At 39.5% G+C, this 57,671-nt stretch carries 58 protein-coding genes, 1 tRNA gene and 1 pseudogene (1 of these 60 running past the window's edge); 48 read left to right on the forward strand and 12 right to left on the reverse strand.

The features are described from left to right. The first annotated feature begins 46 nt into the window (after nucleotides 1–46). From BROSI_RS12300 to BROSI_RS12330, 7 genes and pseudogenes are all read left to right on the forward strand, one after another. Nucleotides 47–361: an arsenate reductase/protein-tyrosine-phosphatase family protein gene (locus tag BROSI_RS12300; RefSeq protein WP_082059198.1), complete on the forward strand. Its 315-nt coding sequence runs from the start codon at nucleotides 47–49 to the stop codon at nucleotides 359–361. A gap of 54 nt (nucleotides 362–415) precedes the next feature. Continuing rightward, entirely contained in the window at nucleotides 416–646 is a 231-nt protein-coding gene (locus BROSI_RS12305) for a MamS/MamX family magnetosome protein (protein ID WP_052564094.1), read from the forward strand. Nucleotides 647–769: 123 nt separating this feature from the next. Further along, nucleotides 770–1,201 (forward strand): DUF4405 domain-containing protein, encoded by a 432-nt coding sequence (locus BROSI_RS12310; RefSeq protein ID WP_052564095.1) that lies wholly within the window; start codon nucleotides 770–772, stop codon nucleotides 1,199–1,201. Nucleotides 1,202–1,553: 352 nt separating this feature from the next. Beyond that, a pseudogene (gene arsB / locus BROSI_RS21420) lies at nucleotides 1,554–2,615 on the forward strand (ACR3 family arsenite efflux transporter). A 240-nt stretch (nucleotides 2,616–2,855) separates the two neighbouring features. Beyond that, complete coding sequence (locus tag BROSI_RS12320; RefSeq protein WP_052564096.1) at nucleotides 2,856–3,221, forward strand: RCC1 domain-containing protein; 366 nt, start codon at nucleotides 2,856–2,858, stop codon at nucleotides 3,219–3,221. A 146-nt stretch (nucleotides 3,222–3,367) separates the two neighbouring features. Beyond that, entirely contained in the window at nucleotides 3,368–4,393 is a 1,026-nt protein-coding gene (locus tag BROSI_RS12325; protein ID WP_052564097.1) for a hypothetical protein, read from the forward strand. Between the two features lie 93 nt (nucleotides 4,394–4,486). After that, on the forward strand, nucleotides 4,487–4,903 hold the full coding sequence (locus BROSI_RS12330; protein WP_052564098.1) for a hypothetical protein: 417 nt from the start codon (nucleotides 4,487–4,489) through the stop codon (nucleotides 4,901–4,903). A gap of 23 nt (nucleotides 4,904–4,926) precedes the next feature. On the opposite strand, the gene BROSI_RS12335 is transcribed toward BROSI_RS12330, so the two are convergent. Next, nucleotides 4,927–6,171, reverse strand: coding sequence for a ChaN family lipoprotein (locus BROSI_RS12335; RefSeq protein ID WP_052564099.1), 1,245 nt, complete (start codon nucleotides 6,169–6,171; stop codon nucleotides 4,927–4,929). Nucleotides 6,172–7,117: 946 nt separating this feature from the next. On the opposite strand from BROSI_RS12335, the gene BROSI_RS12340 reads away from it, so the two are divergent. Together BROSI_RS12340 and BROSI_RS12345 are read left to right on the forward strand one after the other, a co-directional pair. Continuing rightward, entirely contained in the window at nucleotides 7,118–8,887 is a 1,770-nt protein-coding gene (locus tag BROSI_RS12340; RefSeq protein WP_052564100.1) for an ABC transporter ATP-binding protein, read from the forward strand. 113 nt (nucleotides 8,888–9,000) lie between these two features. Then, a complete protein-coding gene (locus BROSI_RS12345) occupies nucleotides 9,001–11,874 on the forward strand; it encodes a hybrid sensor histidine kinase/response regulator (protein WP_052564101.1) in 2,874 nt (957 codons plus the stop codon). Nucleotides 11,875–11,916: 42 nt separating this feature from the next. On the opposite strand, the gene BROSI_RS12350 is transcribed toward BROSI_RS12345, so the two are convergent. After that, nucleotides 11,917–12,963 carry a hemolysin family protein gene (locus BROSI_RS12350; RefSeq protein WP_052564102.1) on the reverse strand — a complete coding sequence of 349 codons (1,047 nt, stop codon included), beginning with the start codon at nucleotides 12,961–12,963 and terminating at the stop codon, nucleotides 11,917–11,919. Between the two features lie 390 nt (nucleotides 12,964–13,353). Here BROSI_RS12350 and BROSI_RS12355 point away from each other — a divergent pair, with 390 nt between their 5' ends. The 37 genes from BROSI_RS12355 (at nucleotide 13,354) to BROSI_RS12545 (ending at nucleotide 51,279) form a co-directional block, all read left to right on the forward strand. Continuing rightward, nucleotides 13,354–13,689, forward strand: coding sequence for a flagellar biosynthesis anti-sigma factor FlgM (locus tag BROSI_RS12355; RefSeq protein ID WP_052564103.1), 336 nt, complete (start codon nucleotides 13,354–13,356; stop codon nucleotides 13,687–13,689). Nucleotides 13,690–14,028: 339 nt separating this feature from the next. Beyond that, a complete protein-coding gene (locus BROSI_RS12365; RefSeq protein ID WP_052564104.1) occupies nucleotides 14,029–15,210 on the forward strand; it encodes a tetratricopeptide repeat protein in 1,182 nt (393 codons plus the stop codon). Nucleotides 15,211–15,371: 161 nt separating this feature from the next. Then, the gene (locus tag BROSI_RS12370) at nucleotides 15,372–16,769 is read left to right on the forward strand and encodes a sigma-54-dependent transcriptional regulator (RefSeq protein WP_052564105.1); all 1,398 of its coding nucleotides are present in this window, start codon (nucleotides 15,372–15,374) and stop codon (nucleotides 16,767–16,769) included. 98 nt (nucleotides 16,770–16,867) lie between these two features. Next, nucleotides 16,868–18,394, forward strand: coding sequence for a response regulator (locus tag BROSI_RS12375; protein WP_052564106.1), 1,527 nt, complete (start codon nucleotides 16,868–16,870; stop codon nucleotides 18,392–18,394). Continuing rightward, nucleotides 18,384–18,770, forward strand: a complete 387-nt coding sequence (locus BROSI_RS12380) for an STAS domain-containing protein (protein ID WP_052564107.1) — start codon at nucleotides 18,384–18,386, stop codon at nucleotides 18,768–18,770. Before BROSI_RS12375 ends, BROSI_RS12380 begins: the two co-directional genes overlap by 11 nt. Before the next feature lie 35 nt (nucleotides 18,771–18,805). Next, the gene (locus BROSI_RS12385; protein ID WP_052564108.1) at nucleotides 18,806–19,135 is read left to right on the forward strand and encodes a hypothetical protein; all 330 of its coding nucleotides are present in this window, start codon (nucleotides 18,806–18,808) and stop codon (nucleotides 19,133–19,135) included. 28 nt (nucleotides 19,136–19,163) lie between these two features. Beyond that, entirely contained in the window at nucleotides 19,164–19,667 is a 504-nt protein-coding gene (locus BROSI_RS12390) for a tetratricopeptide repeat protein (RefSeq protein WP_157842515.1), read from the forward strand. Between the two features lie 98 nt (nucleotides 19,668–19,765). Beyond that, entirely contained in the window at nucleotides 19,766–21,592 is a 1,827-nt protein-coding gene (locus BROSI_RS12395; RefSeq protein ID WP_052564110.1) for a tetratricopeptide repeat protein, read from the forward strand. Between the two features lie 462 nt (nucleotides 21,593–22,054). After that, entirely contained in the window at nucleotides 22,055–22,399 is a 345-nt protein-coding gene (locus BROSI_RS12400; protein ID WP_052564111.1) for a hypothetical protein, read from the forward strand. Then, entirely contained in the window at nucleotides 22,396–23,004 is a 609-nt protein-coding gene (locus BROSI_RS12405) for a tetratricopeptide repeat protein (RefSeq protein ID WP_052564112.1), read from the forward strand. The genes BROSI_RS12400 and BROSI_RS12405 overlap by 4 nt, the downstream gene beginning before the upstream one ends. A 20-nt stretch (nucleotides 23,005–23,024) precedes the next feature. Next, nucleotides 23,025–24,347: a two-component system sensor histidine kinase NtrB gene (locus tag BROSI_RS12410; protein WP_052564113.1), complete on the forward strand. Its 1,323-nt coding sequence runs from the start codon at nucleotides 23,025–23,027 to the stop codon at nucleotides 24,345–24,347. Between the two features lie 70 nt (nucleotides 24,348–24,417). Further along, nucleotides 24,418–25,812 (forward strand): sigma-54-dependent transcriptional regulator, encoded by a 1,395-nt coding sequence (locus tag BROSI_RS12415; RefSeq protein WP_052565815.1) that lies wholly within the window; start codon nucleotides 24,418–24,420, stop codon nucleotides 25,810–25,812. Between the two features lie 140 nt (nucleotides 25,813–25,952). After that, nucleotides 25,953–26,330, forward strand: a complete 378-nt coding sequence (gene flgB, locus BROSI_RS12420; protein ID WP_052564114.1) for a flagellar basal body rod protein FlgB — start codon at nucleotides 25,953–25,955, stop codon at nucleotides 26,328–26,330. 12 nt (nucleotides 26,331–26,342) lie between these two features. After that, nucleotides 26,343–26,786 (forward strand): flagellar basal body rod protein FlgC, encoded by a 444-nt coding sequence (gene flgC, locus BROSI_RS12425; protein ID WP_052564115.1) that lies wholly within the window; start codon nucleotides 26,343–26,345, stop codon nucleotides 26,784–26,786. An 11-nt stretch (nucleotides 26,787–26,797) separates the two neighbouring features. Next, a complete protein-coding gene (fliE, locus tag BROSI_RS12430; protein WP_082059200.1) occupies nucleotides 26,798–27,100 on the forward strand; it encodes a flagellar hook-basal body complex protein FliE in 303 nt (100 codons plus the stop codon). A gap of 422 nt (nucleotides 27,101–27,522) precedes the next feature. Then, nucleotides 27,523–29,169, forward strand: a complete 1,647-nt coding sequence (gene fliF / locus BROSI_RS12435; RefSeq protein ID WP_052564116.1) for a flagellar basal-body MS-ring/collar protein FliF — start codon at nucleotides 27,523–27,525, stop codon at nucleotides 29,167–29,169. Further along, nucleotides 29,170–30,192 (forward strand): flagellar motor switch protein FliG, encoded by a 1,023-nt coding sequence (gene fliG, locus BROSI_RS12440; RefSeq protein WP_052564117.1) that lies wholly within the window; start codon nucleotides 29,170–29,172, stop codon nucleotides 30,190–30,192. Next, nucleotides 30,189–30,878: a FliH/SctL family protein gene (locus tag BROSI_RS12445; protein ID WP_052564118.1), complete on the forward strand. Its 690-nt coding sequence runs from the start codon at nucleotides 30,189–30,191 to the stop codon at nucleotides 30,876–30,878. Before fliG ends, BROSI_RS12445 begins: the two co-directional genes overlap by 4 nt. After that, nucleotides 30,859–32,229, forward strand: a complete 1,371-nt coding sequence (fliI, locus tag BROSI_RS12450; protein ID WP_052564119.1) for a flagellar protein export ATPase FliI — start codon at nucleotides 30,859–30,861, stop codon at nucleotides 32,227–32,229. Before BROSI_RS12445 ends, fliI begins: the two co-directional genes overlap by 20 nt. A 14-nt stretch (nucleotides 32,230–32,243) precedes the next feature. Continuing rightward, complete coding sequence (gene fliJ, locus BROSI_RS12455) at nucleotides 32,244–32,702, forward strand: flagellar export protein FliJ (protein ID WP_052564120.1); 459 nt, start codon at nucleotides 32,244–32,246, stop codon at nucleotides 32,700–32,702. Nucleotides 32,703–32,723: 21 nt separating this feature from the next. After that, nucleotides 32,724–33,476, forward strand: a complete 753-nt coding sequence (locus BROSI_RS12460; protein ID WP_052564121.1) for a MotE family protein — start codon at nucleotides 32,724–32,726, stop codon at nucleotides 33,474–33,476. A 55-nt stretch (nucleotides 33,477–33,531) separates the two neighbouring features. Beyond that, nucleotides 33,532–34,170: a flagellar basal body-associated FliL family protein gene (locus BROSI_RS12465; protein WP_052564122.1), complete on the forward strand. Its 639-nt coding sequence runs from the start codon at nucleotides 33,532–33,534 to the stop codon at nucleotides 34,168–34,170. 24 nt (nucleotides 34,171–34,194) lie between these two features. Then, nucleotides 34,195–35,151, forward strand: a complete 957-nt coding sequence (locus BROSI_RS12470) for a flagellar motor switch protein FliM (RefSeq protein ID WP_052564123.1) — start codon at nucleotides 34,195–34,197, stop codon at nucleotides 35,149–35,151. Between the two features lie 118 nt (nucleotides 35,152–35,269). Beyond that, nucleotides 35,270–35,647, forward strand: a complete 378-nt coding sequence (gene fliN, locus BROSI_RS12475) for a flagellar motor switch protein FliN (protein WP_052564124.1) — start codon at nucleotides 35,270–35,272, stop codon at nucleotides 35,645–35,647. Nucleotides 35,648–36,324: 677 nt separating this feature from the next. Next, nucleotides 36,325–36,792: a flagellar biosynthetic protein FliO gene (locus BROSI_RS12480; RefSeq protein WP_052564125.1), complete on the forward strand. Its 468-nt coding sequence runs from the start codon at nucleotides 36,325–36,327 to the stop codon at nucleotides 36,790–36,792. An 82-nt stretch (nucleotides 36,793–36,874) separates the two neighbouring features. Beyond that, nucleotides 36,875–37,639 (forward strand): flagellar type III secretion system pore protein FliP, encoded by a 765-nt coding sequence (gene fliP, locus BROSI_RS12485; protein ID WP_052564126.1) that lies wholly within the window; start codon nucleotides 36,875–36,877, stop codon nucleotides 37,637–37,639. A 62-nt stretch (nucleotides 37,640–37,701) separates the two neighbouring features. Further along, a complete protein-coding gene (locus BROSI_RS12490) occupies nucleotides 37,702–37,971 on the forward strand; it encodes a flagellar biosynthetic protein FliQ (protein ID WP_052564127.1) in 270 nt (89 codons plus the stop codon). An 18-nt stretch (nucleotides 37,972–37,989) separates the two neighbouring features. Beyond that, nucleotides 37,990–38,760 carry a flagellar biosynthetic protein FliR gene (gene fliR / locus BROSI_RS12495; protein ID WP_157842516.1) on the forward strand — a complete coding sequence of 257 codons (771 nt, stop codon included), beginning with the start codon at nucleotides 37,990–37,992 and terminating at the stop codon, nucleotides 38,758–38,760. Between the two features lie 10 nt (nucleotides 38,761–38,770). Continuing rightward, nucleotides 38,771–39,850 carry a flagellar biosynthesis protein FlhB gene (gene flhB, locus BROSI_RS12500; protein WP_052564129.1) on the forward strand — a complete coding sequence of 360 codons (1,080 nt, stop codon included), beginning with the start codon at nucleotides 38,771–38,773 and terminating at the stop codon, nucleotides 39,848–39,850. A gap of 57 nt (nucleotides 39,851–39,907) precedes the next feature. Next, the gene (flhA, locus tag BROSI_RS12505; RefSeq protein WP_052565819.1) at nucleotides 39,908–41,968 is read left to right on the forward strand and encodes a flagellar biosynthesis protein FlhA; all 2,061 of its coding nucleotides are present in this window, start codon (nucleotides 39,908–39,910) and stop codon (nucleotides 41,966–41,968) included. 33 nt (nucleotides 41,969–42,001) lie between these two features. Next, nucleotides 42,002–42,844, forward strand: a complete 843-nt coding sequence (locus BROSI_RS12510; RefSeq protein ID WP_052564131.1) for a MinD/ParA family protein — start codon at nucleotides 42,002–42,004, stop codon at nucleotides 42,842–42,844. 403 nt (nucleotides 42,845–43,247) lie between these two features. Then, on the forward strand, nucleotides 43,248–44,012 hold the full coding sequence (locus BROSI_RS12520; protein WP_052564134.1) for a sigma-70 family RNA polymerase sigma factor: 765 nt from the start codon (nucleotides 43,248–43,250) through the stop codon (nucleotides 44,010–44,012). Between the two features lie 101 nt (nucleotides 44,013–44,113). Then, nucleotides 44,114–45,088 (forward strand): HD-GYP domain-containing protein, encoded by a 975-nt coding sequence (locus BROSI_RS12525; protein WP_052564136.1) that lies wholly within the window; start codon nucleotides 44,114–44,116, stop codon nucleotides 45,086–45,088. Between the two features lie 473 nt (nucleotides 45,089–45,561). After that, nucleotides 45,562–47,268 (forward strand): HD family phosphohydrolase, encoded by a 1,707-nt coding sequence (locus BROSI_RS12530; protein ID WP_052564139.1) that lies wholly within the window; start codon nucleotides 45,562–45,564, stop codon nucleotides 47,266–47,268. A gap of 72 nt (nucleotides 47,269–47,340) precedes the next feature. Then, a complete protein-coding gene (locus tag BROSI_RS12535; RefSeq protein ID WP_052564141.1) occupies nucleotides 47,341–48,267 on the forward strand; it encodes a flagellin in 927 nt (308 codons plus the stop codon). A 183-nt stretch (nucleotides 48,268–48,450) separates the two neighbouring features. Then, the gene (locus tag BROSI_RS12540) at nucleotides 48,451–49,653 is read left to right on the forward strand and encodes a tetratricopeptide repeat-containing glycosyltransferase family 2 protein (RefSeq protein ID WP_052564144.1); all 1,203 of its coding nucleotides are present in this window, start codon (nucleotides 48,451–48,453) and stop codon (nucleotides 49,651–49,653) included. Between the two features lie 174 nt (nucleotides 49,654–49,827). Then, nucleotides 49,828–51,279: a glycosyltransferase gene (locus tag BROSI_RS12545; RefSeq protein WP_052564147.1), complete on the forward strand. Its 1,452-nt coding sequence runs from the start codon at nucleotides 49,828–49,830 to the stop codon at nucleotides 51,277–51,279. 115 nt (nucleotides 51,280–51,394) lie between these two features. Here the strand turns inward: BROSI_RS12545 and cobM are convergent, their stop codons facing one another. Next, on the reverse strand, nucleotides 51,395–52,126 hold the full coding sequence (gene cobM, locus BROSI_RS12550) for a precorrin-4 C(11)-methyltransferase (RefSeq protein ID WP_052564149.1): 732 nt from the start codon (nucleotides 52,124–52,126) through the stop codon (nucleotides 51,395–51,397). A gap of 6 nt (nucleotides 52,127–52,132) precedes the next feature. Continuing rightward, nucleotides 52,133–52,498, reverse strand: coding sequence for a hypothetical protein (locus BROSI_RS12555; RefSeq protein ID WP_052564152.1), 366 nt, complete (start codon nucleotides 52,496–52,498; stop codon nucleotides 52,133–52,135). A 197-nt stretch (nucleotides 52,499–52,695) separates the two neighbouring features. Here BROSI_RS12555 and kdsA point away from each other — a divergent pair, with 197 nt between their 5' ends. Together kdsA and BROSI_RS12565 are read left to right on the forward strand one after the other, a co-directional pair. Beyond that, on the forward strand, nucleotides 52,696–53,514 hold the full coding sequence (gene kdsA, locus BROSI_RS12560; RefSeq protein ID WP_052564155.1) for a 3-deoxy-8-phosphooctulonate synthase: 819 nt from the start codon (nucleotides 52,696–52,698) through the stop codon (nucleotides 53,512–53,514). Between the two features lie 75 nt (nucleotides 53,515–53,589). After that, nucleotides 53,590–53,662 (forward strand) — tRNA-Thr (locus tag BROSI_RS12565). A gap of 17 nt (nucleotides 53,663–53,679) precedes the next feature. On the opposite strand, the gene BROSI_RS12570 is transcribed toward BROSI_RS12565, so the two are convergent. From BROSI_RS12570 to BROSI_RS12600, 8 genes are all read right to left on the reverse strand, one after another. Continuing rightward, a complete protein-coding gene (locus BROSI_RS12570) occupies nucleotides 53,680–54,735 on the reverse strand; it encodes a tyrosine-type recombinase/integrase (protein ID WP_052564158.1) in 1,056 nt (351 codons plus the stop codon). A 62-nt stretch (nucleotides 54,736–54,797) separates the two neighbouring features. Then, nucleotides 54,798–55,016: a helix-turn-helix transcriptional regulator gene (locus BROSI_RS12575; RefSeq protein WP_052564160.1), complete on the reverse strand. Its 219-nt coding sequence runs from the start codon at nucleotides 55,014–55,016 to the stop codon at nucleotides 54,798–54,800. A gap of 51 nt (nucleotides 55,017–55,067) precedes the next feature. Then, the gene (locus BROSI_RS12580) at nucleotides 55,068–55,295 is read right to left on the reverse strand and encodes a hypothetical protein (RefSeq protein WP_052564162.1); all 228 of its coding nucleotides are present in this window, start codon (nucleotides 55,293–55,295) and stop codon (nucleotides 55,068–55,070) included. Between the two features lie 105 nt (nucleotides 55,296–55,400). After that, nucleotides 55,401–55,712 (reverse strand): hypothetical protein, encoded by a 312-nt coding sequence (locus BROSI_RS19925; RefSeq protein WP_157842517.1) that lies wholly within the window; start codon nucleotides 55,710–55,712, stop codon nucleotides 55,401–55,403. 90 nt (nucleotides 55,713–55,802) lie between these two features. Beyond that, nucleotides 55,803–55,955, reverse strand: coding sequence for a hypothetical protein (locus BROSI_RS19930; RefSeq protein ID WP_157842518.1), 153 nt, complete (start codon nucleotides 55,953–55,955; stop codon nucleotides 55,803–55,805). Nucleotides 55,956–56,128: 173 nt separating this feature from the next. Further along, nucleotides 56,129–56,629: a hypothetical protein gene (locus BROSI_RS12590; RefSeq protein ID WP_157842519.1), complete on the reverse strand. Its 501-nt coding sequence runs from the start codon at nucleotides 56,627–56,629 to the stop codon at nucleotides 56,129–56,131. 200 nt (nucleotides 56,630–56,829) lie between these two features. Further along, nucleotides 56,830–57,360: a hypothetical protein gene (locus tag BROSI_RS12595; protein WP_052564168.1), complete on the reverse strand. Its 531-nt coding sequence runs from the start codon at nucleotides 57,358–57,360 to the stop codon at nucleotides 56,830–56,832. 88 nt (nucleotides 57,361–57,448) lie between these two features. Next, nucleotides 57,449–57,671, reverse strand: partial view of a hypothetical protein gene (locus BROSI_RS12600; protein WP_052564170.1) — the end only. 335 nt of this gene lie beyond the right edge of the window; 223 of the gene's 558 nt are visible here — the last part of the coding sequence; the start codon falls outside the window, past its right edge; it ends in the stop codon at nucleotides 57,449–57,451.

The raw sequence follows: 57,671 nt of genomic DNA on the forward strand, positions 1-57,671 counted from the left end.
AAAGGGAATTTTTCAAACAGCTAAAATGTTGCAATAATATTTAATTATGGATTCAAGGCTAATTTATTTGTTTGTCTGCGTAGAGAATGCCTGCCGCAGTCAGATGGCAGAAGGTATTTTTAAGACACTGACTGATAGCGCTGCTGCAAAGAGTGCGGGAACGGAGATTGCCGGGGAAATAAATCCTGTGGCAATCGAGGTTATGAAAGAAAGAGGCATTGATATTTCTCAACAAAAGCCAAAGGTGCTTGATAAAGAAATGATCGTTGATGCCACAAAAATTATTACCATGGGATGCACGAAAAACTGTCCTCTTCGGAATATCCCGAAAGAGAAAACCATCGAGCGGAGAAGTGGTTAGCGTAGAGATAATTACTCCCATGAAAGGAATGTCTGGTGGTGTACATCTTATGTTATGTTGAAAATCGACAAAGGAGAAATTCCCGTTCATTTGGGACCGTCATGGTGTCTTGAAAATCAGGACACCAAGATCGAACCAAAGGACAAGATAGAGGTAACGGGTTCAAGAATTACCGTTGAAGGAAAACCTGCCATCATTGCCGCCGAAGTAAAGAAAGCTGACGAAACACTAAAGTTACGCGACGAAAAAGGGTTTCCATTTTGGAGTGGATGGAGAAGCCGCTAATTAAGTGTTAAGGGATTGAAAAGCTGTGATTGTAGAGCGAAGAGCCTCTTCGCTCTACAATCACACAGAAGGTCAACTCAATGAGAAATAACTATTTTTAATCACTTCAGGAATAAGGATTCGATGATGGATAAATCAAAGATCAATTTGGTAATCGATGCCCTGATGTTTTTTTGCATGATGGCAATGACAGGGATCGGACTTCTTGTGAAGTTTGTCTTGTTGCCCGGCAAAGATACATGGGCAGTATATGGCAGAAAAGTGGAATTGTTCTTGTTTGGAATGGACCGCCACCAATGGGGAACGATTCATATGATCATTGCTTTCGTTTTTCTGGGTTTAGCTGTGCTTCATATCATACTCCACTGGAAGATGATATTGTCATTGTATCCCAGGTTAATAGGGAGCATGGCTGCCAGGCGCATCATCGCCGTGATTATTGTCATTGCGGGTCTGTTTTTTGTGGTCTTCCCATTTGTTTTGAAACCGGAGGTGCAAGAACTTGAAGGGAAGGGAAGGCATTACCGTGAAAGTATTGATATTAAGAACAAATAGGCGAAATGTAGCACTTGATTTACTTAATTTTGAGGTATTTGCCGGTTTGTCAGGATTTGCCGCTGCAACCTTTACGGCGCTTCTCGTCTTTCTGAAACCAACCGATAGACACGAGCGCTATGTAAGATACGGGAATAAGTATCGAAATTTAAGTGAGGATGTAAGGCGATTTTTTGAAATTGAGTTTTACACGGAAAAACCGGACAATGAATCAAAGACGCTTCTCGACGCGCTCATTTCTCAAAAGAAAAGACTCGATGTAAACAGTCCTTTGCTTCCTGATTGGGCGCTGAGAAAAACGAAAAAAATAATTGAATCGGAAAAAACGAAATACGAGAGAGAAGTTAAAGAAATTCCCGAAAAAAAGTTATCCGTTTTTGAGAAATATTTAACACTCTGGGTTTTGCTCTGTATCGGTGCAGGTATTGTTCTGGGAAAGGCGGCGCCCGGTGTTGCAGTCAAGCTGGATTCCCTTGCAGTATATGAGGTTTCTATTCCCATTGCAGTCTGCCTGTTTTTTATGATGTATCCTATCATGGTAAAGATAGACTTTGCAGAGGTTATCAAAGCGGGGAAGACGCCTAAGCCGATTTTTTGACGTTATTTATTAATTGGTGTATTAAACCGTTTACGATGTATGCGATTGCGACATTTTTTAGGGTATCTGTTTAAAGACTTTTTACCTAGCACAGAAATTATTAAAGGCGGAAGCACTGTGGGGCTTTACCGTTCATATATATCAGGCGCTATACTCTTAGGAATCGCACCCTGCACCGCCATGGTTTTAATATAGGGATATTTAGCCAGGGGCAATGACGGGCTAACCCTGGTGATGGTGGCAATAAACTCTTTGACCATGCTGGTCTTGTACGCCCCGTTGGGTGGCTTTTTATTAAAAGTAAACAAGATGCCCATTCCCTGGGAAACAATAGCGCTCTCTGTTTTAATTTACGTTGCCCTTCCTCTGGTAGCGGGGTATTTTTCCCGGAGATGGATTATTAAAACCAAGGGGTTGGGGTGGTTTCAGGAAAAATTCCTGCACTTTTTAACGCCGGTATCCATAACAGCGCTTCTGGCCACATTGGTTCTTTTGTTTTCATTCAAAGGCGATGTGATTATTACTCAGCAACAAGCGATTCTTTTTATAGCGATCCCCCTTTTTATTCAAACCTGTCTTATCTTTGCAATAAGTTATGCGTTAGCAAGATTTTTGAGGTTAGGTTACCGGGATGCGGCGCCCTCAGCAATGATCGGGGCAAGCAATCATTTTGAAGTGGCTATTGCTACTTCAACAATGCTTTTTGGCCTGTCATCAGGGGCGTCCCTGGCTACTGTTGTGGGCGTATTAATTGAGGTTCCTGTGATGCTCATGTTAGTTAAGATATGTCTCAAGACACAAAATTGGTTTAGATAAAAGGGTGAAAATTCTGTATTCAAAAATTTAAAGAGATCTTTATTGGAAGTACTACCAATAACGTTGCGAAGTATGCTAAAATATTGGCGTTGTTTGTAACTAAAAAAATCGACTTTGCTGAAGTGGTAAATGTTGCCAAAACCCAGAAAAATCACTATGAAGATTGATATAGGGTGGATTTGGTGTAAAAACCAACGCCTTAATTCGCTCATAATTTAATGAGCGGAGGCAAACGAGATTATGAAAAACGTATCATTCAGCCTTATCATGCCTATGACGTGGAGGCACCTTTTATACTCTTTTTGGTGTATAGCAGCCCTATTTTCACTGTCATCGATTGCCAGCGGAGAATCGCCAGGATTAGTAAACCCGCAAATTTCGGCTGGATGGTATCATACCGTTGCCCTGAAGTCAGATGGCACAGTCTGGACCTGGGGGTGTAATGATCATGGCCAATTGGGAGACGGTACAAATACAAACAGAAACATCCCTGTAAGCGTGAAAAAACTCCGTGATGTTGCCTCTATTTTATGCGGAATGAGGCATACCGTTATATTGAAGGCAGATGGTACGGTCTGGGCATGGGGGCGCAATGATTACGGCTAACTGGGGATGGTACAAGCACAGAGAGAAATATTCCTGTGCAGGTAAAAAGTAAATGAAGAATAGGTAAAATGTTATATGACAGACAGGCATTTTTAACTTTTGAAAGGTCGATTGCTAAACCCATCCACCTCAGGTAAATTATTCTGATGATTGTAAATATCTACACCCTTATCATGTTGTTCGTTGCCTTTTTGTCCCTCTTCTTAGGCGGATTTTTATTTTACGCAGCCTTGAAGATGTTTCTTGGTTCTGAACCTATGATACCGTTAGAGACAAAAGATAAATTTGAACAGAGGGGTTATCTGGTATTTCTCGTGGCGTGTGTGATGCTATCGGTGAGGATGCTTGCGTGGCCGTGGTTCTATTTTATGCTCCAGAGCTTTGTATCTGAGGTACCAGGAGCGATGTGCATGTTCGGGGTTACACAGATTTTACCGTCTATGGTTACCTTTTTACAGATCATAAAACCCATTTCTTTTTTTATGATGGGTGGCTGGTTGCTGTGTTATTACCTTGACAAATCTATCCCCACGACGCCTCTGGTCAGAAAGAATGTACTCCTCCTTCTCATCGTCTGTAGCATACTTCTGGCCGATAGTATCGCGGATATTTATTACGTGCTCCGTATGAAGCCATTAATGTCTGTCTCCTGCTGTGCCACCTTCTTTGATGTGCCACTAAGACCTTCGGCCATGATCCCCCAAGCCATCTTTGGAAGGCACTTTCAAAAGATTTTATTTATTGTGTATTATCTGACAAATATAATCCTTATCGCTTTGTTATGGATACCTCTTTCAAAAAAATGGCTTTCATTAGCACCATTATACAAAAAAATTATTCTTTATGGTCAGGCGGTAATAGGAGTTATCAATATTCCTGTTGTGATCTATGCGTTTATTGAAAACATCGCCCCCAGACTTATGCAACTGCCCTATCATCATTGTATTTACTGTTTCATGGGGAATGGCATGGTACCTGATGCTCCCATTATGCTTGGGTTATTTGCCATTGGTACCTTTGCTATTGGCTGGATAGGTATCCTTCGTCTTTTTTGCATGGTTACAGAAACGCAAATTGTAACAGAGCGGCTTTTGGTGAAGGTACATAGTTTATCAGCCTTTTGTCTGCTTGCCTCCATTATGATGGTAACGATACATTTGATACTTACATGACAAAATTTTTCACTGGGTGGCACGGACAAACGTGTTTGTCCATGTGATTATGAATTATCTGTACCCGCTTCAGTTAACTAATTGAATTCCCGTATGACAAAAACATTCTGGATTGGACTTGCTATTATCTTTGGAATTGCGCTTGGAGGGGTGTTCTATCAAAAGTTCATAAAAAGCCCGCGTTGTGCCTATGATGGGTCTGCAATTCCGCTTATCTATGAGGTTGATATTGTCCTGAAAGACCATGCAACAATGAAATTTTGTTCTATCTACTGCGCCGCACAATGGTTCAAAAACAATGCTCAAAGGATTGATCACGTTATCGTTACTGATGAAATCAGGGGCAATAAGATTGACTCATATATAGCCTATTTTGTTGAAAGTGAGCTTATTACAAACGAGACAAACGATAACCGCATCCATGTCTTTCAGCAGCGACAAGATGCCCTTACCCATGCAGAAAAGTTTCATGGAACGATGACAGACGATCCATTTACCACAGATGAATGAAGAAGAAACAATCTCATGAAATTCTACTTCTCTTCCCTTTCAAATTCGAAAAGGGTGACTGGATACGTAATCTTCGTCCCATCACGATCGATCTCTGCAATGCAGATATCCCCAAATTGTTTTGTTTGAAGATAATGGATCAGTTCCATGATATTTTTCAATGCCCTGTTGTCAATTGACAGGAGGATATCGCCATCCATAAAGCCTGCCTTTTGAGCCGGACTTTTTGGTGTTATTTTTTCAATGACCAGTTTATTATCGTCTCTCTTTTGAAACTGGACGCCCAGATAAATCCGTTTTTTCTCAGGTTCCGGTTCATAGGGGGTGATGGACCAGACAAAATCAGCAGGTTCTAACGGTATCTCCGGCAAAAACGGATGTTGCTCGGCTGATGGTTTACCGCCTTTAAATTCGGTGGTATAAATTGTACAGTACGGCAAGAAGGTGCGCCGAAATACCCTTTTGGGAATACCAAAGTCATAGACGATATGGCCATTTCCGACAAAGGCGAGAAATTTTCTGCCTTTTCCCTCCCATGAAGATAAGTAGTCTGTTATGGTTTGTGCCATGTATTCTTCCCATAAGCATTGTATCGTATGAAACCTCTCCCTATCTGCCAAACCTTTTGTGTGTCCGGGGAGCACTTTTTCCAGGTAAACCCCGTGAAAATAATCGCTGGTATCAATTTCAGGCAAGAGTTTTTTCTCGTCCTCGCTTAAATCTTTCAATCCCTTTGTCCTCACCATGGTTACGACATCCTTCGATGCATTAAGTGCAATTACGGGGATCTTCTTTTCCCGGGCAAAGTCCAATATGTCTTTATACAGTGCATAGTTATATCCCCACTCCCCGTACCACCGGGTGGCTTCTAAAAATTTATCCTCATCAATCTCACCTGCAATCCACTGGTCCAAAAAGGGTTGGTATGGCCTGGTGAACATCTCCATGCCGATAGCCAGGTTGCTTCCAAATCTTTCGTAATGGGCCGTTAATATTTTTAACTGTGCTTGATGGGATGCCTTATTTGCGTGGGTTTCACCCACATAAAAGACACTGGCACAATCAAAGAAATGAGAAAGGGCAGAGACTGGTATCTTTTGACCTGTTGGGACGTGGATGATATCGTCGATCTCAACCTGTGCAGGAAAATTTTTCAACCGATCCGCATCTGGAAAGGCATTCATGGGGAATATAAAGAAAAATGCAAGAAAAAAGGCGATAAGGAAACGAAGACCTTTTGACCATTGTTGTTTGATAGGCTTTTTCATAAATATTGATGGATGATAAACCTGAGATATCCACTTCCGGCAAAGAAATGCTCGTATCTCACCAGAGTTAACAATTCCGAATAAGTTTTTATCGCACTATAGAGAGAACAATTGATCACAGCAAACTTGCTAACATAATATGTTTTCTTCTCCCATTAGTCAAATATTCATTTTGTGAAAGATTTCAGTTCTCGTGCTGTAGTGTTTTACCCAAACTGCATCTCGCGACTGATAAGCAATTTAGGTCGGGACATATGTTTTAGTTTTCATCCTGAACCAGTAAAATATTTTGTAATTGCGGGTGCTTGTTTTATATTATCAGTGAGAAAAGCCATATTATATATGGCTTTTCATACGCCTTTTTTCTGTCAGTCTCTTCAATCCAAGAGGTTACAGCATGAATCGGATGTTTTATATCAATCTGCCAGCAGCGATAGACAGTAATGAGATGGTTATTTCGAACCGGTAGTTAAAGGTCATTTAAAGAATTACTGGTTTTCCCTTGTTTTTATTTCACGAACAATATCCTCGATTGCCATATCTTTAAATAATTCCTTGCGTTCTTTTATATAGTATCCCTTTCCCTTTTCGTAACGAAGGATAAACTTGGTAGCACTGGGAAAGGAGTGGAAAATGTATAAACGCACTGCTTGCACACAGGGGCGTTGTTCTGTATACTATATCGAAATTATCAGGGCATATCAACAATACAATAACACAGAAATGTGCACACTATCGTAAGGAAAATTTAAGGAACGGGATACAGGTTTTAGCGCATGACTACGTTTTGTCTACTCGAACCACAAAGACACAGAGAGCACAAAAAAATCTAAATTCTTGCCTTTGTGCTCTTTGTATCTTTGTGGTTGAATTCATTTTGGTTGCGGCTCCGCAGCGCTAGGATGTAATAATATGGTTTGTTTTTTGGCACAATGGAAATAAACCCGTGGCTAAAGTTTTTGTAAACCCTGCATTAAAAAAATTTCTTTCCTACGTAAAGCCTTACCGTCAGTTGATTACAATAGCCACCTTTTGTGGGCTATTGAAATACAACATTCCTTTGATCTTTCCCTGGGTTTTTAAAGACGTGATTGATCATTTGTTGTCGTCGTCTTCCTATAATGCTGTGAAATTACATTACACCATGCTGGCTATGATTGGTCTCTATATGTTTTGGGCGGCAGTTACCTATTTTCGATCTTACTATGCTGATCAGGCCGGTCAACGGCTTGTTTTTGATCTGCGGCATGAGTTATATGTCCATCTTCAGCGGATGTCTCTTAGCTTCTACGAAAAACGCCAGGTAGGGTCGGTTGCGTCACGGCTGCTGGGAGATATCGCGGTTGCCCAAAACTTTGTGGGTGCTGCCTTTACCAATACGGTTATGGATGCAAGTTCCCTATTTTTGATTGCCTTTTTCCTTTTCCACATGAATTGGCGATTGGCGCTGGTTTCTATTGCTATCTTTCCTTTTTATGTCATGGTAAACAAGTATTTCAAATCCCAACTCAGAAAAACCAGTAAATTAGCCCATCAAAAGATGGAAGAAATCTCCGGAAATGTTCACGAAAAACTCGGTGGTATTTCCATCATCCAGTCTTATACCCGGGAGAAGACGGAAGAAAGACACTTTTTTCAGGATAGCCGGGAATACTTATTCTACCAATTGAAACATATACAACATCACGCTGCAGCCCAATCTATTGTTGGCTTTTTAACTTCCCTTGCACCGGTCCTCGTGGTCTGGTTTGGGGCAATGCAGGTTATCCATGGTCACCTGACCGTTGGCGAGCTAGCTGCATTTTATGCCTATCTAAGCATGTTTTACAACCCTCTGAACCGGCTTACTGAACTGAATGTCCTTTTAGCCAATTCCCAATCTGCGATGGAGAGGATTTTTGAGGTATTTAACACTTCTCCTGAGGTTGTGGATTGTCCTGCCGCTCAGGAACTTGGACCTATTAAGGGAGAGATCAAATTCTTCAATGTCCATTTTGCCTATGAAATGTCAAAAACTGTCCTGAAGGATATCAATTTGCGTATACCGGCTGGCTGCACGGTGGCGCTGGTGGGGCCGAGTGGCGCTGGGAAATCTACGTTTGTCAAACTCATCCCGAGGTTTTACGATGTCTCGGCGGGAAAGATTACCATTGATGGCTGGGATATTCGGGATTTCAAGCTGAGTTGGTTAAGGAGACATATTGCTACCGTGCCTCAGGATCCAATCTTGTTTTCCGGTACGATCCACGAGAATATCCTGTTTGGCAAGCCCAATGCTATTGAAAGAGAGATTCAGTCCGCGGCTATTTTCGCCAACGCCCATGATTTTATTAGTAAACTGCCAAAGGGTTATCAAACGGAAATCGGTGAAGGCGGCCTTAAACTTTCAGGGGGACAGAGGCAGCGTGTTGCTCTGGCACGGGCATTTCTAAAAAATGCGCCTGTTTTAATTTTAGACGAGGCGACTTCTTCCCTGGATTCCGAGTCAGAAAATCTGGTCCAGACGGCATTGAAGAGATTAATGCAAGGACGAACGACCATAATTATTGCCCACAGGCTGTCCACTATTCAATCGGCGGATATGATTGTTGTCTTTGACAATGGAGAGATTGTAGAGATTGGCAGCCATCAAAAACTTTTGCAGCATTCATCTAGTCTTTACCGTCAACTGTATGAAAAACAATTTCATTGCAAAAAAACAGGAGTAGATGTATAAAAATCGCAATCAGTATTATTTTATTTTATTCATAGAACGAAATCCTTTATCGGTATGAGCCTTGGCTATTCAACAATCAAATTTTATTGAGGTGCCACCATCAGGGCTAAATTATGATAAATGAAGTAATAACCAAAAGGTTCCTTGTTATTTCTTTAGGCGGTAAAGATGCAGAATATACATCTTTTCGAGATTATTTTACGCAGAATGGCTTTGATGTTTCTTTTGTTTATGACGAGAGAGATTTACACAAGATACCGGAGAGTAGAAATGGTTTCGATGTAGTTTTGGTAGACGTGGATCGAGATCCGGATAAACAGATAGTGGCTGTTCAAATCATGAAAAAATATTATCCTCACACAGCGGTAGTGCCAATAACAAAGGAAAGCAAGATTGATATTGCATTACAAATGAGGATGTCATGCCTGGGACTTTTTGATTATATTACGAGGCCAATTCATTGGGGGAATCTTGATGATGTATTGAGAAGGGTATTCCGGAAAATTGACACTGATCGTATGTTGAAAAGGATGGAGCAGGAGCGGGAGACCATCCTGAATATCAATCGCTTAGTACTCTCTCACATGAGTTACAAGGATTTTTGTAATGCGTTATGCCTTGAACTCAGAAAGATTATTAACTTTGATTACTTCAGTTTAGTATCGAGAATTGAACCTTCGGGTGAATATTATATGTACTTATTTGATTTAGAGCAAAATGTACACAATTTTCAGAGAGGCACCGAATTGAAAACAACCCTGGAAAGTTTTCTTTTTAATGAGGTGTCAAAGTCCAGTAAGATCATTATTAGAAATGAAGTATGCAAAAATGGGAGTGAGGATGAAAAAGACATAGTGAACGACGGCATCACATCTTACATGGTCTACCCGCTCTTTATTAATAATGCTTTAATTGGTTGTATAAATATTCTCAGTAAACATCGTGCCCATTTTTCTGAAACCCATAGTAACCTTATAGGTCAGGTGTCAGCGCAAATTACGGTTACGCTGATGAATGCCATGCTGCTGGATAGTCTTACTGCGTCGGAAGAGAAATACAGGGACCTGGTCGAGAATGCCCCAGAGATTATATTTAAGATGGATAGTCACGGAAGGTTTTTGCACGTAAATAAGATGGGGCTGGAGATACTTGGGTATAGTGCGAAAGAAATGACCTCGATGTATTTGTTTGATCTCGTTGCTGACGAGCATGGAACTATTATTAAGAAGCAATACGACACGTCAGTCAATTCCCGGAAGGATAATAATTTGGTTATGACCTTATTGACAAAAGATGGCAAACGACTGGACGCGGAAATAATTTGTTCCATACAATACGATACCATTCTTAACGATTACCTGGTCAGAGCCTTTGTTCGCGATGTGACAGAACGACGTATATTGGAAAAAAGAATATTTGAATATCAGAGGCGTTTAAAGGGTTTGCTAAAAGAAAAAACGCTGAAGTTAAGTGAAACCGAAAAAGAAATGTACAATCAAAGAAAATTTCTGGATGCCTTGATACAAAACACGAACGTGTATGTGGTTACCATTACCTTGAAGGGAGAGATTGTGTTTGTGAACCGTGCCATAGAGAAGAGGTTTGGCTACACATTAGATGAGGTCATTGGAAAATCTATCGTCGACGTTTTTATTCCTCAGGACAAGGCAGAAGAATTGTCCGATGATATACAGATGCTCTTTAGTGGAAACAAGGGAGAGCAGATCGAGATACCTTTTGCCTCAAGGAACCAGAAGGTTCGGGATATTTTATGGATTGTGACCTATCTGAAAGACGAGTGGAATACCATCTCGAATATTAACTTGTTCGGTTATGACATTACTGAGCAGAAGATATTAAAGGAACAACTTATCCAGGCCGAAAAGATGAGCAGCGTTGGGACAATGATTTCCGGGGTGGCCCATGAACTGAATAATCCCCTGTCAATTATATTGAATTTCAGCGAGCTTATATTGATGTGTGATAATTTATCAAAGAGTGCAACCAATCGATTGAGACATATTATAGATGCCTCCCAGCGTTGTACCCGTATTGTGGAAAATCTACTTACCTTTGCAACGAAACGAAAATCCGTCAGGAAGGGGCAATATATCTGTATTAACGAGGTTTTAAAGAATGCCCTTGAATTAAAGATCAATGACTTCAGAGTCAATAATATTGAAGTGGAACAATTGTTTTCTCAATCATTGCCCAGGACGATGGCCGATCGGGTGCAGCTTATGCAGGTTTTTATAAATCTCATTAATAACGCTTATGATGCTATGAAAAGTGCGCATGGGAGGGGGAGTCTGGCTATTCGTACGCTCCAGAGGGGGGATAAGATCGTAATAGAATTTGAGGACGACGGACCTGGCATTCTTGAGCCGGAAAAGTTGTTTACTCCTTTTTATACTACGAAAGAAGTGGGAAAAGGTACTGGCCTGGGTTTGGCGGTAAGTTATGGCATTATAAAAGAACATGGAGGAACAATTGTCGGCAGGAATTGGCAGAGAGGCGCTATTTTTACCGTTACGCTTCCTATCAAGGTACAGACGAGCAAAGAGATCAAACTTCCAGTAAAGGGGGATTATAATTTATATGGTTTACGTTTACTGCTGGTAGAAGACGAGGTAGGTATTGCAGAGTCTTGCAGTGAATTATTAATGGCAAAAGGTTGCCATGTAACATCAGTATCCAGCGCAAAAGATGCAATGCAGGCTATCCAGGAGGATCGATTTGATATCGTTGTTATGGATTTGAAAATGCCTGGTGAAATATCCGGAATCCAATTTTATGAATGGATGATGGGCTATATGCCGACCTTGAGGGAGAAGGTGATTTTGATGACTGGGGATACTCTTTCTCCGGAATTTAGGGCATTTATTGAAAAGAGCAAGGTTCCTGTTATCCCTAAACCGTTCCGTTTTAATACTTTCCTTGAAAAGATAGGTTTCACCGCAAAAAAGGCGGGTTTGTTTCAGGTGTGATAATGGTGATAATACTGAATATATTGAAAATTTGTGCTTTGTTTAGTACCTTCTTGTGCTGATTCGCTGTCTCCATATTTTTTTAACTATGCCATCGTCATCCTCATCATAGATTTCTCCTACGACTTCTTCTAAAATATCTTCCAATGTTATAATACCTATAATCTTGGTACTCTCGCGTACAATGGCCATGTGAACGCGATTTCCTTGAAAATTTTTGAGTATTCTAAGAATGGATTCGTTATCATCTACAAAATAAGGTTTACGGAGCAAGTTAGCTAAGGAAAATTCTATTTTGGTATCCATCATAGCTACGAATTCTTTTGTATGAAGAATTCCGATTACCTGTGGTTCAGCTTCATTCAGCAGGACGGGAAGTCTTGTATGTCCACAATCAATGATGACCTTTAAGATTTCTTCCTTGCTCATAGAACTACGAATCGCAATCACCTTGGAGAAGGGGAGCATTACTTCTGATGCCTTTTTGAAGCGTAGTGCAAATAAGTTCAAAATGTAATCCCTATGAAAAGGATGTAGTGATTTTAGAGATAGTTCTGATATTCCTTCTTCAGAAGAAGGAATATGGCGAATACCTATCTGGGAAAGAAATTGCAGTGTTGATTGCTCAAGGATATGGACAACAGGCGTAGCGATCTTTGTCAAAATCGTTAACATGTGACTGGAGGCCAAAGAGACCTCTTCGGGGTAACGAATTGCAATGGCTTTGGGTATTAGCTCACCGATGACAACAGTAAAAAAAGTAAATGGGATGACAAAGAGTGCGATTCCGATAATTTCAGCGGTTGTTCCAGAAACTCCCAAAAGTCTATTGAGATATGGAAGTATAGATTCTTTTACTTCTACGCCCCCGACCGCCGCTGATAACGTTCCGATTAATGTAATGCCTATCTGGATTACGGCAAAGGTTCTATCTGGACGTGTTCTTAAGATAATGAATTTCTTGGCAGCAACATTACCCTTAGAGGCCATATCTCGTAAAAACGGGACATTGGAAGAAGCGAAGGCCATTTCAATACATGAAAACAGTCCATTGAAGAGAAGCAATATGATTATTATAATCCATTCCATAATATGTCAAACCGTGAGAAAATACCCTGTTACCTTTTTTCCTTAAATTATGATAAAATAAAAAAGTAAACCTTTTTCTAAATAAGTATTGTATGTAGTCAACTACACAGATGCGGATAAACCTATAAAACTACAATTAATGGTACTTGTTTTTTAGATAGATCAATCTAATTTTAATAAAATCATCCTAAATAATATGTGTATTTAATTCAACAAAGTAATTAAAAAAAGTTAAATTTTTTAAAAAACATGCCGATATATTAAAGATAAATAGTTAGTGATTGTTACCTGTGAAGAAATAAACTGGAAATTAGTTGACGGATACACCTTGAGAATTTATTATCATTCCAGATATTACGGGTAAGGTATTTATTAACCGGGAGATTTCAAATGCCAATAGAAGATGTTTCCAAAACCTCTTTACACCAAGGAGTTGCTAATATAAACCGTATTGAGATAAATCGGCCACATGCAAAGGTAGAAAAGGACGAACGCTCTGCTAAAGTGAAATTTGATTCAGTGGATATCTCCAAAGAAGCAAGGAACCTTGAGAAGACGATTGCGAGTCTCAAGGCCAGTGTGAGTGAAATGCATGATGTAAGGGCAGCAAAGATGAAGGAAGTTAAAATAAAATTAGAAAATGGTTTCTATGACCAGCCAGAGGTGATCGAACAGGTAGCGAAGAAGGTTGCAGATGTTTTTAGTGTTAAAAAGCAAGAGGCATGATTTATGTTGAACGATAAAACGGCAGATATGCAAAGAATCCGTAAGCGATTTATAGGGGTTAAATTTGATTGCTGTCAGGTATATACACGGATTTACGCTAACAAGGAGGAAACAGCGTACGAGGGTAGATGTCCAAAATGTTTGCGAAAAATATGTATCAAAATACGCAAAGATGGAGTAAATTGCAGATTTTTTTCAGCATTTTAACCTTGAGTTTTAGGCATTTATAGTGGCCTTAAAAGCCTGTCCATTTGTATTTCAATATTATACAAATGGACAGGCTTTTTTAATTTGTGTTGAGGATGTCTTATTCGATAATAACTTTTGGCGATTATAAGAATGGGTTGGAAAATATATCAAAAATTACTAGCATTGCTGGTTGTTTTTTTTGTTGTTGTGGTAACTGTTGTCCACGGAAATGACCGAAAGTCGAAAGTTGTTATTTTTCCTCTTAAAAACAATCAGGATTTAAATTGTCTTATTCAGGGAATCGAAGAAGTAATACGGAGCGAATTGATTCGTTCTGGATATTTTGCCGTGACAGAACAAGAGCGCACCTATGAGTTCGTGAAAGAGGCCGTGCTGTACAACTTTATTAAAATTGAAGATGTGAATGTGGAAGCCGCGTTACCCAGGGCAAATATTGTTGATTTGTTTGCCAAGGTTGATTCGAAGGTAATCATTCGAGTTGCAGAAAGGTTGAAAGCGGATTTTGTGGTTAAAGGGTCTCTTAATCAGTTTGGGGAAAAGTTTCGGGCAGATATTGAAGTTATTGATGTGAAGGCTAAAGAGACGTCAAGCGCTCTAGTAGGTGAATGCGAATCGAAGGAAAAAATTCCGGAGATGATGGAATATCTCTCACAGCAAATCGTTAATGTTTGCAAAGGCGCAAATGTACAAAAGGAAATTGACTATATACGAAGTAGCTATCAACAGGGAAATTTAACTTATGAAGAGACGTCAGATAGATTAAAAAATCTTTCTTCACTGATGCCAGAGTCATTTCTAATTCACTGCGCCTTATTTTTACACTATTTGGGACATCAAGAGATGCAAGATAGTTTGATTGAAGAAGGTGAAGAGGTAATAAATCTGTTTAATCCCGATAGCGAGGCGGATATCAGATATTTGTCTTTTTTAGGCATAGACCCCTTTTATGAACTCGCCAATGTTTATAGTGCGGCGGGAAAAATTGATAACGCAATAGAGGTTTATAATCGGGCAATCCGGGGATATCGCATGAATCACATAAAATACTATAAACAGTTAGGGGTATTATATAAACGAGAGGGTAAAACCGAATTGGCTATTAATGTCTTTAAACAGGTATTAGGCATGAATCCAGCAGATTATGAGACAAGATTGACACTCGCTGCAGCGTATGAAACTAAGGGCGACGTATCAAACGCCATGGAGCAATATCGGCATTGCCTGAAATACACTAAGAATACGAAAGAAAGTTCACATGTAAAAGATATGATTGCACGGCTTCAGTCAAAAAAAGATGTTGAGAACAAATAGACAAACTGGCATATTGTTTGCCTTAAGACAATAAAAATATTTATCGATGATAAAGTGTTGAATTGTTCAACCTATTATGATAACCTGCTCGAATATGTGTTTAGAAATTAAACATTTTTGTATATATCTGATAGGTTGTTTTCTGTAAAAAGGGGGGGGAAATGTCATCGAAGGCAATAATTCTTATTGTGGACGATGAGGAAACGATTCGGTTTTCAATGAAAGAGTTTTTGGAGGGGCAAGGATATGAGGTTGTTGTCGCCGAAACGTGTGTGCAGGCATTAGAGAAGATAAATGAGTTTCTGCCTGACCTGGTGCTGTTGGATTTGAGGTTGCCCAACATGGATGGAATAGAACTCCTTGAAAAGGTAAAAACGAAAGATCCTAATGCCTTGATCATTGTTATGACGGGGTATGGAAGTGTTGACTCAGCAGTCGAGGCAATGAAGATAGGGGCTTATGATTATTTGGAAAAGCCTTTCAAAACAGAACACTTAAAAGTGGTTATCGAAAAGGCCTTGGGTACCCAGGCATTGAGGAGGGAAGTGTTAGAATTACGGGCACAGCAGTGGACTTTTGCTGATGAGCCTGGTGGTGTGATAATCGGGAATAGTCAGCAAATGAAAGAGGTGTATAGCCTTATTAAACAGGTGTCAAAGAGTCCATCAACAACGGTACTAATACAGGGAGAAAGTGGTACAGGGAAGGAACTTGTTGCTCGGGCTATTCATCATTTAAGCTCGCGGAAGAATGGTCGTTTTGTAGATATTAATTGCGCTGCTTTGACAGAGAGTCTGCTTGAAGCAGAATTATTTGGATATGAAAAGGGCTCCTTTACAGGTGCTACTACGACTGGCAAGCCGGGCTTGTTTGAAGTTGCTGATAAAGGAACTATTTTTTTGGATGAAATAGGCGAGATGGGTATTGCCTTACAAGCGAAACTTCTGAGAATCCTGCAAGAGAGACAATTTAAGAGAGTTGGTGGGATTAACGATATCAAAATTGATGTCAGGGTAATTGCGTCAACCAACCGGAATTTGGAAGAGGAGGTGGAATCGGGTAATTTTAGAAAAGACCTTTATTATAGGTTGAAGGTGTTGCCGATCTATGTTCCTCCATTAAGTGAGAGGAAGGATGATATCATGCTTTTAGTGAAACATTTTGTGCATAAATATAATAACGAATTTAACAAAAATGTTCATCACATACCTCCAGAAACAGAAAGATTGCTTTTGGAATACCAGTGGCCCGGAAATATTCGCGAGTTAAAAAATGTAATTGAGCGAGCTGTCTTGATTTCGAGCAATGGTACATTGCAACCTGAATTAGGTGTTACCGTCGATTCAAGAAGAAATACAATTGATAATAATGACATGCATGGGAGTGGAGAAAGCGATAAGGAACTAAATGCTCGTTCGTTGGCAAATATTGAAAGGCAACATATCCAGAGGGTTCTCAATGAGACTTCCTGGCGGAGAACCGAGGCGGCCAAGATATTAGGTATCAACAGGACTACTTTATACAATAAAATAAAAGAATATGGCCTTAGTCCGTCATAAATTAGACGATTTAAGTAACAGGGTTGCATATTTGCATTTAAATTGAAGAAAAGTGTTTACGTTTATTATTTCTATGCGTTTACCGGTATGGTACGGGCATGAAAAAAAAGATTTTGTTGGTAGATGACGAAGAAACGCTACGATGGGCTCTCCAGGAAGCACTGATGGAAGAAGGCTATAATGTAGATAATACCAGTGACGGTGTCAAAGCGCTGGAATTTATCAGGAAAGCTAATTATGATTTAGTGATCAGCGATTTGAGAATGCCTGCTATGGGTGGGTTACAATTAATTTCCGAGATAAAAAAGATACGTCCGGATGTTAAATCTATTATTATCACGGCATATGGCTCAATAGAAACAGTAATCGAAGCCATGCACATCGGTGTGTCAGATTTTCTGACAAAACCGTTTAAAATTGAGCATATTAAAAGTGTCATTCATAGGGTTTTGTACGATTCTTCAATTTCAAAAAATAATGCTGGAGATGGCAGGGGTAGCGGAGGATTGAAAATTAAATACAACAATCCATGCAGACAACCACGCACCTGTTTCCTTGCAAAGGATACGGCAGGAAATGCAAATCATATACTGTATGATTTTCTTGAATTAGGGAAATTAAATGTGCTTCTGTTTGGAAGTGTCTCATATGAGGTAAATACAAATAATTTTGATGTTATGATGAAAACAATCTTCCGTAATGTGATAAAAAAGGATAAATCTCCTGCTTCTTTACTAAAGGAGATTAATTTGTATCTTTGTAAGAATATTTTACAGCGGTTTCCTGTGGCATTATTTTGCGCCTTTTTGGATATACAAAGGCAAATTCTTTCCTATGCAACGTATGGGGAAGAGCTAACAGGTATTCTATGTCTGCCCACAAAAGAAGTAAAGATGTTAGGATCAGCCCCTTTTTCTTTAAATTTGTTTCCGGGAATGATGATTGTGGAAAGTTCTGTACCTTTCGTATCTGGTAGCAAATTAATTTTGATATGCAGTGGACCGTTGTCGAATGGTCTGAGAAATGAAATAATCGCTCTCGATAGGCTCAGGGACGTGATATTCGATGCGAGTACGGCCGGGTGTGAAGATATGGCAAAAGATATTAAACTTCAGATCAGAGAACTCGATAAGCAAGTTGCCGAAGAAAAAGGCATCGCTGTGATGGTTTCGAGCCTTGAGTGTAAGGCAGACACCGCTTGGGAAGAGGTGATATCCCTTCCAATACCTATTCATAATTATGGAAAAATGATAGAACATTTTGATAGAAAATTATCGTCGATTGTGGAGGATAATTTTAAGAGATATCAAATTGTCGCATCCATTAATGAGGCTGTTTTAAACGTGGCGTCTTTTGCATATAAAACGGATGAGGTGGGGGAGGTTTTGTTGAAATTTTCGAAATTAGGGGATGAAGTTATTATAGAGATTTGTGATCAGGGTTGTGGATTTGATATACAGAACTATAGAGAACCGGATGTAACAGTATACAAAGAGTTAACAAAGAAGAGTGGGAGAGGGATATTTCTTATGAAGAATTTAATGGATAGAATGATGATACAATCCTCTAAAGAAATGGGGACCGCTGTTCATATGGCAAAGCGAGTAACCTGCAATGAAAATTGAGAGACAAGAAAAAGAGAAAGCTACAATATTGGTACCAGCAGGGGATTTAGTTTATGAGGGGATAGATGAACTTGAAACTCTTTTTAAGGAATTGAGTGATGATGCCCGTTATGTTATACTTGATCTCGAGAATACAAGATATCTATCGGCAAGGGCACTGGGTATAATGGCGTTTTATGTAAAACTTTTCGGGGATAAACAAAGAGGTTTGAAATTGGTCCATGTGAGTGAACACATAAAAAACTTATTTGATGTTACTGGCATACTGAAAATTATTGAGATATTTGAGAGTGAAGATGCGGCTTTTGTGAGTATCGGATCACAAGTTGGAAAACTAGAGAAAATGTTTTTATGGTCGAATGATTGTTTTAGTTAAAGATTTTGACTGGCACTGATAAGATAGGTACAAATATGTCCGATTTGATTCAACAGGATGAACCTCAGTCCAGAGCGGAAATTGGTGAGCAGACTCCGGCAGTATTGAACGAGATTAGTACGAAATCGGAAGGAAAGAAATTCTCCATGCCGAGGGTAGATATTACTCGAATAATTTTATTGTTTCGGCAATATGGAATTTCAATATCTGTGAACCTGGCAATCTTGGGGGCGATTTGCTTTTTATTCTTACTCCAGAGGGATTGGATTGAAGGGGGGAATAAAGATATTGGGCGCATTGTGGAAGAAAAGGTGATGGAGACCATCAAAAAAAAACCTCTCTCCAGGGAAAGGAAAAAACAATGAAGATTCATTTTCAAATCAAAAAAAAGAAGTGGAATCATTGAATTTAAAGGGCATGTCAGGTGCAGTTGATAACTCGAAATATGTAATCGAGGCCAATAGATTGTACGAACAGGGAAATTATGAAAGCGCTGCGGCTTTTTATGAAAAAGGTTTGGATAAATCAATACCCTTTGTAAACGAAGATTTTGTGATGTATCGTTTAGGGGATTGCTATTTATTGTCTGAAAGATATGAGGAGGCATTAAAGGTGTTTCAGACATTAAACAGTGACTACATTAATAGTTCGTATCAGTTTAAAAGCCGGTTAAAAACAGGAGAATGTTATGCCGCATTGGGAGAATATAAAAAGGCGCGGAAAACACTCTATTCGATTGTAGCACAAGAGGGGAAATGTTGTTCCGATGACGACAAACTAACAGTTGTGGACTCTTATTATAAAATTGCAGAGTATTATATGCAAGAAGCCGAACGACTTCGTAAAGTAGCTGCTGGAGGACCTGGTTACTCGGACCGGCCGCTGGCCCTGAAATAAGTTACTCAATTCACAGTTATAAATTTAAAACCAACTAAGTAGTGGCACGATGCGCCTTGCCATTATTGTTATAAAGTTCCTAGGTTCCTAATTTAAAGATGAAGAAAAATTTGTCTTTTAAGATATTGTTAATTGCCTACAGTTTTCTGACAGTATTTACCTTTTCTCTTGTACAGGGGGATGAAAGCATAAATACTCCATTTGATGTCCATGAGAAATTAGACGCTGAGAAGCGTAATTTGGAAAAGCTTCAGATGCAGTTGCAAATACTCGAAACAGGCAAAGACGAGAATGAACAGGATCAAAATGTTCAGTTTCAAATTGGCGAACTGATCAAAAGTAAATCAATAGGCCAGACTCCAATCGTGATTAATCCGAATGAGAATATTGTGTTAACAAAAGAACTAGGGGAGTATGGTGTCCCTGTGTATTCAATTGATGCAACTCAAGTAAAGATAGCAGACGTGTTGCAGGCATTATCAGCCAGTTTAGGCAAGAGTATTATTGTGGACGATGAAGTAGACCTTTCCAACTTATCTTCTTATGTAAATATTTCAATTCAGAAAAGTCCTGTACAAGATATATTAGAGATGGTACTGGGAATGCGAGGTTTGGAATTTGTTCAAAATGAAGATTCCATATTTGTTACCTCTTTGGCGAAACTCAATGTCGACACGGCCTTTGAGTATTATAGGGATAAGAGCATCCATCTGTATCAAAAGGCACAGATAAAATATCCTAATGATCGTAGGGTTGTAAAGGCATATTTCGAATTAGGGAATTATTATTATGAACTGGGTTTTAATTTTCTTGCATTACAAGAATACCAGATTATCGTGGGAAAATATAGAGAAAGTCCCCAGGCCAAGGAGTCGTTATTCAAAATAGGCCGTTGCTATGACAGTTTAAAGGATCCGGAAAGTGCAAGGCGGGCATATTTCCAATTTATGTATAGTTATCCAAAAGATCCCTTAGTTGGTGATGCACTCTTGTCCGTAGGAGACTCTCTGGCGGAACAAGGTCTTTATCATAAAGCATTAGATGTCTATGAAAAGATTATTCGCGAGTTTGCCACTGAAGATACTGTCACCACCAGAGCTCAATTTAATATGGCAAAAACATACGTCCAGATGGGAGATTATAGAAAAGCAATACAATTGTTTTTAAAGACGAGATGGAAATATTATTCAGATCAAATGAGTGCGGAAATTGAATATCAAATTGGCAATTGTCTATATTTATTGAATGAATATCAGGATGCTGGAAATGTTTTCGGTAATTTTTTAATGAACCAGAAGGGAGAAGAATTTGTAGAAAATGTCAGTTATTTGCTTGGTGATTGTTTTTACAAACAGGACAATTACCTGGGTGCATTTCAAATATTCAGAAAAACAGTTGAGGCTTATCCTAAAAGCAAAAAGATTCCCTACGGAATGTATTGTATGGGAAAAAGCTTAAAAGCAATGAGTATGCCGGAGTCTGCAATAAAGACATTTCGCGAGGGAATACAAGGATATCCCGATGATGATTATGCCAGTAAAATGTTATTCGAAATAGGAAAGTGCTATTTTGATAAAGGGGATTATTGGCTGGCATATAATGCATTTGATAGTTTCGTGAGACAGTATCCTCACAGTGAACTGGCCGCTGAAGGTATGATTGGGATGTCTGATGCGCTTCTGCATGACAAAAAATATACAGAAGCAATAAACAGTTATATTGAGTTATTAAAAACGAGTAATGAAAAAAAGATACGACAATATGCATATAATCGTATAGGTGAGTGTTATAGAGATATGGGAAAGTTGGAACAGGCAATAAAGGCATACCGGATGAGTTTAGGCAGTAGCGAAGATACCATTCAGGAGACGTGGGATATAAATGATTCCTCAGGTACAAAGACCTGTAATGTGGAACATATGTAGTAAAAGTAAAATTGCATTAGATTCCCGTTTTAGTTTAGAATTATTTGAAATTCCCTGCAATAAAGCATAGAGAAAGAAACTATTTAAAATAGTACACACCTTCGAAAAAACATATCCCATACGACTAATTTTGTTTTCTGTTCTTGTATTCATTTTCAACTGATATGTCAAGAGATGTCGATATTTTATCGTTTAAGTGTACGCTGATTAACTATGAAACTAATAATACGAGATAATAAGCAATAATCTTCTTTTTCAAAACAATTCAATATCGCTTGTGCTTAATCTGTTTTTTTTATATAAGTTAAGATTTTTTCAATCCTTTCTACTAATCATTTATATCTAAATATCTAGATATTTTTTGTGACTTTCCTAGTCGTGGCACAACGCTTGCTCTTATTCCTATTGACGATGATGTAGTATTTTGAAACTAACAATTTGGGCAATAATCAGGGTGATTTTATGATAGCAATGAAAGGATTTCTCTATATTGGGATTATTTTGGGATGTATGTCTTCTCTTTTGGGAGAAAATGAAAATAGTGCTTCTCAGAAAATAAATATTTCTCCTGTATCATCGGAAAAAGTGTATACAAAAACAGAAATAAGTAGTGACATTGAAAGACCATTACTAAGACCTGTTAAAGTAGAAAAAGAAGATACTGCTACGAATGGTCTGGAAACGGAGAAATCACCATCGAACCCTAAAACGGAGCAGTGTATAGAAAATATAATGTCAATTCTTGAGGCTGAAAGAAAGAAACTTCAAGAATTAGAAAATGAATATAAAAAATTAAAAAAGACGTGATAGAAAAAGACAATGTTAAAAATTCTGAAATAGACGTGAAAAAGGAGAACGAATCGATATCTATTTCGGGCAGTAATGGTCTTATTAATGACCGCTTGCAGCCCAATGAGAAGTCTGCGATAGTTGGTACATCCTCAGTATTGGCAACAATATATTCATCAAAAGATTCGAGCATACAAAACAGTAACCCGACAGGTCAGCTATCCGTTAAAAATCCGGAAGTGGATATAAATAATGACTTAAATCAACGGTTATCGAAGGTGATTGGGAATGTGAGTATATTTGATCTTGCAGAGTGTTTTTATAAATTATGTGAGTATGATAATGCATTGCAGACGTATAAATTACTTACTCCGGATGATATCTCTTTGGATCAGTATATTTGGTCTCAATACCAGATCGCAAATTGTTATAGGAACATAAAAAAACTCGACGTTGCCTTGGGTGAATATCAGCGTTTTGTTAATCAATACCCTGGCAGTGATCTGATAGAACAGGCAAAGTGGTATATAGAAGATATTCATTGGTGGAAGTCCTGGTATGAGAAGAATACTTTGACCAATAATCCATTACTTGCGGCATCAGACGGCCACGAATCGAGATAAGGGAAGAGGACGAGATTAAAATGATGGAAAATGCATCTATAAAAGAATTCACAAAAAATCGGGATACCGAGCTTGTTGCTGCCTTTCATCTGTTTAATCAGTATACCCAGCGTCTTGAGGAAGCTTACAATCAGCTCCAAAGTAGGGTTAAAGAGATTGACAGAGAAATGGCACATACGAATAGATGTTTGAAGGACAAGGTGCAGGAGTTAGATAGTCTTACTAAGTATTTAAACAGCCTTTTAAGCAGCATTCACAGCGGTGTCATTGCGGTGAATTTAAAAGGTGAAGTGTCTACTTTGAATACGGCAGCAGAAAAAATATTAAACTTAAAGGTATCGGAAGCGATAGGAAAAAGAGTTGAGTTCATTTTCAAGAATAGTGATGGTAGTATACCGTTACTGCTATTAGCGCTTGAAAGAGGGAGGAATTGTATAGACGTAGAACGGAAGATAGAAACAAATCACGGGATGTTGAAGTGGATTGAAAGCAGTGTGTCCCTGATTAGGGATGCAAATGAAAATACGATAGGTGCAGTCGAGGTATTTAGGGATTTGTCAGAAATCAGGGAACTGGAGACGCGCCTGAGAAATGCAGATAAATTGGCCGCTGTTGGCGCTATGGCTGCATGTATTGCTCATGAAATTCGTAACCCTCTGAACGGAATAGAGGGGTTCTCCGCTTTGCTTGCAAGAGACTTCGAGGATTCAGATCCAAGAAAGAAGCTGGTAAAAAATATCATACAGGGTACAAAGAATTTAAATAAGTCGGTGACTGATCTGCTGATATTTGCCCGTCCACTCAGACTGAAATTAAGGAACAATAGTATTTCTGAGATATTGAATAAGACACTTTTCTTTGTGACAGAGGATATGAAACAAAAGGGCATTACGAACATTCTCATTCGGAAAGAATATAATTTTGACACAGACTGCTTGCGATGTGATCCCGAGAAATTGCACCAGGCTTTTTTAAATCTCTGCTTTAATGCGATCCAGTCCATGGTGCGCGGGGGTTGTTTAACGATATTTACACGCCTGGCAGAGGATGATGCACAGGGGAGTATCCAGGTAGGGATAAGGGATACAGGGGCTGGCATTGAGAAAGAAGTTGTTCATAAAATCTTTGACCCGTTTTTTACGACAAAACAAGAAGGGACTGGTTTAGGATTGGCGATCGTGAGCAGGATTATTGAGGCGCATAACGGCAAGATTTATGTTGAGAGCGTGGAGGGCAAAGGGACAACTTTTTATATTAACTTGCCAAGGAATGGTAATTTCAATACAGATATTTTCAATGATGCGAATCTGAAAAACGAAGCTTTGGTGCCGCAGCTTGTATAAAGTCACGGTCTTGTTGAAGAAAACGATGTATGTTTATTTTTTTGATTTTGACATTCTACAGGGGAATTATATGAGTGTAGAAAAGGTATTGGTTGTAGACGATGATACATTGGGTCGAGAATATCTTTGTGAAACGTTGACGAGAGGTGGGTATGATATTGTTTCAGCAAGTGATGGACAACAAGCGATAGCCAGGGTTGGCAGGGAAGGATACGATTTGATTTTTCTGGATATGAAAATGCCGGGAATGTGCGGTATGGAGGTTCTCGAAAAGGTAAAGGCTATTTCACCCGAGACCGTTGTAATTCTTATGACAGCCTATGGAACTATAGAGACTGCAGTAGAGGCAATGAAAAAAGGGGCGTATGATTACATCATTAAACCATTTTCCCCTGATCAGATAGAACGTTTAATTTCCAGAGTGAATGAGCGTCAAAAACTAATTATAGAGAATAAATATTGGAGAGCCAACTCAAATATTGACGAAAAATTGAATCCCGTCTTTAGCCGAAACTCCAGAATGTCCCAGATATATGAACAGATTAAAAAGATCGCGCAAAGCAAGGCAAGTGTTCTTATTCAAGGGGAAAGTGGTACGGGAAAGGAACTCGTTGCACGTGCGATACACTATCATAGCCATCGATGCGAAAAGCCTTTTATTCGGGTTAATTGTGCCGCTCTGGCAGAAACCCTTTTGGAAAGCGAACTTTTCGGACATGAACGTGGGGCTTATACTGGCGCCAATTCAAAACGCGTAGGGCGTTTTGAATTGGCGAATGAAGGTACTTTATTGCTTGATGAGATCAGTGAAATATCACCCAATATACAGGCTAAATTACTAAGGGTTCTTGAAGAGGAAGAGTTTGAGCGGGTAGGGGGAGAAAAGACTATAAAGATTGACGTAAGGATTGTAGCAACGACAAACAGGGACCTAATGGATGAAATTCATAAAGGTACTTTTCGTGAAGACCTTTTTTATCGTCTGAATGTTGTCCCTATCCATTTACCGTCTTTAAGGGAACGACGAGAGGATATTCCTCTGCTTGTGGACTACTATCTCAAAAAGTACAGTATAGAAAATGATGCTATAGTAAAATCTGTAGATAAGGAGACGCTAGATTATCTGTGTCAATACAATTGGCCGGGAAATGTGAGAGAATTAAAAAATGTCATACAAAGATCTGTAGTTATGGGATCATCTGAGGTACTTCAAAGAGAGCAATTTACTGGTCTTTTTATTCATCAGGATCTAAAACAAACAGAAAGTACATTGACAGCAGGAAAAGCCATTGAGGATGTAGAGAAAGACCTGATTTATAATACACTTGAAAAAACGGGTGGAAATAAAACTAAGGCTGCGGAATTGCTTAAGATCACGACGAGGACATTACGAAACAAACTCAACAGATACGATGCAGAATCTAAATCTTCTCAGGAAAGGGAAATAATTTCCTGTGTGAAATGAATATTTTACCTGTTAGCTTTCAATAAGTATTTTCGTGTGTTATATAAGATCTTGCAATTGTGCTAGTTAGGTAATGATCATGTGTTGTGGAATGGTCTAATATTGTGGCATTTGTTTTGCTCAAATTCAGGAGAATTAATATGATTACAGGCATAGACAAAAGTATTAATTTATTAGAAAAAATGTTGGATGTTTCAGCAATAAAACACAAGGTTATTGCGAACAACATTGCAAATATCAATACCCCCGGCTATAAAAAAATGGAGGTAAGCTTTGCCGAACAGCTTGAAAAAGTGATAAAAGATAATTCTATGAACAAATTCGACAGCCTTCAGCCCAAGATTGTTCTTTCAAAGGAAGACGCAAATGGAACCGTGCGGAATGATGGTAATAACGTAGATATGGATAAAGAAGTTTCTTCTTTAATGAAAAATACCCTTTCATACAATATTTATACGCAATTGCTGGCAAAAAAGATGGAGTCGTTAAAATCGGCAATTGAAAATTCTCGAATTTAAAGGAGTAATGAAATGGGAATAGATAGTATGCTTTCCATATTTGATATTAGTGGTTCTGGACTGTCTGCTGAACGGATAAGGATGAATGTAATTGCTAACAATATAGCAAACGCAAATGCTACCGATACTCCTGAGGGGGGGCCATATCGTAAAGAACAAGTGGAATTCTCCTCGGTGCTTAACAAGACGATGCAGAAGAGCGATGTTAAAGGTGCAGAGAGATTGGGTGGTGTGAAAGTTCAAAGAATTTTGAAAAGTACAGAACCGTTTAATAGGGTGTATATTCCTGGTCATCCCAAGGCAGATGCAAAAGGTTTTGTGGAGATGCCCAACGTGAGTGTTATGATGGAGATGGTAGATCTTGTCACAGCAACAAGATCATATGAGGCAAACCTTGCGGTAATAAATTCATCAAAAGATATGAATAACCGCGCCTTATCGATTATTGGAAAATAGAGGATAGATTAATGGACATTTCACCTATTAAAAATAAAGGAACCAGTCCGACAAATAAGGAGCTTGTTAGCTTGGTTGATGAGCAGGAACAAGGTCCCTCATTTCAAAGAACATTAAGCGGTTTCATAAATGAAGTAAACGACCTTCAAACAAAGGCTAATGCAAGTATTGAAAATCTTGCAACCGGAAAAGTAGAAAATGTCCATGAGGTCATGATCGCCATGGCAAAGGCGGAGGTGAGTTTTAAATTTATGATGGAAGCACGTAACAAACTTGTGGAAACTTACAAAGAAGTTATGCGCATGCAGATGTAGGTAGTATTGTAAAAATTGGCAACATGCCAGGAAAGAACATCTCGAACAAACCCCTTCGATTTATAAGCTTCTTTTCAATTGGTTCAAAACCAGATTCTGATCTCAATATTTCAATAGTAGAATGTCATTTCAAAATAATTTTTGATTCTTTCCAACAATTCAAACGTCCTGTTCATAAAGGTTGTTAAAATAATATACAGATGATTAGCGCATTGTATTGGAATTGTGGACTTCCGCATGTAGTCATTTAAATTGATCTGTATGGAGTCGTATGTTGTTAATCTGTAATATCAATTTTAATAATAAGTTAAGACTATTTTGTCTTGAGCAACTTAATAGTGTTTCTTGGTACCAAAATTGCTTTTTTCTCCGTAGACAACTAACTCGTATCAGGGGATTTGAAAATATGGAGAGAGAGGACTATGAATTTTGATTTGAAGAAAGTAATGAGTCAATTCGGAAATATCTGGAATGGAATCAGCTTTTCCCACAAATTTATTATGATTATGATGACTATGGGGTTTATAGGAAGTATGATTGGAGTAACGCAATGGGCAAGGAAGCCTGATTTCGGTTTGCTTTACGGGGAACTGAATCCAAGAGAAAGCGGAGAAATAATAGATTTCATTAAAGAGGAAAACATTCCCTACCAGATTAGTGGGAGCGGGTCTACGATCTTAATTCCTTCTGAGAAGATACATGAAGTGAGGCTAAGACTTGCAGGTAAAGGATTGCCACGGGAGGAATCTGGGTATGAGTTATTGGATAAAGTGGGTTTTGGCACGTCAGATTTCGTACAAAGGGTGAATTACCGCAGGGCGATTCAAGGAGAACTTGCAAAAACAATCAGACATTTAGATTACGTAGAATGGGCACAAGTACACATAGCTTTGCCGGAGGCTTCTCTTTTTGTAGAGGATGAAAAACAACCGACGGCCTCCGTAATTTTAAAGTTAAAAACGAAGAGTGGTGGTATTTTAAAGCCTGAGCAGGTAGTCAGTATTACCCATCTTGTCAGTTCAAGCGTTGAGGGGCTCAAACCAGAAAATGTTACTATTGCTGATACACGTGGGAATCTGCTTTCGAAGAAAGAATCATCGTTGTCAAATGCGGGTGTGAGTAATGACCAGTTAGAAGTTAAGAAAAAGATTGAGGAGTATTTTGTTGCCAAGGCCCAGGATCTGTTGGACAGGATTGTTGGAGCCGGTAAGTCTGTTGTGCGTGTAAGTGCAGAGTTGGATTTTAAACATGTAGATGAAAAACTGGTTGAATATGATCCTGAACGCAGAGTACCCAAGGTCCAGACCGTAACGACAAGGGTATCTGGTGGTGCGCCTTTTTCGGGCGGTGGTGTGCCAGGGATGCAGGCCAATCTCAATCTTTCCCAGTCGGGGATTATTCAGTCCGTAGGGTCATCGGAGGAAGAAGAGACTGCGCAAACTCAATATGAGTTGAGTAAAACGGAACGTATTATTGCCGACCACGGTGCGAACCTGAAACGCTTATCTGTGGCGGTGCTTGTGGATGGTATGTACGAAGAGCAAAAATCCGGGGATGGAAAAGTTCAAAAAATTTATATTCCCAGAAATAAAGATGATTTGACAAGAATTGCAGGGCTTGTAAAACAGGCAATTGGGATCGATGAATCCGGTAATCGTAATGATGGTTTTGAAATACAAAATGTGCAATTTTATGAACCATCTTATGAACAAGAAGAGGCTTCAATAAAAAAAGAACAACAAAAAGAATTTATATTAAAAATGGCAAAGAATGGGTCACTTGCGATTACCGTATTAGCCTTTCTGATGTTTATGCTGAGGAGTATGAAAAAACTCAGAAAGACAAATACTGTTGTAGCTCAAGATGCTCAGAACAACATTATAAAAACACGTGCGAAGAATGCGAACATGCCGGCAGAAGAAAATACATATGAGGAAGAAGAAAAAGATAGTGAGGCAAGGCATTCAAAATTACGTTCACAAATTATTCAGAATGTACGAAAAGACCCGAGTTTAACTGCCAATTCGTTAAAAAAATGGATAACTGCAGATCTCGCGGTTAGAGAATAAATGAATACTATAAATTTAACAGGAATTCAAAAAGTAGCAATCTTGTTATCAACCCTTGACGCTGATACTGCTGCGGAGGTAATTAAGGAATTTAACGAAGAGCAAATTGCGGCTGTTACTGCGGCAATGTCAGATATTGAACGTGTTGAAAAAGAACTTGTCGAAAGGGTACTCTATGATTTATCTGAAGAATTAAAGTCAAATGAAAGGATCGTCAAATATGACAACAATTCTTTCAAAAAACTTCTTGAAAAGGCCATAGGAGTACAAAAAAGTGAAGAAATCATAACAAGTGTTCAGGAAGGGACTATATTCCCTACACCTTTTTCTGCGCTCCGTGAGGCCAGCGATGAGGATGTAATACGTATTCTTGCAGGTGAACATCCGCAAACGATTGCACTTGTGCTGTCGTATGTTGATTCACAGCGTGCTGCGAAGGTTTTGTCGCAATTCCCTACGGAGTTTCAATCAGAGATCATTATGAGAATTGCTACGATGGAACCGCCCCCTACAAAGCTGCTGCTGCAAGTAAATGAAGTTGTTGTATCAAAAATAAAAAGTGATGATCGTCGCCGAAAGACGCCAGCAAAGAAAAAATATAAATTCGCTTCGGAAATTATTGGCAGTATGGATGGATCTGCTGATAAAAACGTAATTGATCAAATAAGCTACAAGAACCCAGAGCTTGCAGATGAGATTAAAAAATTACTGTTTACCTTTGAAGATGTTGTTAATGTCCAGGACGAAGCTCTAAGAAAAATTCTTACAGAGATAGACAATAATGTGATTGCACTGGCGCTAAAAACTGCCAATCCAGAGGTTGAGAAAAAATTCTTCAGCAATATGTCCAAACGTGTTGGAGACTCAGTCAGGGAAGTCAAGGATCTCTTAGGGCCGAGGCTCTTATCTGAAGTGGAATCTGCACAGCAGCAGATTGTTGAGGCGGTAAAACGACTTGAAGCAAAAGGGGAAGCTATTTTGAAAAAGAAGGGCGCTAAGGGGGGTGCTGATAAATTTGTATGAAAAACAAAAAGGTATATCTATCGCCTGATGTGAAAGGTATTTATATTTTACAATCCACTGCCAATCAAAAAAAATCTTCTCCAGAGGACTATGAGATAAAACAGGAAATGGAAGAGAAGGAAAATGAAAAAAAAAGGAAAGAGGAAGAGAACAGATTAAAGGAACTTGAAGCGGTGAAGGAAGAGGCATATGAAAAGGGAAGGCTGAATGCTGAACATGACTTTGCATTGGAAATTGAAGAACTAAGAAACGAATATGGGTCGTTGGTGACGCTATTCCGGGATGCGGTAAAACAGCTAACAGATATAAGAAAGAAAATATGGCAAGAGAGTGAAACCGAGATCATCAAACTTATTTTAACTATATCAAAAAAAATCGTGGGATACGAAATTAATACGAACGGTATTCATGTTGTAAAACATATAGTGAAGGAAGCACTTTCTAGTGTCGGTGAGAAGAAGATTGTTGCTGTTCGGCTTTCTCCTGATGATCTTAGAAAAATAAATACGCTGGAAGAAACGAAAATAATGGATCAGAGCATAAAGGTGGTGGAAGACAGTACGATTGCATCTGGTGGTTGTATCGTAGAAACAAATTTTGGAAGTGTGGAGAGTCAGATAGAGACGCGTTGGGAAGAAATTTTGAAGGCTTTTTTGGGAAATAGTAATGAGCCAACAGTGCATTGATTTTGCACGCTATCAAAAAAGATTATCTGCCGTTGTTCCGTTCAAATACACAGGCAGGGTGGTTCATGTTGCAGGTCTGGTGATTGAATCAAATGGCCCATCCGTTCCAATAGGAGATTTGTGCTATGTTCACTTAAATAATGGGCATGCGCCAGTGCCCGCGGAAGTAGTGGGCTTTAAGGCGAAAAAAATACTTCTGATGCCCATCGGTGAATTAGATAGAATCAGTCCAGGGGCAAAAGTTGTGGCGTCAGGGTCTCCTTTGATGATAAAAGTAGGAATGGATCTCATGGGGCGAGTTATCGGAGGACTTGGTGAACCAATAGACGGAAAGGGGATGATAAAGATGGAAGAGTATCGTTCCATTTATAATTCTCCGCCTGATCCATTAAAAAGAAGCAGGATAAAGGAACCACTAAGGACTGGAATACGAGTGTTAGATGGATTATTTACCTGCGGAAAAGGGCAGCGGTTGGGTATATTTGCAGGGAGTGGTGTGGGAAAGAGTACGCTGATGGGTATGATCGCAAGAAATTCTGAAGCAGATGTAAATGTGATCGCCCTCATTGGTGAACGAGGTAGAGAGGTTCGTGAATTTATTGAAAAAAGCCTCGGTGAGGAAGGTCTAAAAAAGTCTGTGGTAGTCTCTGTTACTTCTGATAAACCGGCTTTATTGCGAGTAAAAGGCGCTTATATTGCTTCTACTGTTGCTGAGTATTTCAGAGATCAGGGAATGCAGGTAATGTTATTGGTGGATTCTGTTACGCGTTTTGCAAATGCACAGAGAGAAGTAGGGTTAGCGATTGGAGAACCTCCAACATCCAAAGGCTATACACCTTCTGTCTTTGCCTTGTTACCAAAGCTTTTGGAAAGGTCTGGAACCGGATCAAGAGGAAGCATTACAGGGTTATATACTGTGTTAGTAGATGGTGATGATATGAATGAACCTATTGCTGATGCTGTCAGAGGCATTCTTGATGGACATATCGTGTTGTCGAGAATGCTGGCCAATCAAAACCATTTTCCTGCGATCGACATCCTGGAAAGTGTTAGCAGGTGTATGGACGACATTATAACGTCAGAACACAGAAAAGCAGCCAATCAGCTAAAAACAGTATATGCCACATATAAAGAATCTGAGGATATGATTAATATCGGGGCATATGCAAAAGGGGGCAACCCCAAAATAGATTTTGCCATATCGATGATTGATCGGATAAAGGATTATCTGAAACAAGATGTTACGGAGGATAGTAAGCTTCATGATACAATTGCCAGACTTGAAAATCTTTGTACAAAAAATGAGGGATTGCGGAAGAATAACGTCATTAAGGCCGAGAAAAATCAGTAATTATTTACACTGATATGAGATTCCATTTTAAATTTCAAAAATTGCTGGAAATTGAAAAATGTCGGGAAGAAGGACTCGTGAAAGAATTGAAAATTTTGCAAAAGCAATTTCATGATGAGGAAAAGTTGCTGGGATTTTTACAGTCAATTCTGACGTTGCAACAATCGGAGATGGGAAAAAAATTATGTACGCAATCTGAAGCAGGAGTGTTTGTCCTCTTTGAATCATATTTTTCAAAACTGAATCGGGATATTGTCGTACAAAGCTCTAAAGTAAAAGAGGTTTTCAAAAAAATGGATCATGTACGGGAAAAACTCTTGATTGTATTTAAGAAGAGAAAAGTCCTTGAAAAATTACGGGAACGGTATAAAAAAGAATATAAAGAGCAGGTATTACGAATAGAAAATAAGCATTTCGATGAGGTTGCTACATCCAGGTTTTTTCGCAAACGTACGAAAGAAGATATCCATTAGTCATTCCTGGAGAATGTAATTATGAGACTTCTGGTAAACAAAAAAATGATGATGTTGCCTGGCATAGGAATTGTTGTTTTTGGAATTTCTGTCATGGGTATGATTTTTATGAGAGGTTCAAAGTCTTCGCTGACAGAGCAGACGACACAAGTAACATCTCAAGATGTAAATGAAGATGATGAAACAAATATAAATCAGATTGCTACTTCTACTGTTAAGAATAAAAAGATACAAAAAGACATGAAAGAGAAATTGGTGACGAAATTGCCTGCCGTATATAAACAAAATGCAACAACAATATTTAAACCTCTTTCTTCAAGTGAGATAGCTGTAATGTTAAAGGAAATAGAGATGGAAAAAAATGAGTATAAGAAAAGGAAGGAGATGTTGGATTATAAAGAGAAAGTCTTGGAGTCATTACGTGCTGACCTGGAAGCTGAGAGAAAGGAACTCGATGCTGTCAAACAGGAATTAAATAAAATTCTCGAAGTCGTATCTACTCAAAAGGTAAAACTAAAAAAAGAAACAGTTCAGCTTGATGAGGCAGAATCAAAAAACATAAAAAAATTGGCAGCCGTATATAGTGGTATGAAACCAGAAAAAGCAGCAATGATTATTAAAGAAATGGATGAGGATACTGCCGTTAAATTACTCACAATGATGGATGGTAAAAGTTCTGGAAGAATCTTGGAGTCTGTTGATCTTACTCTTGCGGTTAAATTGAGTGAAAGATTAAAATTATTGAAGAGTGATTTTAAAAAGGGCAAAAAATAATTTTATCCTTAAAATGTTTATATGAAACCTATGAAAAAGGTAAAGGTGTGTATCTATGGCAAAGAATACGGCAAAAAGTGAAATAGAGGAAACGCTGGAGGAAAAGATCGCAGATCAGCCGACAAATAAGGGGAAAGGTAATAAAACTCTCATAATGATGGGCGGGGTCGTTCTGATCTCAGTCGGATGTGCGTTTGTATTTGTTTCAAAGGTATATCCTTCATTAATAGGAAATACACAACCAGATGTGATGGAACAAGACCAGAAACAAGCAGAAGAGACAGCAGATGAACAAACAGCGAAACTCCCTGAAATAAAGAAGGAACCAGTCTCTACATCAAAAAAGAAGGATGAAAAAGGAAAAGAGGATAAAAAAGAGGTCGCGGAAGAATCCATGATTGTACCCCTCGATACAGTCATCGTAAATCTTTGTGGTTCCGGTGGGAGACGATATCTTAAGGCTAAGATAAACCTGGAAGCAAGGGACGAAGACGTAAAAAAGAAGATCGAAGCCAGATCAGTACAAATAAAAGATCGGTTAATTTCTATCCTTTCTTCAAAAACATTGGAAGATGCTGAAGGGTTGGAAGGGCAGGAAAGCCTTCGAAGGGAAATAAAAGATGCTGTAGACGTAGTATTAAAGATGGAAGACGGGATACTGCAAGTATATTTTACAGAGTTTGTTATCCAATAATGCATCAAATCGAGGATTGATGAAATGTCAAATGCAATACTGAGCAACCAGGAAGTGGATGCACTCCTATCTGCTATAGAAAGTGGGCAAGTATTGGTTGGACAAAAGATTGAGCCCAAAAAAGACAGAAAAGTTCAACATTATGATTTCAGTCGTCCTGATAGATTTCCGAGGGAACAAAAGCGCCGATTACAGAAGATTAGTGAAGAGATGGCCAAAACGATTGGGATTACACTTTCCCGATTCCTCAGAGTTTCAGTAAATGTTGAACTTATTGCTATTGAAGAATTTAGTTACGAAGTGTTTGTGAATTCATTTACTGATCCAGTGTGTGCAAATGTTGTGAACTTAAATCCTCTCGCCGGATTTGGTTGCTTGACTGTTGATGTAGGTTTTTGTCTTGCTATTGTAGATCGAGGTTTAGGCGGACCAGGGAAAATACCACAAAAGATCAGACCCCTTACATTAATCGAAGAGTCGGTAGTGGGTGCGGTGTTATCTAATATTATAGAAGAGATAAGGCTTTGCTGGTTAAAGATGGTTCAACCAGAATGGAAGATAGAAAAGATGGATACTGATATAAAATCATTACAGATTGCGCCCCCTACTGAACTCATGATATCAATCAATTTTGCTGCAAACGGAGATCTGGGTAATGGGACAATCATTTTATGTATTCCTGTCATGAGTCTGGAAATGATAATGGTAAAATCAAAAATAGAAAAAATGAAGAGGGAAGACGAAATTGTCATTATTAAAGATGTTATGAGAGAAACAAAGTTAACTACTTCTGTGATCCTAGGAACAACCCAATTGATGTTTAATGAACTCATTCATCTGAAAGTTGGGGATGTAATAAAACTGGATAACAAGATAACAGAGGATATACGCATGGAGATTGGGGAAAAAACAAAATGTAGCGGTAAGCCAGGCGCAATCGGCAAAAAGATGGCATTTCAGGTATCGTCTGTATCTTATTAGCAGTTCAGAATTTTTGATATGGGTATCTTTTTGTTATACTTCGACTTCACTCAGCGTGAGTTCATTCCGAGCGGGGGGAATCTGATTAATTGATTGAATTACTATAAAGGGGTAAAACATGGAACAAGTAAAAGAGATTGATACAAATGAGAATACAGATGCTGAGACATCAATACAATCAGTACAGTTTAGTCAACTAAACTCCATTGCTACTGACGGTATTAAAGACGAAAGTAAGCGTAATTTAGATTTGATCCTGGACATCTCAGTGCCTGTTTCGGTTGAGCTGGGACGTACAAACATGTTGGTAAAAGATATCCTTGCTTTATCGCAAGGATCAATTGTGGAGTTAGATAAAATAGCGGGTACACCTGTTGACTTGCTCGTTCGTGGAAAACTCTTAGCACAGGGGGAAGTCGTTGTTGTAGATGAGAACTTCGGTTTGAAGATTACAAATATATGCGGTTCTGAAGAACGGGTGAGAAATTTGGGATGATCTGTTCTAATTCCGTAAGTAAATTTTTTGAATCTGAATCGTTATTTTTTGGAAATTTTCAGCTTCCTCTCCGGATGCGTTTTATTTGCCGGTCAGTTCAGTTAGCAGAACGGCTAATAATTGAGATTCACGGTTTATTTCTTCCACGATAGCTTGCAGGCACAATTATTCTCACTGTGGTTTTAAATCATTGCTATTCCTTATTTCTGGATTATTTTGTGTACCAGTTAAACATTCTCCATTAAAATCATGAATGGGGCGATTCCTTTCAACTCAACTCAACTCAACACAATTACACGGGAAAGACATTTTTCGTGTCATAACCAAACGGTCTCCACATTTCTCTGAGATTTTGTTCAAAATTTCCACAAGCAGTACAAAAAGCCTACGATAAATAATTTCTTTCAGGTATCAGAAAAAATTGGGAAAAATTGAATACTTTGCAGGTAGGGAGGTAATGTCTATTTAGTGTAATGTATATATTTATAATATATATACTTATCTTACGGATAGACGGAGATTGATTGTTTTTAAAAATTGTAAGAAATAATGAGGCATCTTATTTGCTCAAAACACAATGGCATGTTGCTTGATAATCCGGCAGATTCAGTAAACCGAAAAAAACAGAAAAATGTTTATATATTTCGTTTATCGATGCTGTCTTTGTGCGAAATAAAATGAAAAAAAAGTGCCTGCTGCTAATTTTTTCCCTATCCTTTTTTGTCTGTGACAAGGGATATTGTATAACAGAGAAACAAGGGAGTGCTACTACAGGATCTGACAGTATTGGCGTCATGTCACCTATTAATTTTCCTAAAATTACCAAATTGCTGAAATCAACGGGAATTGTAATCGTTATTATTGTAGTTACGGTTTTTATTTTACGGAAAAAATTGGGAATTAAAACGGGTATAAATGGAAGGAAGAGATACGTTCACATTGTGGATACGATATCTTTAGGATCAAAGAAGTATATTCATCTAGTTAAAGTGCCCGGTAAGGTATTGTTAATAGGTACTACCAATGAGAGGATTCAATCACTTACTGAAATAACGGAAAAAAATATTGTCGAGTCCATAGAAACAGAATCAAAAAACAACGAATTTATGAGGTTTTTTAAACGTGTTTCCACAGAACAAACATAAATTTATGTTTAAAATTTCAATCTGGTAGCTTCAAAATTGCTGCCAAAGGCAGCCGAATGTAGTGTTACGCAAGGATGATGATATGAGAAGATGGTTGATGATTTTGATCATTTGTGGAATGGCGATAAATTTTGGTTCTCTGGGTGTCGTTGAGGCTGCCGGTGAAACCTCTTTGCCGTTAAAATTAACGATGAGTATCGACAATCTGGGAAAACCCAAGGAGGTAGCCAGTACCTTAAAGATTGTCCTTTTCTTAACGGCACTCTCCTTATTGCCAGGATTATTATTAACTATGACCTCGTTTACGAGAATCATTATTGTGCTGTCTTTTGTGCGGAAGGCGCTTTCATTTCAGACACTTCCTCCGAATCAGATACTCATTGGCATTTCACTCTTTCTGACATTTTTTGTAATGGCGCCTGTATGGAAACAGGTCAATTCTGAGGCGCTTCAGCCGTATCTGAAAGAGGAGATTTCGCAGAATGAGGCATTAACGAAAGGACTCGTGCCGTTTCAAAAATTCATGCTTAAGCAGACCCGTGAGAAGGATATCGCCCTATTTATGAATATCGCAAAAATGGAAAAACCAATGTCGGTTAGGGATATTCCGATGCACATAGTAATCCCAGCCTTTATTACCAGTGAACTGAAGACTTCATTTCAGATGGGTTTCCTCCTGTTTCTCCCTTTTCTTGTGATTGATATGGTGGTTGCCTGTGTGCTGACAGCCATGGGGATGGTTATGCTTCCTCCCGCCATGATTTCAATGCCGTTTAAGTTGATTCTTTTTGTCCTGGTGGACGGCTGGCAATTGATTATACAGTCTTTGATTTCAAGCCTGGCATAAACGATCCGAATACTGAGTGCCAATTGGTATTATTTTATACATGATAATACGGAGAGTTAGTTATGACCACGGAAATAGTCGTCCATATTGGAAAAGAGTTATTACAGATAACGGTTGTTCTTATGGGACCTTTGCTTGTTGTTGCGATGGTTGTTGGTTTGATTGTCGGAATATTTCAGACAATATCGAGTATTCATGAACAAACGATTACTTTTTTACCAAAAATATTTGCTGTTATGGGAGTGTTTTTGCTGTGTTTGCCATGGATGCTGCGCATGATAACTTCTTACACCGTAAATTTATTAGGAAATTTGACCAGATATTGTCAATAAGTTTCTATGGATTATTTCTTGAATATTGTAAATGACCTGCCATTCTTTATGGCAGTTTTTTTCCGCGTGGGAGGGATGATGATTTTTGCCCCTGTTTTCGGTAATGCCAATGTCCCATTGCAAGTGCGGGTTGCTATTGCTTTGATGTTCGCCTTCATATTATACCCCAGCGTAGAGAAAAACCAGTTCATGTTGCCATCCAATATTATCCCCTATGCGTTCGTTGCCTTCAAGGAGATTGCGATTGGTGCTGTGGTTGGTTTTGCAGCCTCGGTTATATTTTCAGCCTTCACTATGGCAGGTCATTTGATAAGTAACCAAATGGGACTTGATACTGCTGCGGTTGTTGATCCAACGTCAGAGACTGGGGAGGAAGAACAGTCAATATCGATCTTTTACAACATGATTGCCATTCTTATCTTTCTTACAATTAACGGGCATCACTGGTTTATTAAAACGACAGTGCAAAGTTTCGGAATAATTCCTCTTGGGAGTTTCAAATATACCACGGTGACATTATCAAGAATACTCTCTCTGTTTAAATCTTTTTTTGTGATGGGAATTAAGATATCGGCGCCTTCATTAGTGGTTCTCATGTTAACAGTAGTTGTTCTTGGACTGATGACAAAAGTCGCGCAAGAAATTAATGTATTTATTATTGCTTTTCCTATAAAGATATTAATCGGTTTTTTAATACTCATCATAGCGCTTCCATTTGTAATTAATGCAATGAAATCTTATCTGATTCCTTTAGAACAAAGCATGATGTCGTTGTTGTCTGTTATATGAGGCTGAAAAGATGGCATTTGGTTCTGATACAGAGAAAACAGAACAACCTACCGGTAAACGTTTAAATGATGCACGAAGCAAGGGGAGTATTGCATTTAGCCAGGATTTGAACAATGCGGCTTGCTTATTGTTTGGCTTTGTATTGTTGTATGCTCTGGGTATAAGCACATATAACGGAATATGTAAAACAATGAAATTGTCTCTGGGAAATTTGGTTTGCAAAGATTTTACAGCTGATTCAGTAGTGAATGTTATCATATCTCAGGTTTATGGATTAATGAAAATACTCTCTCCCATTTTGGGTGGATTATTGCTAATTGGATTGGTTGCATCTTATCTTCAGGTAGGCATGATGTTTAATTTTGGGCTGTTGAAACCCAATCTTGACAAACTCAATATTCTATCAGGTATAAAAAATCTTTTTTCGACAAAATCATGTATAAAACTTATTTTTTCCGTGCTAAAACTTCTTCTTGTTGGCGGTGTTGCCTTTTTTTATATCAGAAAGGAGTTTTGGCATACAAACATAATAGACATTATAGACCTGAGTCTCATTGAAATATTTGGGATAAGTATAAAATTGATGTATGGACTTGCCTTGCGCGTATCGACGGCATTATTCATTTTGGCTGTTTTAGATTTCTTTTATCAAAAATGGCAGTATAAACGCAATTTGCGAATGACTAAGAATGAAGTTAAAGAAGAAAGAAAGCAGTTGGATGGCGATCCGTTGATAAAGTCGAAAATCAGATCAGTACAGCGCCAAATGGCTATGAGGCGTATGATGGCATCGATTCCCACGGCAGATGTTGTGGTAACAAACCCAACACATTATGCTGTCGCATTGAAATATGATAGCACTGCGATGAAGGCGCCCACGGTAGTTGCAAAAGGCGCAGACCTGATTGCAAAGCGCATTAAAGAGATTGCAAAGAAACATAAAATTCCGTTAGTGGAAGACAAACCACTTGCACAAACACTCTATAAAACGGTTGAAATCGGAAAAGAAATCCCACAGAAACTGTATTATGCAGTTGCAAAGGTTTTGTCTTATGTCTATCAATTGAAGAAGGGAAATCAGAGAGTATAAACGGAAACGGCCTCACATTGATGAAAATTGAATATGGCATCCGATAACGAAAATTACATGATTAAAAATTCTTTTGGTAAATTATTTTCACAAGGAGAGATTGCATTAGTCGTAGGGGTGATAGGCATATTTGTGGTGCTTATTATACCGATTCCAACAATTTTTCTTGATTTACTTATAACCGTAAATCTTTCAATTACCCTTTTACTGTTGTTGGTTACTCTCCATGCAAAAGGACCACTGGATTTATCGACGTTTCCTTCCATATTGTTATTTTTAACACTTTTTCGGTTGTCACTCAACGTGGCATCCACCAGGCAAATTTTATTACATGGGTATGGGGGACAAGTAATCGCATCGTTTGGTGAGTTTGTGGTAGGTGGAAATATTGTTATCGGAATGGTGGTCTTTTTAATTATTATTGTTATTCAATTTATCGTAATAACGAAAGGTGCTACGAGAATTTCTGAGGTGGCTGCCAGGTTTACCCTGGATGCAATGCCTGGAAAGCAAATGAGTATTGATGCGGACTTAAATGCCGGCCTTATTACAGAGGATCAAGCCCGCAAACGGAGGGAACTGATTTCCAGGGAGGCGGAATTCCATGGGGCTATGGATGGCGCCAGTAAATTTGTAAGTGGAGATGCCATTGCTGGCATTATCATCGTATTAATTAACATTGTGGGTGGAATTGTTATGGGCATGCGACAAGGGATGCCCGTATCGGAGGCATTGCAGCATTACACGATTTTAACGGTGGGTGACGGCCTTGTATCACAAATCCCGTCTTTCATTATAGCTACTGCTTCTGCCGTCATTATTACCAAAACATCTTCAAGCGAGAATCTGGGCAAGGATCTGAAGGGCCAGCTGTTTAATCAGCCGAATGCAGTGGCCTTTGCGGCGGGAATACTTGCGGTATTTAGTATAATTCCGGGCCTTCCTAAAATGCCTTTCATGATTCTTGCAGGGTTTTTCGGGATGCTATTTCTCGTTCTCAGGAGATCTACCAGGAAATTAGCGACGGAAGAAGTGATGGAAAAAGACGTTAAAAAGGATGTACAAGAGGCACATTCTGAAGAAAGTGTCGAAAAGCTGCTTCACGTAGATCGCATGGGGATAGAAGTGGGATATAAATTAGTCCCTCTTGTTGATCCGCAGAAGAATGGGGGTATCCTGGAAAGAATTAATGCGCTCAGAAGGCAAATGGCCAGAGATATGGGTATGATTGTACCCCCCATTCGGGTAAGAGATAATTTGCAATTAGAATCGAATCAATATGTTATTAAAATACGGGGACAGGATGTTGCAAGGGGGGAATTGTTTCCCGATTGCTATCTTGCTATTGATTCTGGAGCAATTACCAAATCGGTTGAAGGAACGAAAACATTCGATCCTGCTTATGGTTTACCTGCCCTGTGGGTCTTCGAAACAGTAAAGGAAGAGGCAGAGGCTTCAGGATATACGATCGTAGATCCTGTCTCGGTGATGATTACTCATCTCACAGAAATTATAAAGAATCATGCATATGAAATTCTGTGCCGTGAAGACGTGCAGAAACTTATTGAAAATTTGAAGAAGGAGTCACCAGCGGTTGTTGAGGAATTGACGCCAAGCGTAATGCCCCTTGGTAGTGTACAAGAGGTTCTGAAAAATTTATTAAAGGAACAAGTACCAATTCGTGATATGGCAACCATACTTGAAACGATTGCGGATTACGTTCCAGCGACAAAAGATACTGAATTAATAACAGAATATGTGAGACAAAGACTTTCCAGGACAATTTGCCAAAGATACCAGAGTGGGGAAGGTAAAATCGGGGTCATTTCCTTTGATCCTCAACTGGAGCAGACCATTGCCAATTCGATTCATAAGACAGAAAGGGGAAACTTATTGGCCTTGGAGCCGAATATGGCACAAAAGTTGATTGATAAATTAACAGAGGTAGTTAGAGATTCTCTATCATCCGGGTATGAGGTGGTTCTGCTCACATCATCTAATGTAAGAAGTCATATTCGCCGTCTCATTGAAAGTGCATTACCTCATGTAGCGGTATTGTCCTATAAGGAGATATCATCAGGTGTTAAGATTGATTCTCTAGGTATGGTCAAATTATAAATAGCGTAATATTTTGTCGGAGAGTGATACAAAATGACCGCGGGATTTTCTAAAGTAAGGACAATTGCAGTAACGAGCGGTAAAGGTGGGGTAGGGAAGACGAACATTGCTACAAATCTGGCGATGATTTTTCGAAGATACAAAAAAAGAGTTTTATTGGTAGATCTCGATTTAGGGCTTGCAAATATTGATATTTTACTGGGTTTTCACGCTGAGTACACGTTACATGATGTCATTGCTGGTCGCAAGGAAATGAAAGATATTATTCACCATGGTCCCGATGGATTAATGATTGTTCCTGCCAGTTCAGGTGTTGAGGAGCTTACTTATTTAAATGAGATGCAAAAAGATCGGCTTTTTAAAGGATTTAGTGGATTAGATGATGAAGTAGATATTGTTATTGTAGACACTGGTGCGGGGATATCGTCGAATGTATTGAGTTTTGTGCTTGCAGCGAATGAAATATTGTTGGTGACTACACCTGAGCCCACTGCGATAACGGATGCGTATGCTATGATAAAAGTTCTTTCTAAAAAGAGAAAGAATTTAAATATCAGGCTGCTGGTGAATCAATCATGCAGCAAGGAAGAGGCAGAGATAACTGTGAAAAAAATCACATCGGTAACGAGACGGTTTCTGGATGTAAATATAGAATATTTTGGATATTTATTGCGGGATCCGAACGTGCCCATTGCGACCAGGCTTCAAAAATCGTTTGTAAAAGAATATCCTAACACAACAGCAACCAGTTGTCTCAGTAGTATAGCAGCTTCATTTTTAAAAAAAGATGATGGAACACAGGCTTTGGGAATTGAGGGTTATTTTAGACGGATTGCTGATGAAAAATACGTGGATACTCTAAGCCCAAATTCCTGAATGCAAAAATGCTTGTAAACCAATGAAAACGAGCAGTAGGAAGCATAAAAATTCCCCTTAAACCATGGGGATTAACGGAGGGATCTTATGCCTGTGCAACGGAGGTTATTTGGATGGAGAACCTATTAGCCAGTCTTCGTATATATCTCATGGTGATTGTGTTTTTTTCATCGTGTTTTCTAGGGATGATGTCTGGTGTTTCTCTTCCCATCTTAGCTTTGAGAAGTATTGTAATTGTAAGCGCTGTTGGCGTATTAAGTCATTTATTCATTAAATATTTTGTGAGTGTGGCAAAGACTGTTCCGTCTGAAGAGCCTGATCAACCGCATAACTCCGTTCTTCAGAGAGCAGATCATACCATTGATCAAAACAATAAATAAGGTTTATAAAAAGGAAAAAAGAAATGAGCGCGATAAATAAGAATCGGACGAGTTATGCAGGTGAAAATATGGCGAAGCGTGATAAATTAATTACTGACAACCTCTCCCTGGTTAAGTATGTAGTGGGCAAAATTATGGTGTATCTTCCTTCATTTGTGGACAAGGAGGACCTCGTAGAATATGGCATCCTCGGATTGATAGAGGCGGCGGAAAAATACGATTCTAAAAGTAATGCAAAGTTTGGCACATATGCCCTTTCTCGCATTCGTGGTGCAATTTTGGATCACTTGAGATCTCAGGATTGGTTACCACGTTCCATGCGCGATAAGGCAACATTGGTAAGAGATGTGTACATGTCGTTGGAACAGAAACTAAACAGACCGCCGCGTTCGGAAGAGATTGCATCAGTACTGAAAATGAAACCGGCAGAGTGGGATAAATTATTAACGGATATCAGTTTGGGTACGTTCCTTTCGCTGGAAGAATTTTATCAAAAATCAGAAAATGCTGCGGAGGGGAATAGACGTCAGGAAATCAGCGACCCTAAACTCCATGACCCGTTAGGCGATTTAGAGACAAAGGAAGAAAGAGCCTTGCTAGCAAAAGCCATTTCTGAGCTACCCAAAAAAGAAAGATTGGTGATTACTTTATATTATTACGAGGATCTCATGTTGAGGGAAATAAGCGAATTAATGGGCATCTCAGAATCGAGGATATCTCAGCTTCATCATCGCGCCTTATTCTTGCTTCGAGCCAAAATGAGCAAGATTACACTGAATGCGTGTTAAATGGTTATCATTTATTCTGATGGATATATGTCGGATAGTGTTGAACGTATACAGGAAGAACTGTTTTGTGGAAATATAATTGATAGAGAAGCATAAATAAAATGAATACATCAGACGATTATATATCAGTATCCCTGGAAACAATTCGGGTTGGTACAACCGTTGGATGTGATCTTTATCTACAAAACTGTGTTGACGGTGGAACGAAGTATATATTGTATTGCAGTGGAACAAACGCTATTAAACCAGACAAAATTGAAGAGTTGTTACGGAACCGGATAAAAATATTATTTATACGTAAAAAAGATGAAAAAGCATATTTAAAGTATGTTGAATTACGCTTAAAGCACATTATTAACGATGATAAAATACATATTAATGAAAAAGTTCAGGTAGTATATGGCGTTGCTAAAAATATCATGCTGGATATTTTCGAAGACCCACGCTCAGGTGAGCAAGTAGAACGATCTGAGGGTTGGGTATCAAATGCTGTCGAATTTATTCTGTCAAATAAAGCCTCTTTGCCAAACATGATGAGTATGATTTCTTATGATTATTATACTTATACACACTCAGTAAATGTGTCTGTATTAGGACTGTTATTCTCAAAATATTTAGGTTTTAAATATGAAGAAATGCATGCGATTGGGACTGGATTGTTGTTACACGATATAGGAAAAACCCAGATTGAGTCTGCAATAATTAATAAAAAAGAAAGACTGAACGAAAAAGAATTTGCGGCCATAAAAATGCACGTTGAATTTGGCGTTAATATACTCATGCAAACCCGTGGTATTGATAGCACCTCCATCATTCCTGTCATGCAGCATCATGAAAAACAGAATGGGAAGGGTTATCCAAAAGGATTAAAAGGTAATGATATTCATAAATATGGCAAGATAGCCAGCATTATTGATGTATACGATGCTTTAACGACAAGGAGGTCTTATGCTGATGCAAGAAGCCCATTTTCAGCATTGCAAATTATGCAAGATGAGATGAAAGGAAGTTTTGACGATAACTTTTTCAGAGATTTTATATTGTTTCTTGGTTCACAAGGTGAAAAGGAACCTTAGGAATATTAGCGCTTGCCGAAAAAAATAGGATTTATGATTACCGTTATGCCATTCTGTGGATGATACTATCACAGGATTTGGTCCTACCTGTTGCCACATCTGTTTGTATATTAATGTACTAATGAGATAGAAACCTATTTTTCTCATTTTGTCCATTGATACCTCCTGGTTCCTTTTTTAGGCCTTTTACCGTGAATGGTAAAACTTCTTCAAGGGTGAATGCTGCTAAAAACGTGGTATATTTTTTCTCCAGGTATCGGAAAAATTTACATACCTTATGATGGTTGTTTAATAATGTAACCTTTCACCATACCTTCATATGTAATTTTATATAATTATAACTTCCTATTACATAAATAGTTAACGTTGGATTTGTCTGGCAATTGTTTTTAAAATTGTTTGGCACATACATTGCTTGAGCTAAGTATCAGAAACTAAATAATTAATTTAGGTATCATTATGAGGATGGCAATATGACAACAAGCACAGTCGACACGTCGGTTCTGAAAGATATGCAAACAGTGAACGACACATTGCATGATATTAAATGTCTTTCCAAACTATATCATATGCTTCATCATCCCCGGAGTTCAGATATACTGTCGAATGATTTCTGCTATAGTCATAAAGAGCTAAACCTGAGAGAAATTGGACATGCGCTCATTTCCGTGCTTGATATGGAGAGGCTATTTCCACTTGTTAATAATCTTACCGTTTGCGGGACTGGTAGTTTGTCAGGGATTGTAGTATTAATTACTGGAGATGAAGCGCAATTGCTGGCTTCAATGGGCCTGTCGAGCAGTGTGGCAAACGGCACAACATTCAAAGCGAATGATGGTGCAATTGGTCAGGTTGTAAAATCCGGGGAATCGATAATTATCAACGATATCGAAAAAGATGAGCGTTTTAATAAACAGCAAGCTATATGGTATCATGGGAAGACAATGCTTTGTGTGCCTGTAAAGGTACAAGGCCGGGTTATAGGGGTGATCGGCGTGGCGAATAAAAAGTTGGGAGAAAATTATACTGATTATGATGTGCGATTTTTAGAAACCATTGCGGCATATACCTCGATTGCCATAAAAGATTCAGATTTGTACGCGAAAATAAAAAATTCTAATAAATTAGATCAACTTGCATCGACTTATCATGATAAAAATAATACATATTTGCCTGTGACATGGAGAAGTATAAAAACGGGGGCTTTTGCGGAATCCGACCTGTATTTACAAACTGTAGTAAATAATGAGATTAAATATCTGTTGTATTGTAAGGGTAATACACTGTTTGATGACGAACGGAAAGAATCTTTTATTAAAAAGAATATTCGTAAAATCTATGTTGCAAAAAATGGCAACGTACAATATCTGCGATATATGGAATCAAATCTTGAGCAAATTGTTCATGATGAAATGTCTGCGATTCACGAGAGAATTCGGGTCGTTTATGACGTTGCAATAAACTTGTTGGCAGATGTTACGAGGGGTTCCAATATCTTTGTTAACATAGAGAGGGCCAGGGATTGGGTGACAGTCGTACTGGATTTCATACTGCGGGACAGGGAGGTTTATTCACATCTCAGGAATGTAATGATAAATGATGGAAATGTCTTTAACCATTCTGTAAATATAACTGTAATTGGTTTACTGTTTGGATATTATCTGGGTATTTCTGCCAATGATCTTTTGGTTTTGGGTACAGGTTTGCTCCTTCACGATATTGGTAAAATCAGGATGGATCCTTATATAATAAAAAATGATTTTGAAAAGTTAACAAAGGAAGAAAGAGAACTATTGCGAAAACACGCAGATTTGGGTTTTATTTTCTTGTCGAACAGTGGGAATTTAACCAGGGAAGCCTGTCTGATCGCTAAGCAACATCACGAGCAATATAACGGGAAGGGATATCCAGAAGGTTTAAGAGGGGAAGAGATACATTATTATAGCCGCATAGCACGTATACTGGACGAGTTTGAAACGAGCATATCGAAAACGACAGAAAATAGTGTGAACCCTGCATTCCAGGTGTTACAGGTTATGGTTAAAGAAATGGATGGCAGCTTCGACAAAGATATATTAAAGAAGTTTATTGATTTTATGCACGTTAGTAACTATGAAGAGTCTGTTGAAACCTGGAATAGTAACGTAACCGAATTCGTAGGGTGTGATATTCAGGAATAACAACAGACGTCCATGTTATTTCTTATAGTAGATAATTTATTTAAATAAATCAATAGCAAGGAGGTTTTCGGTATGAGTACAAGAATAAACACTAATATTGGTGCTTTAAACGCTCTGAAATCGTTGAATGATATTACGAATCGAATGTCCGTAGCTCAATTACGCCTGGCGACGGGCAAAAGGATCAATACTGCTGCGGACGATGCTGCCGGTTACTCGATTGCAAAAAAATTTAATGTTCGCGCACAAGGTCTTGGCCAGGCGTTAAACAACATTGGATCGGCCAAAAACCTGTTATCTGTTGCAGAAGGCCATTTGAACAATATAGTAGATATCCTGACACAGATGAAGACAAAGGCGACCCAGGCAGCTGATGACTCGCTTGGTACGTCAGAGCGTACGGCAATCAAAGCAGAACTCGCTGCATTGGCAACACAAGTTAGCCTTGAAGTTACACAGGCCACATGGAACTCCAAAGCAATATTCAGCGGTACCGGTTCGAGCAATGCCACTGCCGGCAATGTTCTGTTCAGGTTCCAAATCGGGGCGGGAAACAGCACCACCAATGATTTGCTGCAGTTTAATCTGCTGAAAACTGGAAATGTCAGCTTAGAGAGTGGAAATACCGGTTTTAAGGCTACCCAGATGAGGCTTGATTCTAGTGGTGGCACACGGCTCAGTGGTAACACCCTTGCAGGTTCATTATTAGGCTCATCTGCATCTGCTCAGGCGTTAATGGGTAGAATAGATAGCGCTGTCGCTGATGTATCAGAGGCATTGAGCTATATTGGGTCTGTTGTGAACAGACTTACCTATCAGGAAACAAGCTTAACGGTGGCAAAGACAAATACTGAGGCAGCAAGGAGCAGAATTGAGGATGCCGATATGGCATATGAGCAGTTAGAGGCTACGAAGTTGCAGATATTACAGCAGACGGCTAGTGCAATGCTTGCCCAGGCAAATACAGGACCTCAAGCCATCCTGAGTCTCTTTAAATAAAGAATGTTCAGCTCAATCTATGGATAATTGATATAACGTATAAATATCTATTTTGGCTCGAGTGACGGCTGACTACAGAATAAACTAAGGTAATATAGACACTATAAGTATTCCTGTGATGACCGTTTTACTCGGTTGAAACGGCATCTTTCTTTCATCGTAATATTTGAAAACAGGAATCACATGACACAGCTTTCTGCCTGCCTTATTGTCAAAAACGAAGCCCTGTTTCTGTCCCACTGTATCGAAAGTATCCGTTCATTTGTGGATGAAATTATTGTTGTGGATACAGGTTCGGATGATGATACCGTGGAGATAGCCTGCAGACATGGCGCACAGGTGTATCACTTTGCCTGGATAGATGACTTTTCCACTGCACGCAATGAATCACTTTGCCATGCCAAAGGTGATTGGATACTTTATATTGATGCTGATGAGACCGTCGATGCCATAAATGCAGCTAAGATTCGGCAGGTAACTACACGTAAAGATATCACAGCGGTCACCGTACGCCAGTGCATTCCCCAGCAATCCGGCAACATTGCTAACGCCTTTTATAGCGAATATTGTCGTCTCTTTCGCCGTCATCCTGCCATACGGTTTGAGGGTAAAATACACGAGCAGATTCTCCCTTCCATAGAGCGGCTAGGTGGCAAGGTGTTATGCACTGACATTGTAATTCATCATTGGGCGTATGCTGCCAGTGAAGAAAAAAAACAGCGTCGTGCAGAGCGAAACCTCCGCTACCTATTAACTGAATTGGATAGGAATCAGGATGACCCATTTTTGTACTTTAACCTGGGGATGACCTACCGGGAGCTTGGGCGACGGTATGCAGCGATTCATTCATTTCATTATGCACTTAACAAGGATGATGGCTGCATCAAACGCGAACTCTTAGGTCAGACTCACTTAAACCTAGCCAAACTGTATCTTGAATCAGGGGACAAGACAAGTGCTGCACATCATGCACAGATGGTTGCCACTTTTGATCCTGCGAATCCACTACCTGATTATATGCTTGCAACACTAGCTATCGAAAAAGGACGGTACAAAAAGGCTATTTTTCATCTCGAGAAAGCATTAAGGATAGCAAAAGGTGAAACAGGTGTGTTTTCAAACGTCGAATTAAACCTTGCTCAAATCTATTTGGAACTCGGCAGTTGTAGATGTGCAGCGGGCGATTTCGTAAATGCAGAACATGACTTCGTCCGCTCTATGAATCTTGGCCCTGCCGTTGCCTTACCTTGCCTATTGCTTGGGAACTGTCGTTTCCTGCGTGGAGATCTGGCAGGGGCCAGCGAGATGTTCAAACGAGCCCTGTCTCTGAATCCATTACTGGAAGGCGCCCGTCATGGCCTTTCATTGTGTCATCCTCATGAATAGCAGATAAATTTGCAATTTACAACCAGAACGAGACGGAACAGGTAGTGTGCATTTATGTTGCTTTCATGCGAAATGTAGTAGGGGAGGGGTTACCCCGCCCTTACACAAGGGTCGATACTGAATTATTTTTACTGAAAAATGGTAAAATTGTTTTATTAGGTACTCAAACATTTTATGGAACAAAAGGTGTTCGCTGAAAAATACCTGCGACAGGGAATTGAATTTGCCAGACAAGGCATGTTGCATCAGGCTCTGGCACTTTTTGAAAAGATTCTAACTGTTTATCCTGAAGATTCCCAGGCACTTTTTAACACTGCTGTAGTTCTCGATCAACTGGGACAGCGGGAAGATGCATTGACTTTGTTACACCGGAGTATCGATGCTGATCCAGCGTTTGCTAATCCGCACTATTACCTGGGTAGCTTGTATCTGCAGGCTCAACGCTATTCTGAAGCATATTATGCATTCCGCGATGCAATTGCCCGCGATGTAGAATTTGCTCCTGCTTACGAGGGGATACGGATAGCATCATCTGCAATGGGTCAATTTGCGATGACTGACGAGGCAGACATTGTTTTTTATACCGGCGGTCACCAGTTTCACGGGAGGACAATAGATGAAAAAGGGCTTGGGGGAAGTGAAAGTGCCCTTATCTATATAGCTCGTTCTTTGGCTGCAAGTGGGAATCGGGTTCGTGTTTTTTGTAATTGTGATCAACCCGGGGAATATGATGGCGTACGTTATGATGATCTCGTCGACTTTCATATCTATCGTAATCAGTATACGTTGCCAGTAATTATTTCGTCGCGTTCTTTACGTCCGTTCAAGTTGTCAATGCAGTCACAGGTACGCATTCTCTGGATACACGATGCTGTTAATGTCCCTTTTTTGAAAGGCGAAGCACCAGCCCGCATGCAGATGGACCGTATCTTTGCCATTAGTCGTTGGCAGAGGGATGAATGGTCACGTTATTTTGGTATGCCTATTGAACGTTTTTTTATAACACGCAATGGCGTGGATTTAACAATGTTTAAGCCTGGTGAAAAAAGGATTCGTCATCGCCTTATTTATCTCAGCCGTCCGGACCGCGGTCTCGGCGTGTTGTTGGAACTGTTTCCGCACATCCGGCAGAGAGTTCCGGATGCTGAATTGCATATTTATTCTTATCAGCTGCCGGGAGACAAATTGGATGATCTCATGTTCCAGAAAACACAACAGGCAGGAGTGTACTTGCACGGAAGCTTGCCAAAATCAGGCTTGGCTGCAGAGATGGCCCTCGCCCGTCTGATGGTTTATCCCAGTACTTGGCCAGAAACATCTTGCATTGCCGCCATTGAAGCCCAGGCATCTGGAACGCCAGTTGTTGCGAGTACTCCGGCAGCTTTATCCGAAACAGTACACGATGGGGTAAGTGGGTGCCTTATTCCTGGGGATCCACGTACCGCTGAATTTGGACGTCGTTTTATCGAAACAGTAGTTGCTCTTATGAACGATGATGGTGTGTGGCAAAAGTTAAGTCTGGGTGCTCGCAATCGCAGTGAATTACTCTACGATTGGAATAGTATTGCTAAAGACTGGACGGCAGAATTGGAGAGGCTGATAGACATGAAGAAGCGTGGTTTATAATATTTCAGATTGTATAACGGATCAGGCGTAAAAAAGAAAATACCATGCAAGGGAGGGACAAAAGTGATGTTACCTTTCTTGTGAAATGGAAGCCAACAAACCCCAGGATAATATATTATTTCCTCCCTTGACTATATAATACAGACCTTTCAGAATTTTTTCTTAACATCCACCCTACAATAATGAGTGCCGACTTCTTGATTGCTTCCTGCCGGACCTTTTCGGTGATGTCTGATAGTGTTGTGCAAACGATTTTTTGGTCAGGCCATGTTGCTTTATAGACAACAGCTACCGGGCAGTCATTGCCATAGTGGGGCAGGAGTATCTTTACGATGTCTTCTATCTTATCAATACTCAGGAAAATACACAGGGTAGGGGTAGCCGCAGCGAGGACGCTCAGATGTTCCTTCGCGGGCATGGGGGTTTTTCCTTCCATGCGGGTAATTACAATGGTTTGTGTAACTCCCGGAAGTGTTAGTTCTTGTCTCAGAACTGCTGCTGCAGCCGCAAAGGAACTGACACCAGGAATAATTTCATAGGCAATTTCAAGCTCATTAAGGACATGCATCTGTTCTTGTATTGCACCATAAATGGAAGGGTCTCCCGAGTGTATCCTTGCAACATCCATATTTTTCTCCAATGCTTCCTTGTAGATAACCGCCATTTCTTCCAGACTCAGATTGGAGGAGTCGTATATCTTCGCGTGGGGTGGAAGAGACTTCAGTAATTCGGTATTCACCAGAGACCCCGCATAAATACAGTATCCTGAACGTTGTATGGCCTTCATTCCCTTGATCGTTATTAATTCTGGGTCGCCCGGCCCTGCACCGATAAAATATACTTTCATACGTTTTTAGTTCCCATCCTTCCAGTGTATGGCATTAACAATAACCTTTTTTGATTCTTCTCCCACGATCTTGAAAACGCTATCTTTTATTAAATATGTTGAAGCCTCTTTACTGCCGGTCCTTACCGTAACGACCCAGCACCCTGCGTCCCTGCTCACAGACTCAATTCTCCCTTTCTTTACGCTTATGCTGACATTTAATACGGATTCCTCCTCTCCGCCTGATATTTCCCGGACACCTTCTACAGCAAAGACGGTAGGTAAGCCGGTTTTTAGTCTTATTAAAGGAGCTTCGTAGTCAAAAAATTGTCCAAATGCGGTCAAAGATATACAGCATAATGCAAAAACACATACCAGTATCTTGCTTTTCATTTGCCACCCTCTTATTTTTACTAGGAATTAAATACGAAAAAACAAATATCTGAAAATCTAAAAGGCTATTTTACACGCAGAATGAAGAGGTAGCAACCCCTTTTTGGTTATCGTTCTATTTATATTCTGTTGACACCTGTAAAATTGTTATTTATATTTATCGTAATTGCATTTCCTGGTATTTTTTCTATTGTAAAATGATTAAGATGATAAATGTCAGAAATTTTTCAATAGGCCGGGGGCAACCCTTGGTCTTCATTGCAGGCCCGTGCGTCATTGAGAGCCATGAAAGTTGCCTGAAATTGGCAGAAAAATTAAAAAATATTTTCCAGGCAAAAAAGATACCCTTTATCTTTAAGGCTTCGTATGATAAGGCGAACCGAACATCCATTAATTCATACCGGGGGCCTGGCACGAAGGAAGGTATAAAGATTTTAGCTGATATTAAGAACCGGCTTGATCTACCGATACTTTCTGACGTCCATGCTGCGGAAGAGGTCTCATTCGTAGCAGAAACACTTGATGTTATACAAATCCCAGCCTTCCTTTGCCGTCAAACAGATCTAATCCTTGCCGCGGCAAGGACAGGGAAGCCGGTTAATGTGAAAAAGGGACAGTTTTTGGCTCCGTGGGACATGAAGTCTGTTGTTGAAAAAATACGAAGTACAGGGAATGAACAGATTGTATTGACCGAACGAGGGACTAGCTTTGGTTATAATAATCTGGTTAGCGATATGCGGTCTTTGGTTATTATGCGGGCGTTAGGTTATCCTGTGGTCTACGATGCTACGCACAGTGTCCAATTGCCAGGCGGTCAGGGATCCGTTTCCGGGGGTGAAAGAAAGATGATTGCGCCGCTTGCCAGAGCAGCTGTTGCTGCGGGCTGTGACGGTTTGTTTTTAGAGGTACATGAAACTCCTGAAACGGCACTTTCAGACGCCGCGACCATATTGTCTCTTAACGATTTGCCTTTTTTGATTGAACAGGTATTGGAGATTCACAGGATTGTTGGGTGAACAGTTCCAAATAATTTATTGTAAATAAAAAAGATTTCGTATAATATATTTTTGTTTTATGATACTGTATCTTAAGCCCGCGTAGCTCAACTGGCGGAGCACGTCATTCGTAATGATGAGGTTGTCGGTTCGACTCCGATCGCGGGCTTTTATTTTACAAGGGTTTCAAGCCGTTGATACATTTCTGTTACCCCCAACTGTAGTCAAATTGTAGTCAACTTTTTCCAGAACCTCAATTCCTTCCCTTAAAGACTCCGGGCAATGATGTGCATAACGCTGTGTCATGTGAATGTCACAATGCCCCAACAACTTTGATATTTTATAAAGGTCAATCCCTCTTTGCGCAAGCCGGGTGGCGAAAGTATGCCTTAAGTCATGGAAATGAAAGTTTTGTATGCCAGCCTTTTCCCTGGCAATGTCAAACGTCCTGATAAGGTTTCTGCGGTCGATCTTGGTCATTGCATTACTTGAAAAAACAAAATCGCTTTTCAGGTTCCTGACCTTCGCCTTTTCCATTAAAATATTTAGGGCAATCTGGTTTAAGGGAATTGTCCTCGGTTTACCGTTCTTGGTCTCCTGGATAATTATTGTCTTGCGAAAAAGGTCAACCCTGTCCCAGGTAAGCGAAAGTAATTCGTCTTGTCGTAATCCAGTATGAAGGTCAAAGATAATTATATCCCTAAGCCATTGTGGAGAATTTTCAAGCAGCCTCTTTTCCTCATCTCCTGATAACCAGCGGTCTCTTTGATTGTTTTCTCTCTCTTTTGGTATCTTCAAACAAGGATTTTCCTTAATCCATTCCCATTGTTTTACCGCCAGACTGAAGGCTTTTTGAAGCATTGCCAGTTCCTTGTTTATTGTTGCTGGTTTCTTGCCCTGAGTTTTCCTTGATACCTTGTACTCGTTTATTATTTTTGGTGTTATCGCTGTCAATCTTGAATCACCAAAGAACGATAAAAGATGTTTTGCAGATGTTGTATAACTCTTTTGCATATTCCGGGAAACCTTTGGCGCATGTTCCTTCATAAACCGTTCCATCATTTCCCTAAAGGTCTTATTCTCCCCCTCATGCCGGTCAAAATACTTGCCCTCAATCAACTCGATTCGTAGCCTGGCTTCAATAGACACGGCCAGATTCTTGTTGTCCGTTTCAAGACTCCGCTGAATCTTCTTGCCCCGATACCGGATGCACGCCCACCATATCCCGTCACGTTTAAACATTCACGCCCCCTTTCCCGTGACCGGAAGGTGTCCTTTGGACTGTGTCTAAAATTATATATGCTTTAGCATACATCGGCAATAACCTTTTTAATGATTTTTTTATCATGGCCAGTATCACGCTTTAAAGACGCCATGAAATTATCAATATCATTCAGATCAAACAGGACACGCCTCCCAAGTTTAATGGAAGGAATACGCCCTAAGCTTGCCCATTCGTAAAGCGTTTTAACGGGCAAAGACGTATATTCAGAAACTTCTTTAATATTTGCGTACCGTTTCATTGTTTTCCTGCAATGTTTATAAGTTTAAGTTCGACCGATTCACTATCTATCCTACAAACGATAAGTTTTCAGCCTTGTGCCGTCACAACCAAAAGCGGTGACCCGTCCCATTCCATAATTTGCGATGATGTATCCTTTCGCCGGTGAACCCTCCAGGACAAATAACGATACCCGGTAAGACTTATCACCGTAACTATCCAGTGAAGTTTCCAACCATTTGCGCCCCTCATCCCACCTTTTTGCAATCAATTTCTTTGCCTGTTCAATTAACTGTTCCATATTACCCCTGAAAAATATCAAAAATAAGTAGAATTTAGCGTTTTGATTACCTTCATTGACCTAGACTACGTTGAAGACATCCTGAAACGTTTTTAGAAGGCGAAACTATACGATTGTGGCATGCCTTTTAGAAAATTTAAACCGTTCCAAGTGTGAAGTTACGCCCGCCTTTATTTTAGGATTACGTCCAAGTCTGTACGGATGCAAATAACAAAGACGGTCTTCAAAAAGTAGTTTCCCTGTGCATTTTTTAATTTCTTGCTTGGTTTCTACACAGTCAAGACAATGGGCTTTGATACGCCTCAATGGTGTTAAAGACTGGTTGTTCAATTTGCAAATCTGGCTGTCGCATGAAAAGCTTCTTACGCTACCCATGCACCAACGGCATTCGAGTTTTATTGCTATTGCTGGTGTCATTTTTGTGTCTCCGATAAAAATTAAAGAATCCTTGTTAAACCAAAAATTCTGATATAATCCGCAAAAGCTCAAAGGCTGCAATCCACAAAACTATATCCTGGTAGTAATACATTCTCCGCCCTCCCGCTCTTCAATCTGTTTTTTCAGGTCATGTGCCTGTCTCAACAACATTCGGAATTTCATCAATGCGTGAAAATACTTTAACCACAAATTCATTTCTGTCTCATATTGTTCTTTGGTCATCGTTTTTACCCTCCGTTCCAATTATTCGTTTGACATGAGAATCATGCCATTCGACCACTTGGTCGAAATTAAATCTATAACCCCGGCTAGTTCTCTCATATGGTAAACCCAACTGAATCCAGTCCTCAATTAAGTATCTGCTGACTCCCATTTTTTCCGATAGCTCGCTCAGGTCAATTTTTTTTGCCATTTACACCCTCCGGTCGATTAAGATTGTTTGATAAATTTTCCAACGCCTGGCGTAATTCTTTGCCCAAAATTTCATGCACCCTGGTTTTATCAATCCTACCCGCTGCGTTGATTTCGCCGGCTAAAAGGTCAGATATCCGATTTGGAATGATTAGCAAACCATCCCTGATCTGCCTTGCCTTTAAAAAGGCCGCATCTTTGACGTCCTTCGCCGGTACAAGCTCACCATTTTTTTCCTTAAATTCCAGTTCAGCCAACAATGCCCGGAAGTGCTCTTTCATCGCTCTTGCTTTCGTAAGGCCTTCCGTGTCGCTGCTCTCAGTTTTTAAAAATTTCTCCTGATGCCACTTGATAACCTCGGCCAAAACAAAAAGCTTACCTTTTGCGGTTTGCTCATGCGGACACCCCCGGTTTATCCAATTGGTAAGAGTGGTTTTGCTGATCGAAAAAGCCTTACAAACTTCATTTGATGTTAATTTTCCCATGTTTATAACAACCCCCGAAATTTTTTCTGACACTACGCAAATTCTGCGGTGCTCTGCCCCCCGCACAAAAACGCTTCTGGAAGTACCTTAACCTTTGCCCCGCAACAACTTACAACACGCTTCCTTTTTCATGTGAAGTAATGGCTGCCCGCTATGAAACAGTGACCGGGAGAACGGGCAGCCATGGAGGTCTCCCGGTTTTATCTTGCGACTGACCCCCGATGAATCTTTGCCCGACCTTCCCTTTGCGCCTTCATGAAGGAAGCATAACTATTGAATGACGTGAATTCTCTTTGCAATGCTGAATCATTTTGCCAGCTATGCAGAATTTCTTCCTCAAAACTCATGGTCGGTTTCTGTGGTTCCGGTTCCCTGATCTCGGTTTGTGGATAGCTCCGGGTGAATGGGATCCCCGACTTTAACTTTGCAAGGGCGTTCATCGCCTCTTGCTGTGTTGCTGTGATCGTTGGAGCTTCGGCCTTGCTTGGTGTCTGTGCTTCAGCTAATTGGGTTTTAGGACGTTCACCCTTGCAACCACCGCTAATAAACTGGAGTGTTTCCCAGCGCTTCTTGTTCCAAGGCTGCTCGGCAATATCAGCTTCCGTTTTGCCCTCAAATTTTCTTTCAAGATAAGACTTTATCTTTGATAAAGGTTCATGATTCCCAGGATCATCCGGGCAATAATGTTGAAAACCATCCAAACCAACTGGACATTTTTTCGTGTTTTCCATAACTATCCTTTCGTAAAAAATGTTTAAGAAAGGCATGGGGCGCTATCACGGAACACCCCATGCCAGGAATCGGCCTGGAGGTAGCCGATTAATCGTTCAAACTGTATTCCTCACGCAACTCCCCTTGAATTTGCTGGGTTTCACCGCTGCTGGGATTCGGAAACAGGCAATCCAAGATAAATTGTCGTGTCCGTCCGATCTGACAGCCGATTGCAACTATGGTTCTTATGGTCTCCCTGACCCCACCGGTAATTTTGCTCTCGAATTGCAAAGAAATTTGTTCCCAGCATTGACGTTGCAAAAGGTCAAGT

Origin of the sequence: Candidatus Brocadia sinica JPN1, from assembly GCF_000949635.1 — a bacterium.
Classification (GTDB): Bacteria; Planctomycetota; Brocadiia; order Brocadiales; family Brocadiaceae; genus Brocadia; species Brocadia sinica.

Bases quoted from the DNA above. Each gene is read 5' to 3' on its own strand.
- BROSI_RS12300 (WP_082059198.1), top strand. From the start codon at position 47: ATGGATTCAAGGCTAATTTATTTGTTTGTCTGCGTAGAGAATGCCTGC.
- BROSI_RS12305 (WP_052564094.1), top strand. From the start codon at position 416: ATGTTGAAAATCGACAAAGGAGAAATTCCCGTTCATTTGGGACCGTCA.
- BROSI_RS12310 (WP_052564095.1), top strand. From the start codon at position 770: ATGATGGATAAATCAAAGATCAATTTGGTAATCGATGCCCTGATGTTT.
- BROSI_RS12320 (WP_052564096.1), top strand. From the start codon at position 2,856: ATGAAAAACGTATCATTCAGCCTTATCATGCCTATGACGTGGAGGCAC.
- BROSI_RS12325 (WP_052564097.1), top strand. From the start codon at position 3,368: ATGATTGTAAATATCTACACCCTTATCATGTTGTTCGTTGCCTTTTTG.
- BROSI_RS12330 (WP_052564098.1), top strand. From the start codon at position 4,487: ATGACAAAAACATTCTGGATTGGACTTGCTATTATCTTTGGAATTGCG.
- BROSI_RS12335 (WP_052564099.1), bottom strand. From the start codon at position 6,171: ATGAAAAAGCCTATCAAACAACAATGGTCAAAAGGTCTTCGTTTCCTT.
- BROSI_RS12345 (WP_052564101.1), top strand. From the start codon at position 9,001: ATGATAAATGAAGTAATAACCAAAAGGTTCCTTGTTATTTCTTTAGGC.
- BROSI_RS12350 (WP_052564102.1), bottom strand. From the start codon at position 12,963: ATGGAATGGATTATAATAATCATATTGCTTCTCTTCAATGGACTGTTT.
- BROSI_RS12355 (WP_052564103.1), top strand. From the start codon at position 13,354: ATGCCAATAGAAGATGTTTCCAAAACCTCTTTACACCAAGGAGTTGCT.
- BROSI_RS12365 (WP_052564104.1), top strand. From the start codon at position 14,029: ATGGGTTGGAAAATATATCAAAAATTACTAGCATTGCTGGTTGTTTTT.
- BROSI_RS12370 (WP_052564105.1), top strand. From the start codon at position 15,372: ATGTCATCGAAGGCAATAATTCTTATTGTGGACGATGAGGAAACGATT.
- BROSI_RS12375 (WP_052564106.1), top strand. From the start codon at position 16,868: ATGAAAAAAAAGATTTTGTTGGTAGATGACGAAGAAACGCTACGATGG.
- BROSI_RS12380 (WP_052564107.1), top strand. From the start codon at position 18,384: ATGAAAATTGAGAGACAAGAAAAAGAGAAAGCTACAATATTGGTACCA.
- BROSI_RS12385 (WP_052564108.1), top strand. From the start codon at position 18,806: ATGTCCGATTTGATTCAACAGGATGAACCTCAGTCCAGAGCGGAAATT.
- BROSI_RS12395 (WP_052564110.1), top strand. From the start codon at position 19,766: ATGAAGAAAAATTTGTCTTTTAAGATATTGTTAATTGCCTACAGTTTT.
- BROSI_RS12400 (WP_052564111.1), top strand. From the start codon at position 22,055: ATGATAGCAATGAAAGGATTTCTCTATATTGGGATTATTTTGGGATGT.
- BROSI_RS12410 (WP_052564113.1), top strand. From the start codon at position 23,025: ATGATGGAAAATGCATCTATAAAAGAATTCACAAAAAATCGGGATACC.
- BROSI_RS12415 (WP_052565815.1), top strand. From the start codon at position 24,418: ATGAGTGTAGAAAAGGTATTGGTTGTAGACGATGATACATTGGGTCGA.
- flgB (WP_052564114.1), top strand. From the start codon at position 25,953: ATGATTACAGGCATAGACAAAAGTATTAATTTATTAGAAAAAATGTTG.
- flgC (WP_052564115.1), top strand. From the start codon at position 26,343: ATGGGAATAGATAGTATGCTTTCCATATTTGATATTAGTGGTTCTGGA.
- fliE (WP_082059200.1), top strand. From the start codon at position 26,798: ATGGACATTTCACCTATTAAAAATAAAGGAACCAGTCCGACAAATAAG.
- fliF (WP_052564116.1), top strand. From the start codon at position 27,523: ATGAATTTTGATTTGAAGAAAGTAATGAGTCAATTCGGAAATATCTGG.
- fliG (WP_052564117.1), top strand. From the start codon at position 29,170: ATGAATACTATAAATTTAACAGGAATTCAAAAAGTAGCAATCTTGTTA.
- BROSI_RS12445 (WP_052564118.1), top strand. From the start codon at position 30,189: ATGAAAAACAAAAAGGTATATCTATCGCCTGATGTGAAAGGTATTTAT.
- fliI (WP_052564119.1), top strand. From the start codon at position 30,859: ATGAGCCAACAGTGCATTGATTTTGCACGCTATCAAAAAAGATTATCT.
- fliJ (WP_052564120.1), top strand. From the start codon at position 32,244: ATGAGATTCCATTTTAAATTTCAAAAATTGCTGGAAATTGAAAAATGT.
- BROSI_RS12460 (WP_052564121.1), top strand. From the start codon at position 32,724: ATGAGACTTCTGGTAAACAAAAAAATGATGATGTTGCCTGGCATAGGA.
- BROSI_RS12465 (WP_052564122.1), top strand. From the start codon at position 33,532: ATGGCAAAGAATACGGCAAAAAGTGAAATAGAGGAAACGCTGGAGGAA.
- BROSI_RS12470 (WP_052564123.1), top strand. From the start codon at position 34,195: ATGTCAAATGCAATACTGAGCAACCAGGAAGTGGATGCACTCCTATCT.
- fliN (WP_052564124.1), top strand. From the start codon at position 35,270: ATGGAACAAGTAAAAGAGATTGATACAAATGAGAATACAGATGCTGAG.
- BROSI_RS12480 (WP_052564125.1), top strand. From the start codon at position 36,325: ATGAAAAAAAAGTGCCTGCTGCTAATTTTTTCCCTATCCTTTTTTGTC.
- fliP (WP_052564126.1), top strand. From the start codon at position 36,875: ATGAGAAGATGGTTGATGATTTTGATCATTTGTGGAATGGCGATAAAT.
- BROSI_RS12490 (WP_052564127.1), top strand. From the start codon at position 37,702: ATGACCACGGAAATAGTCGTCCATATTGGAAAAGAGTTATTACAGATA.
- flhB (WP_052564129.1), top strand. From the start codon at position 38,771: ATGGCATTTGGTTCTGATACAGAGAAAACAGAACAACCTACCGGTAAA.
- flhA (WP_052565819.1), top strand. From the start codon at position 39,908: ATGATTAAAAATTCTTTTGGTAAATTATTTTCACAAGGAGAGATTGCA.
- BROSI_RS12510 (WP_052564131.1), top strand. From the start codon at position 42,002: ATGACCGCGGGATTTTCTAAAGTAAGGACAATTGCAGTAACGAGCGGT.
- BROSI_RS12520 (WP_052564134.1), top strand. From the start codon at position 43,248: ATGAGCGCGATAAATAAGAATCGGACGAGTTATGCAGGTGAAAATATG.
- BROSI_RS12525 (WP_052564136.1), top strand. From the start codon at position 44,114: ATGAATACATCAGACGATTATATATCAGTATCCCTGGAAACAATTCGG.
- BROSI_RS12530 (WP_052564139.1), top strand. From the start codon at position 45,562: ATGACAACAAGCACAGTCGACACGTCGGTTCTGAAAGATATGCAAACA.
- BROSI_RS12535 (WP_052564141.1), top strand. From the start codon at position 47,341: ATGAGTACAAGAATAAACACTAATATTGGTGCTTTAAACGCTCTGAAA.
- BROSI_RS12540 (WP_052564144.1), top strand. From the start codon at position 48,451: ATGACACAGCTTTCTGCCTGCCTTATTGTCAAAAACGAAGCCCTGTTT.
- BROSI_RS12545 (WP_052564147.1), top strand. From the start codon at position 49,828: ATGGAACAAAAGGTGTTCGCTGAAAAATACCTGCGACAGGGAATTGAA.
- cobM (WP_052564149.1), bottom strand. From the start codon at position 52,126: ATGAAAGTATATTTTATCGGTGCAGGGCCGGGCGACCCAGAATTAATA.
- BROSI_RS12555 (WP_052564152.1), bottom strand. From the start codon at position 52,498: ATGAAAAGCAAGATACTGGTATGTGTTTTTGCATTATGCTGTATATCT.
- kdsA (WP_052564155.1), top strand. From the start codon at position 52,696: ATGATTAAGATGATAAATGTCAGAAATTTTTCAATAGGCCGGGGGCAA.
- BROSI_RS12570 (WP_052564158.1), bottom strand. From the start codon at position 54,735: ATGTTTAAACGTGACGGGATATGGTGGGCGTGCATCCGGTATCGGGGC.
- BROSI_RS12575 (WP_052564160.1), bottom strand. From the start codon at position 55,016: ATGAAACGGTACGCAAATATTAAAGAAGTTTCTGAATATACGTCTTTG.
- BROSI_RS12580 (WP_052564162.1), bottom strand. From the start codon at position 55,295: ATGGAACAGTTAATTGAACAGGCAAAGAAATTGATTGCAAAAAGGTGG.
- BROSI_RS19925 (WP_157842517.1), bottom strand. From the start codon at position 55,712: ATGACACCAGCAATAGCAATAAAACTCGAATGCCGTTGGTGCATGGGT.
- BROSI_RS19930 (WP_157842518.1), bottom strand. From the start codon at position 55,955: ATGACCAAAGAACAATATGAGACAGAAATGAATTTGTGGTTAAAGTAT.
- BROSI_RS12590 (WP_157842519.1), bottom strand. From the start codon at position 56,629: ATGGGAAAATTAACATCAAATGAAGTTTGTAAGGCTTTTTCGATCAGC.
- BROSI_RS12595 (WP_052564168.1), bottom strand. From the start codon at position 57,360: ATGGAAAACACGAAAAAATGTCCAGTTGGTTTGGATGGTTTTCAACAT.